The 44,745-nt window shown below is 48.6% G+C and carries 44 protein-coding genes, 2 tRNA genes and 1 rRNA gene; 18 read left to right on the top strand and 29 right to left on the bottom strand.

Features of this window, described 5'->3' with window-relative positions:
- Nucleotides 1-122: 122 nt before the first annotated feature.
- From KME12_22765 to rbsK, 3 genes are all read right to left on the bottom strand, one after another.
- Nucleotides 123-755, bottom strand: a complete 633-nt coding sequence (locus KME12_22765) for a CAP domain-containing protein (GenBank protein MBW4490610.1) — start codon at nt 753-755, stop codon at nt 123-125.
- Nucleotides 739-1,119 (bottom strand): sensory rhodopsin transducer, encoded by a 381-nt coding sequence (locus tag KME12_22760; protein MBW4490609.1) that lies wholly within the window; start codon nt 1,117-1,119, stop codon nt 739-741. The genes KME12_22765 and KME12_22760 overlap by 17 nt, the downstream gene beginning before the upstream one ends.
- 141 nt (nt 1,120-1,260) lie before the next feature.
- On the bottom strand, nt 1,261-2,232 hold the full coding sequence (gene rbsK, locus KME12_22755; GenBank protein ID MBW4490608.1) for a ribokinase: 972 nt from the start codon (nt 2,230-2,232) through the stop codon (nt 1,261-1,263).
- A 150-nt stretch (nt 2,233-2,382) separates the two neighbouring features.
- Here rbsK and KME12_22750 point away from each other — a divergent pair, with 150 nt between their 5' ends.
- Nucleotides 2,383-2,595: a hypothetical protein gene (locus tag KME12_22750; protein MBW4490607.1), complete on the top strand. Its 213-nt coding sequence runs from the start codon at nt 2,383-2,385 to the stop codon at nt 2,593-2,595.
- 270 nt (nt 2,596-2,865) lie between these two features.
- Here KME12_22750 and KME12_22745 read toward each other — a convergent pair whose 3' ends face one another.
- Nucleotides 2,866-3,750 carry a M48 family metalloprotease gene (locus KME12_22745; protein MBW4490606.1) on the bottom strand — a complete coding sequence of 295 codons (885 nt, stop codon included), beginning with the start codon at nt 3,748-3,750 and terminating at the stop codon, nt 2,866-2,868.
- Between the two features lie 264 nt (nt 3,751-4,014).
- Between KME12_22745 and KME12_22740 the strand changes: the two genes are divergently transcribed.
- Complete coding sequence (locus tag KME12_22740; protein ID MBW4490605.1) at nt 4,015-4,953, top strand: phosphoribulokinase; 939 nt, start codon at nt 4,015-4,017, stop codon at nt 4,951-4,953.
- Nucleotides 4,954-4,969: 16 nt separating this feature from the next.
- On the opposite strand, the gene KME12_22735 is transcribed toward KME12_22740, so the two are convergent.
- Both KME12_22735 and KME12_22730 read right to left on the bottom strand, forming a co-directional pair.
- Nucleotides 4,970-5,122: a hypothetical protein gene (locus KME12_22735; protein ID MBW4490604.1), complete on the bottom strand. Its 153-nt coding sequence runs from the start codon at nt 5,120-5,122 to the stop codon at nt 4,970-4,972.
- Between the two features lie 144 nt (nt 5,123-5,266).
- Nucleotides 5,267-5,797 carry a nucleoside deaminase gene (locus KME12_22730; protein MBW4490603.1) on the bottom strand — a complete coding sequence of 177 codons (531 nt, stop codon included), beginning with the start codon at nt 5,795-5,797 and terminating at the stop codon, nt 5,267-5,269.
- A gap of 298 nt (nt 5,798-6,095) precedes the next feature.
- On the opposite strand from KME12_22730, the gene radC reads away from it, so the two are divergent.
- The 3 genes from radC (at nt 6,096) to KME12_22715 (ending at nt 7,346) form a co-directional block, all read left to right on the top strand.
- Nucleotides 6,096-6,827: a DNA repair protein RadC gene (radC, locus tag KME12_22725; protein ID MBW4490602.1), complete on the top strand. Its 732-nt coding sequence runs from the start codon at nt 6,096-6,098 to the stop codon at nt 6,825-6,827.
- Nucleotides 6,828-6,881: 54 nt separating this feature from the next.
- Nucleotides 6,882-6,953 (top strand) — tRNA-Val (locus tag KME12_22720).
- A gap of 60 nt (nt 6,954-7,013) precedes the next feature.
- On the top strand, nt 7,014-7,346 hold the full coding sequence (locus KME12_22715) for a Uma2 family endonuclease (protein ID MBW4490601.1): 333 nt from the start codon (nt 7,014-7,016) through the stop codon (nt 7,344-7,346).
- A 63-nt stretch (nt 7,347-7,409) separates the two neighbouring features.
- On the opposite strand, the gene KME12_22710 is transcribed toward KME12_22715, so the two are convergent.
- From KME12_22710 to KME12_22690, 5 genes are all read right to left on the bottom strand, one after another.
- Nucleotides 7,410-9,155 (bottom strand): DUF2326 domain-containing protein, encoded by a 1,746-nt coding sequence (locus KME12_22710; GenBank protein MBW4490600.1) that lies wholly within the window; start codon nt 9,153-9,155, stop codon nt 7,410-7,412.
- Nucleotides 9,152-9,379, bottom strand: a complete 228-nt coding sequence (locus KME12_22705; GenBank protein ID MBW4490599.1) for a hypothetical protein — start codon at nt 9,377-9,379, stop codon at nt 9,152-9,154. The genes KME12_22710 and KME12_22705 overlap by 4 nt, the downstream gene beginning before the upstream one ends.
- Entirely contained in the window at nt 9,376-10,020 is a 645-nt protein-coding gene (locus KME12_22700) for a hypothetical protein (GenBank protein MBW4490598.1), read from the bottom strand. Before KME12_22700 ends, KME12_22705 begins: the two co-directional genes overlap by 4 nt.
- Before the next feature lie 12 nt (nt 10,021-10,032).
- Nucleotides 10,033-10,725, bottom strand: a complete 693-nt coding sequence (locus tag KME12_22695; GenBank protein MBW4490597.1) for a hypothetical protein — start codon at nt 10,723-10,725, stop codon at nt 10,033-10,035.
- Nucleotides 10,726-11,036: 311 nt separating this feature from the next.
- Nucleotides 11,037-11,177, bottom strand: a complete 141-nt coding sequence (locus KME12_22690; protein ID MBW4490596.1) for a hypothetical protein — start codon at nt 11,175-11,177, stop codon at nt 11,037-11,039.
- Between the two features lie 280 nt (nt 11,178-11,457).
- Here KME12_22690 and KME12_22685 point away from each other — a divergent pair, with 280 nt between their 5' ends.
- The 3 genes from KME12_22685 to KME12_22675 all read left to right on the top strand — a co-directional run bounded on the left by KME12_22685 (nt 11,458) and on the right by KME12_22675 (nt 13,201).
- Entirely contained in the window at nt 11,458-11,661 is a 204-nt protein-coding gene (locus KME12_22685) for a hypothetical protein (GenBank protein MBW4490595.1), read from the top strand.
- A gap of 232 nt (nt 11,662-11,893) precedes the next feature.
- On the top strand, nt 11,894-12,475 hold the full coding sequence (locus tag KME12_22680) for a P-loop NTPase family protein (protein ID MBW4490594.1): 582 nt from the start codon (nt 11,894-11,896) through the stop codon (nt 12,473-12,475).
- 126 nt (nt 12,476-12,601) lie between these two features.
- Nucleotides 12,602-13,201 (top strand): dCTP deaminase, encoded by a 600-nt coding sequence (locus KME12_22675; protein ID MBW4490593.1) that lies wholly within the window; start codon nt 12,602-12,604, stop codon nt 13,199-13,201.
- Between the two features lie 36 nt (nt 13,202-13,237).
- Here the strand turns inward: KME12_22675 and KME12_22670 are convergent, their stop codons facing one another.
- From KME12_22670 to pilM, 7 genes are all read right to left on the bottom strand, one after another.
- Complete coding sequence (locus tag KME12_22670) at nt 13,238-14,701, bottom strand: NAD(P)/FAD-dependent oxidoreductase (GenBank protein MBW4490592.1); 1,464 nt, start codon at nt 14,699-14,701, stop codon at nt 13,238-13,240.
- 65 nt (nt 14,702-14,766) lie between these two features.
- The gene (gene cobD / locus KME12_22665; protein ID MBW4490591.1) at nt 14,767-15,846 is read right to left on the bottom strand and encodes a threonine-phosphate decarboxylase CobD; all 1,080 of its coding nucleotides are present in this window, start codon (nt 15,844-15,846) and stop codon (nt 14,767-14,769) included.
- Nucleotides 15,847-15,872: 26 nt separating this feature from the next.
- Nucleotides 15,873-16,157, bottom strand: coding sequence for an HU family DNA-binding protein (locus tag KME12_22660; GenBank protein ID MBW4490590.1), 285 nt, complete (start codon nt 16,155-16,157; stop codon nt 15,873-15,875).
- 343 nt (nt 16,158-16,500) lie between these two features.
- Nucleotides 16,501-18,642: an AMIN domain-containing protein gene (locus KME12_22655; GenBank protein MBW4490589.1), complete on the bottom strand. Its 2,142-nt coding sequence runs from the start codon at nt 18,640-18,642 to the stop codon at nt 16,501-16,503.
- Nucleotides 18,643-18,756: 114 nt separating this feature from the next.
- Nucleotides 18,757-19,497, bottom strand: a complete 741-nt coding sequence (locus KME12_22650) for a pilus assembly protein (protein MBW4490588.1) — start codon at nt 19,495-19,497, stop codon at nt 18,757-18,759.
- Nucleotides 19,494-20,279, bottom strand: coding sequence for a PilN domain-containing protein (locus KME12_22645; GenBank protein MBW4490587.1), 786 nt, complete (start codon nt 20,277-20,279; stop codon nt 19,494-19,496). The genes KME12_22650 and KME12_22645 overlap by 4 nt, the downstream gene beginning before the upstream one ends.
- Nucleotides 20,280-20,283: 4 nt before the next feature.
- The gene (pilM, locus tag KME12_22640; GenBank protein ID MBW4490586.1) at nt 20,284-21,393 is read right to left on the bottom strand and encodes a type IV pilus assembly protein PilM; all 1,110 of its coding nucleotides are present in this window, start codon (nt 21,391-21,393) and stop codon (nt 20,284-20,286) included.
- A gap of 696 nt (nt 21,394-22,089) precedes the next feature.
- Here pilM and purT point away from each other — a divergent pair.
- Together purT and KME12_22630 are read left to right on the top strand one after the other, a co-directional pair.
- Nucleotides 22,090-23,313: a formate-dependent phosphoribosylglycinamide formyltransferase gene (gene purT, locus KME12_22635; protein MBW4490585.1), complete on the top strand. Its 1,224-nt coding sequence runs from the start codon at nt 22,090-22,092 to the stop codon at nt 23,311-23,313.
- A 52-nt stretch (nt 23,314-23,365) separates the two neighbouring features.
- The gene (locus KME12_22630; protein MBW4490584.1) at nt 23,366-24,670 is read left to right on the top strand and encodes a sugar ABC transporter substrate-binding protein; all 1,305 of its coding nucleotides are present in this window, start codon (nt 23,366-23,368) and stop codon (nt 24,668-24,670) included.
- On the opposite strand, the gene KME12_22625 is transcribed toward KME12_22630, so the two are convergent.
- Together KME12_22625 and KME12_22620 are read right to left on the bottom strand one after the other, a co-directional pair.
- Nucleotides 24,667-26,079, bottom strand: a complete 1,413-nt coding sequence (locus KME12_22625; protein MBW4490583.1) for a bifunctional folylpolyglutamate synthase/dihydrofolate synthase — start codon at nt 26,077-26,079, stop codon at nt 24,667-24,669. The two genes, KME12_22630 and KME12_22625, sit on opposite strands and share 4 nt — an antisense overlap.
- 393 nt (nt 26,080-26,472) lie before the next feature.
- A complete protein-coding gene (locus tag KME12_22620) occupies nt 26,473-27,639 on the bottom strand; it encodes a transposase (GenBank protein MBW4490582.1) in 1,167 nt (388 codons plus the stop codon).
- A gap of 229 nt (nt 27,640-27,868) precedes the next feature.
- On the opposite strand from KME12_22620, the gene KME12_22615 reads away from it, so the two are divergent.
- Nucleotides 27,869-28,609 (top strand): queuosine precursor transporter, encoded by a 741-nt coding sequence (locus KME12_22615; GenBank protein MBW4490581.1) that lies wholly within the window; start codon nt 27,869-27,871, stop codon nt 28,607-28,609.
- A 137-nt stretch (nt 28,610-28,746) separates the two neighbouring features.
- On the opposite strand, the gene KME12_22610 is transcribed toward KME12_22615, so the two are convergent.
- Together KME12_22610 and KME12_22605 are read right to left on the bottom strand one after the other, a co-directional pair.
- Entirely contained in the window at nt 28,747-28,860 is a 114-nt protein-coding gene (locus KME12_22610; GenBank protein MBW4490580.1) for a photosystem II protein Y, read from the bottom strand.
- 171 nt (nt 28,861-29,031) lie between these two features.
- Nucleotides 29,032-29,493 (bottom strand): gamma carbonic anhydrase family protein, encoded by a 462-nt coding sequence (locus KME12_22605; protein MBW4490579.1) that lies wholly within the window; start codon nt 29,491-29,493, stop codon nt 29,032-29,034.
- Nucleotides 29,494-29,706: 213 nt separating this feature from the next.
- On the opposite strand from KME12_22605, the gene KME12_22600 reads away from it, so the two are divergent.
- The 3 genes from KME12_22600 (at nt 29,707) to KME12_22590 (ending at nt 32,246) form a co-directional block, all read left to right on the top strand.
- Nucleotides 29,707-30,216 (top strand): TIGR02652 family protein, encoded by a 510-nt coding sequence (locus KME12_22600; GenBank protein ID MBW4490578.1) that lies wholly within the window; start codon nt 29,707-29,709, stop codon nt 30,214-30,216.
- 61 nt (nt 30,217-30,277) lie between these two features.
- Complete coding sequence (locus KME12_22595; GenBank protein MBW4490577.1) at nt 30,278-30,718, top strand: VOC family protein; 441 nt, start codon at nt 30,278-30,280, stop codon at nt 30,716-30,718.
- Nucleotides 30,711-32,246: a hypothetical protein gene (locus tag KME12_22590; protein ID MBW4490576.1), complete on the top strand. Its 1,536-nt coding sequence runs from the start codon at nt 30,711-30,713 to the stop codon at nt 32,244-32,246. The genes KME12_22595 and KME12_22590 overlap by 8 nt, the downstream gene beginning before the upstream one ends.
- A 235-nt stretch (nt 32,247-32,481) precedes the next feature.
- Here KME12_22590 and KME12_22585 read toward each other — a convergent pair whose 3' ends face one another.
- Nucleotides 32,482-32,706 (bottom strand): hypothetical protein, encoded by a 225-nt coding sequence (locus KME12_22585; GenBank protein MBW4490575.1) that lies wholly within the window; start codon nt 32,704-32,706, stop codon nt 32,482-32,484.
- Between the two features lie 346 nt (nt 32,707-33,052).
- Here KME12_22585 and KME12_22580 point away from each other — a divergent pair, with 346 nt between their 5' ends.
- The 4 genes from KME12_22580 to fba all read left to right on the top strand — a co-directional run bounded on the left by KME12_22580 (nt 33,053) and on the right by fba (nt 38,298).
- Nucleotides 33,053-35,920, top strand: coding sequence for a CapA family protein (locus KME12_22580; protein ID MBW4490574.1), 2,868 nt, complete (start codon nt 33,053-33,055; stop codon nt 35,918-35,920).
- Between the two features lie 53 nt (nt 35,921-35,973).
- Nucleotides 35,974-36,843, top strand: a complete 870-nt coding sequence (locus KME12_22575) for an aldose epimerase (protein MBW4490573.1) — start codon at nt 35,974-35,976, stop codon at nt 36,841-36,843.
- A 138-nt stretch (nt 36,844-36,981) separates the two neighbouring features.
- A tRNA-Lys gene (locus KME12_22570) sits at nt 36,982-37,053 on the top strand.
- Nucleotides 37,054-37,218: 165 nt separating this feature from the next.
- Nucleotides 37,219-38,298, top strand: coding sequence for a fructose-bisphosphate aldolase class II (gene fba / locus KME12_22565; protein MBW4490572.1), 1,080 nt, complete (start codon nt 37,219-37,221; stop codon nt 38,296-38,298).
- A 192-nt stretch (nt 38,299-38,490) separates the two neighbouring features.
- Here fba and KME12_22560 read toward each other — a convergent pair whose 3' ends face one another.
- The 6 genes from KME12_22560 to rrf form a co-directional block, all read right to left on the bottom strand.
- Complete coding sequence (locus KME12_22560) at nt 38,491-40,353, bottom strand: polysaccharide deacetylase family protein (protein ID MBW4490571.1); 1,863 nt, start codon at nt 40,351-40,353, stop codon at nt 38,491-38,493.
- A gap of 283 nt (nt 40,354-40,636) precedes the next feature.
- Complete coding sequence (locus KME12_22555; protein MBW4490570.1) at nt 40,637-41,032, bottom strand: DUF2358 domain-containing protein; 396 nt, start codon at nt 41,030-41,032, stop codon at nt 40,637-40,639.
- A 5-nt stretch (nt 41,033-41,037) separates the two neighbouring features.
- Nucleotides 41,038-41,604, bottom strand: coding sequence for a hypothetical protein (locus tag KME12_22550; GenBank protein MBW4490569.1), 567 nt, complete (start codon nt 41,602-41,604; stop codon nt 41,038-41,040).
- A 98-nt stretch (nt 41,605-41,702) separates the two neighbouring features.
- A complete protein-coding gene (gene modB / locus KME12_22545) occupies nt 41,703-43,571 on the bottom strand; it encodes a molybdate ABC transporter permease subunit (protein MBW4490568.1) in 1,869 nt (622 codons plus the stop codon).
- A gap of 33 nt (nt 43,572-43,604) precedes the next feature.
- Nucleotides 43,605-44,423, bottom strand: a complete 819-nt coding sequence (gene modA / locus KME12_22540) for a molybdate ABC transporter substrate-binding protein (GenBank protein MBW4490567.1) — start codon at nt 44,421-44,423, stop codon at nt 43,605-43,607.
- 204 nt (nt 44,424-44,627) lie between these two features.
- A 5S ribosomal RNA gene (gene rrf, locus KME12_22535) occupies nt 44,628-44,744 on the bottom strand.
- Between the last annotated feature and the right edge of the window lies 1 nt (nt 44,745).

Raw genomic sequence — 44,745 nt, 5'->3', positions numbered from 1 at the left:
ACGCCGCTGTGAATATCAAACAGGTTGGGATCTCAACCTGGGGATTAGGAGATGTCAGTCAGGCTCAGCCTGCAATCTTTGCCTGAGTCCCGAATCCCACGCGCTTTAGCCGTGGGAGTGGATCAATCAAATAATGCGGGTAGGCTGGGTGGACGCAAAAACAGTTGGGTGAAGTAGTAGCTGTTGCCCTGTCGCCAAACTCCCACGCCTGTCTCGCTATATCTGGCGTTAAGGATGTTTTCTCGATGTCCAGGGCTTTCCATCCAACCTTGGACCGCAATCGGGCCAGGATTAGGGATATTGACGCTTTTAAACAAGTTTTCACCCACAATCCAATACACAATGCCCGCTGCTTGCACTCGTTGGCCCACGTTACGACCATCGGGTCCAGTGTGGCTGAAAAAGTTTTTCTCTGCCATGAGACGGCTGTAATCGCGAGCCACCTGAGCCAGACGGTCATTATTTTGGAGTGGTCTTAATCCCTGCTCTTGCCGAATTTCGTTGATGCGCTGTTGCACCATTGTTTCCATCTCCGCGATCGCCGCCGAGGAAGCCGCAGGAGATGGAGCCGCAGACGGAGAAGCGGAGGAGGGATTAGGCAACTGGATCGGGAAGCTAGAGGGGACTGGCAGGTCAGGAAAAACCTGAGTGAGTGATTCACAGCCCATTAAGCTCAGCGCGATCGCCCCACCCAGTAACCAAACAGGGTTAAAGCACCTTAGACGAGAAAGGAATGGCTTAGCGACCACTGGCATAGGCGACCGTACTCATGAGGGCGTTCTCAGCTTGTCGAGAGTCTAGCCGCGTATGCTGCACCACAATTGGCACATCAGACTCAAACACGCTGGCGTAATCCGTATCTAGAGGAATTGGGGCTGGATCGGTAAGGTCGTTAAAGCGCATATGATGGGTGCGCTGAGCAGGAACTGTCACCCGGTAAGGCCCTACAGGTTTGCGATCGCTGAAATAAATCATGATTTCTACATGCGCATCCTGGTCGGTGGTGTTGAGGATGCAAGCAGTTTCATGGCTGGTAAATTGAGGCTCAGGCCCGTTGCCATAGGCTGGAATGTAGCCCTCAGCGATCACCCATTCTGTGTGTCCAAGCAGGTTACTCATTAGTTCTTCTAGAAATAGTTCTTTGAGAAACGGTTTACGGTCTCACTCCAAGCCATGCCCCTGCTCTAAAGTGACTCCCAGCTTGGGCAGGAGTGGGCACCATACGTCTACCTTCAAATTTGTCGAGGTTCTCGTTTCAGCTCACCTATCTCCAGAAGGAGATTGAACAGGAGATGAAGCTGGGTTCGTCGCTAGCAAATTCATAATTGCTGCCCTAGTGGGTAAGGCCGTTTGTGCCCCAAAGCCTGTCGTGGCGATCGCCGCTGCGGCATTAGCAAACCGCCCTGCCTCTGACCAAGGCCGATTTTCGGCTAGAGCCACCGCGATCGCCGCAGCAAAAGCATCTCCTGCTCCTGTGGCATCAATACTCTGCACAGGCACCTTGGGCAACCAACATTCTCCCTCTGGCCAAATCAACAAATTACCCGCATCCCCCGCTTGCACTGCCACTGCTCCTAGGCCTCGCTGAAGTAGAATGGCAGCTGCCTGACGAGCAGAATCTGGGTCTGTGACTTTCACCCCCGTGATCACCTCTGCTTCTGAGGAGTTGGGGCGAATCAGATCAATCAGTTGCAGAAGCTCATCAGAGAGAGGCACAGCCGGAGCAGGATCGAGGACTGTCCGAGCCCCTGCTTCACGAGCCAGCTGAAACGCTGCCTGCACTATGGCTAAAGGCGATTCCAGTTGAGCCAAAACCACTTTCGTCGAGGCGATCGCGGCTTGGGCGGCCTCAATATCTGCAATTCCTAGCTGATGGTTTGCACCGGGAGCAGTCAGAATCTGTTTTTCACCCCCCTGCCCCACCATAATCAGCGCCACTCCAGTGGCAGCGTGCGGATCTTGAATTAAATAACGAGTATCAACCCCTTGGGCTTGCAGATTTGCAATTAAGGTTTGGCCTCGCTCATCTTGACCAATGCGAGCGACAAAGGCAACACGAGCACCTAAACGAGCCACCGCAACTGCTTGGTTAGCACCTTTTCCGCCAGGTGCCGCTAGAAATGTTTCTCCTTGAATCGTTTCTCCGGGTTGTGGCAGTTTGGGGCCGCGAATCAAGTAATCACTATTGGCGCTACCCACTACCACAATGTCCCAAGCTGCTGTCTGTGTCATGGCTGCTCTATCCTGCTAAACCATTAACTCTGAAGCAGCGATCGCTATCCGTTTATTCCAGAAACTTAAAACTTAATACTTACGGTGGGCGACAGAAATTATTTCTTCAGCTCAAAATTTAAGCATGATTGCTTTGGAGGTGATGTTAGGGTGATTTCGCCTTGGCGAAGTCCACTCCCGTTGGCAGAGTACACAACCCATGAAGTCGTTGTCTACTTTTACAGTGGCAGATGGATTCCAATTATGTTTTGTCGTTTGGCAGAGGCGATCGCACTGCACCGTAGAGCTTTGCTCGCGGGCAAAGAGCTATTTGTCTTTCCCCCGGAGGTTAATCCTAGCGACTCCTCACAATCACTGCCTTAAATCGTTTAGATGGTTTAGGGACGCGATCGCTCTAGTTAGAAATTAGAAAGCACTTTTCTAATTGTCTCTCTCTAAATTTAATAAAAAATTATCTTTGCAGCTGCTATATGGTTATCTATCTAAGGGTAGGTTAGCCACTTAAGCGAGTTCGAAAAGTGCAACAGACCAACAAAAAACCACCGCTTGCTTAAAGACGGTGGTTTTTTTGTTGACTTTGCAAGTTTGCTTTTAGGGTTTGCAGAATTTGATATCAAGCTCCTGCGCAGACGGCTAAACCAAGGCTGGAGTCACGGCTTGCTTTTGTTGGGCTAGTTCTAGCAAGCGCTTGATTCGCTCCTCGGTAGGTGGGTGAGTGCGAAAAAGAGACTGTAACCCTTGAGCTGAGAGTGGATTGATAATAAGCAAGGGAGATAGAGCAGGATTGCCATTCATGGGAATGCGAAGACCCATCTCTTCCAGCTTCTCTAGGGCGCTGGCTAACGCAGCAGGGTTACCAGTGATCTCGGCTGAGCCTTGGTCTGCGGCAAATTCTCTAGTCCGAGAAATAGCGAACTGAATTAAACCTGCGGCCAAGGGAGCCAAGATAATCAAAAATAAAATGGCAAACGGGTTACCACCCCGACGAGTGTCACGAGTCACAGGGCCGTACAAAGCACCAAAGGTGAGGATGCGACCGAGAAAGGTAATCGCCCCCGCCAAAGTACCTGCTACCGCTTGAGTCAGCGTGTCTCGGTTACGGACATGAGTCAGCTCGTGGGCAATCACTCCTTCGAGTTCTTCGCGAGAGAGCAAGTTAACAATGCCTTGAGTCACCGCGATCGCCGAGTGCTCTGGGTCACGACCTGTGGCAAACGCATTGGGCGATTCGGTCGGCACTAGAAACAACTTTGGCATCGGAATGTCAGCGCGATCGCTCAACGAAGCCACCATGTCATAAAGTTCTGGAGCTTCCTCACGGGCTAAGGGCTGTGCTTGGTACGCAGCCAAGGCGGCCTTATCTGAGTAATACCAAGAGCTAAAACTGGTAAAGGCAGCAATCCCCAACCCTAAAAACAGCCCTTGCTCATTACCCACTAGATAATAAGCACCTAAAACAATCAGCCCACTCAGCAAACCCAAAAGAGATGCCGTCTTGATTTGATTCGCCCCAAACATAGGTTTTTACCAATCGCTTTAAAGAAATTACTGAAGTCTTGTTCTTAAAGTGACAAACTTTTATCTCTTCTAGTCTCTATCGGCTGAAAGAAAATCGACTCTTCCGACAGTACGGTACTGAGTTGGTCAACTCTTGAATCTGACCCTCAAGTTAATGCCCCAAACTTGTATTTGAACTACGTCACATTGCTTCCCCTGGTATTCCTGCCTACAATGAGACCAATTTCGAGCAACTGCACAGGCGGCTCTTATCTGGGAGGAACCATGTCAGAACGTCCGATCATCCTTGGCATTGTGGGAGATAGTGCCGCCGGAAAAACCACCTTGACCAAAGGAATTGCTCAGGTTCTAGGCCCAGAGAATGTCACGGTCATTTGTACCGATGACTACCACCGTTACGATCGCCGCCAGCGAGCTGAGATGGGCATTACGGCGCTACATCCTGACTGCAACCATCTCGACATCATGCAGCAGCACCTCGCTCTACTGCGCTCAGGCCAACCGATCCTGAAGCCGATTTATAGCCACAAAACAGGCACCTTCGAAGCTCCTGTCTACATCAAACCGAGCCGCTATGTTGTAGTGGAAGGGTTGCTGGGCTACTCAACCCGCGAAGCTCGTGATTGCTACGATGTCAAAGTTTATCTAGCGCCGCCAGAGCCTCTGCGGACACAGTGGAAGGTAAAGCGGGACACACTCAAGCGAGGCTATAGCAAAGACCAAGTCCTGGCTGAACTAGAAAAAAGAGAGCCAGACTCCGAGGAGTTTATCCGACCCCAACGGCAATGGGCTGACGTGGTGGTTAGCTTCTATCCGCCAGAGACGACTTCAGAGGAAACCAACTCACATCTAAACGTCCGTCTCGTCCTCAGACCCACCATTCCGCACCCAGAATTTAGCCAGATCTTGAACCAACGCAGTCCCGATCCTATGCCTGCCGTTAGCCTAGGACTCGATCGCGATATGGGCAAACCAGTGGATGTCTTAGAGGTAGCAGGACAAGCTACGCAGGAACAGGTCCACGATCTAGAAACAATTCTGTGTAACGAAATGCCGCAAATGGGGCATTTCTGCGATCGCGAAATCAACCCTGAGTTGGGCAAGATTGCAGGGACAACGGGAGAAATGTTACAAAGTAACCCCTTAGCGCTGACTCAGTTGTTAGTTGCCTACCACATGTTAGTAGCGGCTCAGGGGTATTAATCCGCCAACAACTCCATCAAGTTAGCTGGTGCTCAAAAGCTGCAACTCGATGGAGTTGAGTAAAGGCATCCAACACAATATCTTTTTGTTCTGGGGTCAAACCAGAGAGAGTATCAACCCACAGCTTGAGTAGTTCCTTGCGGCTAATACTATTGGGCACGATAGACATGCTAAAAGCTCCCGATCGCTTCTTGTCCTAGCATGCCCAAATTTACCAGATGTGGCTTGAGCCAGATTGCGTAAGTTACAAAATTCTTGTTACGTTTTCTCTCTTATGCCCGGATCTGATGCCCGAAGTGGAAGCAACTTAGCCTCACGAGCGTTTGTGCATTCGGGCCAAAATCGCTTTACCAGCTTCCCGTTTAACTCCAGCTACCAACTCTAACGGCCCCCTGACCAGGGAAGAGTTGAGCTTATCAAGACTGATGCCACGCGCTACCCATTGCTCCTCATTGGCATCCTCCGCTAAGGCCGAATAGACCACGCGCTTAATGCCCACAAACGAAATAGCTGACAAGCACATCAAGCAAGGTTCTAAGGTGACGTAGATGCTGAGATCTGCTTTCTCCTCTGCGCTCATCTGGCTCAAACGTCTAGCCGCTTGACGTAGCACCGTCATCTCACCATGAGCGGTCATGTCGCCTGTTTCTTCAAACGTGTTGTGTCCTAAAGCCAAGATTTCGCCACGCCATAAAATCAAGGCTCCGACGCCTGCCTTACCTTGGTCAATCGCTCGGTTGGCTTCTTCCAAGACCTTATCGATCATTTGCTCATCCAGATCCGTAGGAGTGTGCAGGTTGGCTGACTTCAGCTCCTCTGGCGGCATGGAATATTGGGTGGTCACTAACAGGCTCCTAAGTCGTTGTTAAAAAAGTAGAGATAAACAGGGGCGATTAAATCAGCGATCGCTCTCCTTTATACTCAACCCTAGTTCCAGTCGAAGGTCTTCGGTCTCCAGGCGGAAGTTCCTAGACAGAGCAGGCTCAGCCTTAAGGCCGATAGACAGACTGGAAAAGGATCAAGAGAGGTAGCGATTAACTAGCATTCAATCTACTTTCAACGCTCCACTGTCCTTTGTGTCAATTGAGCGGCCTGAATCGGGATAACTGAAAAGACGATGGTTGAGTGATGCGTACATTTCTATGACCTACTGCCTCAGGGTTGCTGATCTACCGACCAATGAACGCCCACGGGAGCGACTCTTGATGCAAGGGGCTAAAGGGTTAGCTACAGCTGAGTTACTCGCCATTTTGCTAGGGACAGGTCAGGGGCCAGGAAAACTATCAGCGATCGGCTTGGGCCAATATATTCTGCAAGAACTCAGCCAGCACCAACGCGACCCGCTGGAAGTGCTGCGCGATGTGAATGCGCTGGATTTAACCAAAATTTCTGGTATTGGGCCAGCCAAGGCAACCACGATTTTGGCGGCGATCGAGTTAGGGAAGCGAACATTTCAATCTAGACCTGGAGAGCGCACTGTGATCGATAGTCCTGAATCTGCCGCCGCTGCTCTGAGCCACGACTTAATGTGGCAGAACCAAGAACGCTTTGCCGTGATCCTCCTCGATGTGAAGCATCGCTTACTGGGGACACAAGTGATCACCATCGGCACTGCAACCGAAACTTTAGCTCACCCCAGAGATATTTTTCGCGAAGTGATTCGCCAAGGCGCAACTCGCGTGATTGTGGCTCATAACCATCCTTCGGGCAGCACCGAACCTAGCACGGAAGATATCGCCTTAACTCGCCAATTGCTGATGGGAGCACAGTTCTTAGCGATTCCCTTGCTAGACCACCTCATTATTGGCAATGGCGATCACCGCAGCTTGCGCCAGACCACCGCACTGTGGGATGAATACCCCCAAGGCGCTTAATTCTCACTTCGCTAATTGTTCCTGCTCCCTGCCTGTGGTAAATTAGGAGTTCACGGGCGATTAGCACAGTGGTAGCGCGCTTCCTTCACACGGAAGAGGTCACTGGTTCGAAACCAGTATCGCCCATTTTGAAAGGCTGATGTTGAAAAACAAGCACCTCGTGGCGGGCGTTGGGATACGTCTAGAATTCCTGATGTCACAGTTTTAGCGATCGCTCAATGGGAAGCAATGGCCGATCGAGAGGCTGTGATTAACTTGAGTGAACCCCCTCCGTTGTTGGTTGTGGAAGTGGTGAGTGAGTCTACCAAATCGGCAGATTATCGGGCTAAGTACAGCGAGTATAGTGTTTTAGAAATTCCTGAGTATTGGATTGTTGATCCGCTAGAGGCAAAAGTAACGACCTGCCAGTTGAATGAAGGTCGTTATGATGAGGCAATCTTTACGGATGAATCTATCATCCAATCTCCGACATTTCCTGCTTTGAAGCTAACGGTTGCTCAGGTTTTGGCGGCACAGTAATAGTTTAAGAAGAAGGCGCGATCGCTAATAACCTGTCTTTCACTAACTGAACTGTTTACATCATTAGAAACTGATTCCAAGCAAGTTTCCCCCTTCATCATCAGTGAGTCTTAGTCTCACAAAAGAATCAAAGTTGAATTCAGGCGAGAATTCTGCTGAAGGAACCATATCTGAGTTAAGAGTACAAATATATTTGAACCCAAGCCGTTCTGATTCTCTAGCAGCTAATTCAAGAGCTAAAGCTACTTGCCGTTCATCTACTCCATCAAAGATCGTACTGTCATGGATGAGAACATTTGGTGATGGATCACGTTGTGACCATAGCTGTGCAAGCATCAAATCATAGCAAAAAATTTTCATCTTTCCGATGCCTTCACTACGATCTCTTTCAATCTCAACATTAAATTGAAAGCCACTTGAACCTACATTAATTGCAAGAGTTCCTGGAGCATCGTAAAGGGCTTGTGAGTTTGCATTAAATAGTGTGATTGCTCGTTCAGCTTGAGCATGACGTTCTTCGAGATCTCGAAGTGCTCTCTGCTTCAATAACTCTCTTTCTATTCGTAATGAACTTTTTCCTTCTTCGACCTTTCGCAGTTCATCAATACGCTGATTGATATCATTTAGACTAGATCGAGTCTCTAAATATAACTCTTGGAGCCTTGTATACTCCTCCAATGCACCATGAGTTTGCAGTACTTCAAGTCTAGAGGCACGTTGGTTAGTTTTTTCCCTGATAATTTTATCAAAATCTGTAATAGTCCGTCTAAGACGCTTAACTTCGGCTGAAAGAAACTCACGTCGGTTTTCAACGATTTGATGATGAAAATTTTCTACTTCTTCCAAACGACGAATTACTAAACTAGGAAGCTCAACGCCAGCACTCTCATATAGCCGAGCTACGTCGCTTTGAGATGGTTCACTTTCCTGTTCAAGGCTTGATTGATAAAAAGTTAGTATTTGACGATTAAATATGTTTTCGTTAGTAATTTCATGAATCTCGGCAGTTAGAAGATCTGCTTCTTGCTGTAGATCAGCATATTGAGGATGTACGCGAAAGTTATTAAGTTCTTCACGCCTTCTCTGAAGCTGTTGTTCAACTCTAACTCTAGTGGCTTCTAACTCACCTAAAGAACCAAGAATCTTTGTTGCGACGCCAGTTTGATTAGTATTTTTCAATTTCTTAAGGCTATCAAGAAGCTTTTCTTGCTCTTTGATTCCTTGCCAATCACTTGCATCCTCCCAAGCAAGACCTAATAAAAAGGTATTAAAAACTTGCTTTTGCCACTCTGGTTGTTTTCTGAAGTATTCAAAAGGAGTAGAAAACGCATCTTTCTCAGGGCGAATGAAGTAGGAAATTAAGCTACGAAAATTAGGCGCAAATTGTCTCTCTTCATCTATTGGTAAGCCAAAGACCAATGCACCGAGAACTTTTTTCCAATCTTCTATTCTGAAAAACTTTTCATTTTTCTCAGTTCTTGGCTGAATGATCCAGGTACTAGTGTCTCCATGAATAGTCACAGTGGAAGGTTCATCAACACTTCGAGTAACAACCACTTCTTGATTTGCTAAAGTTAGGTTTAGACTGAAAGCCCACCCTCTCAGAGCTGACACTCTAAGTCCTGTACCTTTTCGCGGACTTGAACCCAAGCAAAAGTGGATGATTTCAATTAAAGTTGATTTTCCAAGTCCATTACGTGAATCTCTAGCACCAGAGGTCTCTGTACGATCAGCAAGAATTACGTTAAAGCCAGGTGTAAACTCAATAGCTTTAAATGAAGCTTTATTAGCAAAGACAGCGTTAATCATTGATGACGCTTGTGGAGCAACCCTTCTTCTAGCTCAATTGCTCCAATCATATATAAAAGGTCAAGGGCTAGAACAAATCGCTCAAATGTAGCGACCTCTGGAACCTTAGAGAGATCACTCCAGAGGGAAGTTACCGTCCGAGGATAGTTCAAGTGTTCTACAATTGTAGCACCAACTCCTAATAATGAGTTTCGAGTTGAGATGTGCTTAGTAGGTAAAATCATGGCTCAAAGACATCACAAGTTTCGAAAAAGTAGCACAAGACTGCTAAGCCTGCTAGTTGCCATCTAAAGTCAGAGTTGTTACAGCTTGAGAACTCATGCAAGCGCATGAATAAATCATCACCGCGAATACCCTCTTCTATAAGTCTAAAATACTCAGAATTTAGTGCTGATTTTAGTCGCTCTGGTACATCAGGAAAGTTAATCTTTGCATTATTTTCAATTAGATGCCTTACTTCGCTTGTTTTTGCGAGCCCTGTGTCCAACAACAACTTTATGCCAGAAGTTAAGCCATTTTTTGACATTTTTTCTTCCGGCTTGGTAGGTAGAGAAGTATTTTGATCTTCAATAGCGACTACTCGTTGTCTTAAAAAGGCAGTAATTACGAAATTTAGATCTTCAAAAGTGATATCTGCCATTCTAACAGCTAACTTTCTTTGTCTTTCTTGTTCATCACCTGAAGAGTCTAAATCAATTTGACAATCATCTCTTTGGATTTTTAGTTCGTTGATTTGAGCTTTTAATTTTGCAATAGTCTGTGGATCTTCTTCATAGATAAGCCTTTGCTCAATTTGCCCAAGCAATTTAATAATACTCAGCATTTGCTGTTCGAGGTCTTGCCGACGCTGCTGCCGCCAATTCACAGAGCAACCTACCTATCTCTTATAGAATTTCGATTTGCAGTGCTGCCAAGCTTTTTTAAGATTAATCCCAGTTCCTAGCCCTATTTCTCCCTCATAGGCGAGAATAAATGGAATGACTGGAATTGAAATTTTCAATGCATGCTTCGCATCAATTGTGGGAGAGTTAATTATTTCAGAAACAGCTTCATTGTTCGTCGGTAATGCAAGATTACGTTTTTGTAGTTCCTTCAATAGCTGCCGAGTCTCACTTAAAATCAACTGCACCTCTTCTTCAGAAGCTTGGTTAGTATCTACAGCTTCTAGAAAAGCTTTCATCTCTATCAACTCAGATTTATCTAGTTGCTGTGTGATAGGAAGAAGTAATTCCTGTTCTTGAGGACTAAAGTGCAGCATTAATGCTTGACTAAGAGAAGCTTGGCTGTCTAGAAGTAAGTCAATTTTATTATCAATTTCTTGTAATTGATAGACAATGGTTCGAGTTTGAGATGAGTGTTCTACTGTTAACTGAGCTTGTAATTCTACAAACTCTTCTTCATAATTGATTTTCTGTTGTTTCAAACTTTCAACGCGACGACGATATTTTCTCTTTCTACCAGGATCGTCCTCATCAATTAATTCTTCTTCATACTCGCTCAGCAGCTTTAAAACTTGCGTGATGTTATCCTCTAGCTGTTTCAATCTTGAGTTTAAGGCTGAAGGAAGCATAAACTATTTTTGAATAACAGAATAAGTGAATAATTTGTAGTTGCAAAATACTGAGTCGGTTATAACATACCAGTAACAATCTGAGTGTATTAGTTGAAGGTTTATGTGATCGGCTCGTCTGCTGCTTCTAACCCTGCTTCAGCGGCGATCGCTACGGGTGCATGTCACTTTGGAAGGTGCATAACTTGAGTGTTAGTGCAACGAGGTAGCTGAATTCTTGTAAATAGAGCATTTCAAGCTACGAGTACAAATACTCGCTCGCAAAGGTGACATACTCCCGATCGCTACTAACGCAATTAGATTGCTTAGCCTTAATCCAACTCATCCAATCGATGCTTCTCAATAATTTCTTGTTGTTGAGACTGTTGCAGCCATAACTCTAGCGCTTCCGCTACAACTGCACTGATTGACTCATCCCGAATTGTGGCGATCGTTTTCACCAGCTTATCCAAGTCAGAGTCTAGATATATTCTCAATTCTGGTCTTTTTTTGGGACTCACTCGCTTTGTAGAAGCGCAAACGTACAAACCAGATTTTCCCATTCTCTATTGCGTATATGCGGCTATGCGGATAGAATCAGCTCAATTATATTGAGGCTGTACCAATGGTCACACTCTCTGCTGATGAGGTCGCCTTGTTGCGATCGCTCCTCACCGCTCTGCGTGGCATTAAAGTTCGAGATATTAATAAAGCCCTGGTTATCCTGGCGAAAGCTGACAGAGGAGCCAAGCCATGATTGTGCTCACTGACGAACAAGCAACCACCGTACATCGCTTGCTCACCTGCATCCTGCTCAATGAAAATTACCGCATAGCCGACGTAGAAGACGCGCTAGTTTGGCTCTCTCCAGAAAACCGCCAGATCCTTTGTCCCTTCGATTCCCTCTGGTCTAAAAATCTCGCTCAAGACATTGTGCGGGAGCTAAGACAAAGTTGAGACTGACGAGAGTTCATTGTTAAGCTTCCTTAGTTCTGCCCTGCTCTAGATGTTTTCTAGGCTTAGACTTGGCGTAATAGAGATACGGCTTCTAGACAACCATTGACGTACTCACACATCTAGTGTTTGATGATGGGTATCGGAAGCAATACACGCTATATTTCGCATTCTGCTCTGCATCTACTGCCTAACTTGCTCGATTTAAAGCCCTGACTGGATCGTGACATGCCTTATGGTTTCCCAAATTGAAACCCCAGCCCTAAATTCCCTCAAAACGCAAGGTGTTGGAGAACGTCGAACTGCTGTAGAGGTCAGTCGTCGCTTCCCTCACGCGATCGAAGGATTGGTACAGGTTTTTACTTGTTCGCATCGCAGCTTCTTCACCAGTGTGATGGCGCAAGCACTCAGAATCGCAGGGCAAGGCACATCAGTCTTAGTAGTGCAGTTTCTCAAAGGCGGAATTGGGCAAGGCTACGATCATCCAGTACGGCTAGGGCAAAATCTGGATTGGATTCGCTGCGATTTGCCCCGTTGCATCGACACCCCTCATCTAGATGAGACAGAAATGCGATCGCTTCTAGATTTGTGGCACCACACACAAGCCGTGGTGATGCAAGGCAAGTATGATTTGGTCGTCTTAGATGAATTGAGTTTGGCGATTAACTTTGACTTGATTGCAGAAACAGAAGTGCTGGCTTTTTTACAGAAGCGGCCTAGCCATGTAGATGTGATTTTGACTGGGCCAGAAATGCCGCAAGCGATCTTAGACGTTGCCGATCAAATCACAGAGCTTCGTCGCAGCCATCAACCTTAGCCGAATCAGGCTCATGGTGATCAGCTAGACATCACGAATTAGCACGAAATATTGCCCTGGTGACAGTTATGGGTGTAATTTAACTCTGCTTTGGGAAACATGGGATTCGGAGTTTGGGGAAGCGGGATGATTAAGAACGATACATGGATTACAGCAATGGCGGCAAAAGGCATGATCGTGCCGTTTGAGCCACAGTTGGTTCGGGAAGTTTCCGGTGATGCCAACTTAGCAATTCGACCTGTCATTAGTTATGGCTTATCAAGCTACGGCTATGACATTCGCCTATCACCTGCCGAGTTTCGTATTTTCCGTCATATTCCCGGCACTGTGATAGATCCGAAGAACTTCAACCCAGAAAATTTAGAGCCGACTAAGCTGCACACAGACAGCAATGGTAGCTATTTCGTGCTTCCAGCCCACTCTTACGCCTTGGGAGTCGCGCTAGAGAGGCTGGAAGTTCCTACCAATGCCACAGTTATTTGCATCGGCAAGTCAACCTACGCCAGAGCAGGAATCATTGCCAACCTCACACCTGCTGAGGCGGGCTGGCGCGGGCACCTCACTCTAGAGTTTTCTAACTCTTCTAGCGCTGACTGCCGCATTTACGCCAATGAAGGCGTGGTGCAACTCCTATTTCTAGAAGGTGAGCCCTGCGCGGTTAGTTACGAAACTCGCCGGGGTAAATATCAAGACCAACCAGAAGCCGTGACACTGGCGCGAGTCTAAAACTCGGCTGACTTGGCAACATCGGCTAACTTGGCGCTAGGAAGACCACGATCGCCGGAAATTTAACCAAGCTTCCAAAAAGTTTTGCCACATTGAGTTGTGCTTAAAGCGGTGTAGCTGCCATTCTACGGCTGTTTGGCTTAGGATTTCAGCAAAGGTGGGGGAGGCAGTCGTTAAATCAGCGATCGCCTCAATCTTGAGCTGCTGCCGCATAGCTAGAGCCATCACAGCCATCAACTCACTAGCCTCTGGCCCTAAGATATGGGCTCCCAAAATCGAGCCATTGCGATGCACCACCACCTTACACAATCCGGTGATTTCTCCCCGAATCTGCGCCTTCGCTAAGGCTTTAAAGTCTTGCCGTAGAACCAATACCTGTTTACCATAGCGTTGTCTAGCTGCTTGCTCTGTCAAGCCCACTCGCGCCAAGGCTGGAGCAGTAGCCAACGTCAGAGGAATCCCTTGATAGTTGGCTCTGTAACGCGGAAAAAAGAGCGCATTTTTGAGGGCGATCGCCGCTTCATATTGCGCGACATGAGGCAACACATTACCTGCGATCGGGTTGCCACAGACATATACTCTAGAATTTGTGGTTTGTAATTTTTGGTTGCACCGAACTCCCTGCGCTGACCATTGCACTCCTGCCGCTTCTAAATTAAGAGACTCCACCTGCGGTTGTTGCCCCATTGCCAGCACAATTTCGTCGGCAGCGATCGCCTGGTTTCCCACCTGCACCCATTTTTGCTGCTCAATTTGCCGCACCTGAGTTACAGGCGTATCGGTTAAAATGCGAACTCCTGTGGCTTCCAACTGGGCTTGCAGTAAAAACGCCACTTCTGCATCTTCGTGGGGCAAAATGCGATCGCTCTCTACCACCAACGTCACCTGAGCATTCAGCCGCACCAAAGCTTGAGCCAGAGCAATCCCGGTTGGATCACCCCCTAAAATCACCACCGATTTCGGCAAGGTTTGGTTGGCGAACCACCCACCGACTTGAGCCACAGAGAGAAATCCAGTACTGCTCAACCCCGCAATCTCTGGCACAACTGGGCCACTCTCTAAAGCCAATAGATACGAACGGGCTCGAAGCAAGCGATCGCTGACACTAAAAGCAAACCGAGGCCGACGACAAAATTGTCCTGCACTGAAAATCACTTCAACTCCCAGCGCTGACAGCACAGTGGGAGATGTTTGTTCTTCCCAGTTAGCCGCAACTCGCTGTATCCACTGCCCCATAATCGGCCAGTGCCCAGCCAGGGTTAAAGCTCCTGCATCAGTTGCCTGCCCTGACAAAAAGAATTGGCTTTGGTAAACCTGTTGCGACATCTGACCCAAATGAGCCAGGGCATAATGGGTAATCTCTGATGGCTCTGAATCTGCCTCCCCCCACGTTTCTGGCACAACCCAAGCCACACGCGCTTTCAACTCGGCAGCCATCCTCGCTGCATAGCCGCCCGCAGGGGTGCCACCAATTACTACCAAGTCGTATTCAACTGACATGCTTTTAGTCGTTCACCAGGTTATTTGAATCGGTTATTAGGTTGGCTAAGCCCTCCAGCAACCTCTTAAAGAATCTCAGCCAACCCTGCGATTAATCGCTGATTTTCTGCCTCGGAGCGTACGGCAACCCGAAAATAGCGATCGCCCAATTCCGGGAAGCTGAGACAATCCCGAATCAAAATTTGATGACGCAGCAGCAGCCGCTTTTGTAGCTCCACACTAGACTGCTCCGACTTGACTAATAAAAAGTTGGCAGCACCCAAGTAAGGTTGCAGCCCTGGCAACTGAGCCAAACCTTGATACAGTTGCGATCGCGCCGTTGGCAACCAGGCCCAAGTTTGCGCTTGAAATGCGACATCCTGCATCACTGCGACTGCGGCTCCTGCTGCTAGCACATTCACAGGCCAGGGGTCACGACATTGTTGCCAGCGCTGCAAACGGTCGGGATGGGCGATCGCATATCCCAAACGTAAACCAGGCAAACTGTAGAACTTAGTCAGCGATCGTAAGATTACTAAGTTTGGGTAGTCCTGCACTACATCGCTCAAGCTTTGCTGCTGCTCTGGCGGCAAGAAATCCATAAAGGCTTCATCCACTACCACCAAAGCAAACTGCTCTAAGTAAGGCAGAATACTCTCTCTAGAAAATAGCTGTCCGGTCGGATTATGAGGATTGTTCAGCAACAAGCCACTGTTTTGAGGTGAAATTTTGGATGTTAGGGTTTCAAGCACCAAGCCAACATCCAAAATCGGCCAACCAAAATTGTCGAAAGGGCACTCAAGCACAGAACTGTCAAATGCTTTTAGTGCCCGCGAATAGTCGCTAAACGCGGGGGTAACTAAGCCAGTCACCTCCAGCTTGGATAAATCCCAACAAGCCCAGGTCAACAATTCAGCCGAGCCATTCCCTGGCAAAAGCCAATCCATAGGTAAGCTATGAGCCTGGCTAAGAACAGATCGGAGTTGACCGTAGTCTGGATCAGGATAGGCTGTCAGCTCGGATAAGTGAGTCTGAATCGCCGCGATCGCAGACGTAGGTGGGCCTAAAGGATTAATACTGGCAGAAAAATCAAGAATAGCCGCAGGGGGACAGCCTGCCAGCGCCGCTGCCCAAGCTAAATTCCCCCCGTGAATTGGACGGCTCAAAGAGCAGCCTCGCTAATGAAAAGTAGCTATTTTTCCGGGGGCGAGACCTTCTCCTTAAATAACTTACCTGCTGAGAAAGCAGGGACTTTGGTGGCAGGGATTTCCATTTTGTCACCCGTCTTGGGATTGCGTCCCTCACGAGCTTTGCGCTCCCGTGACTCAAAAGAGCCAAAGCCGACCAGCGTGACTTTGTCGCCATTGGAAACTGCGTCAACAATAGTTTCCAGGGCCGCCGTCAAGACTGCATCTGCTTGCTTTTTGGTCACACTCGCCTTATCGGCGATCGCGTCAACTAATTCACCTTTATTCATGCGTATGAATCTCCTTTTTTAAGAAGGTAGATATTGCTGTTTGAATCTCCAGTCGAGATTGTGGAGTGAACCTTCGAGGGGAACTCAGCCCAAAATGGCTGGAAGTCCCACAGACTCGAATTTTCAATGCCTTATTCTAAGGTGTACTCGCGCCATATGGATCGTCGAAACCTTTAAGATATATAGATTTCAGGATTTTTTAGGCAATTTAACCCAAATTTGAAAACTTTTTTCGCAAAAAAATCCCCTATCCAGGGATGAATAGGGGGATTGATCGCTAAAAATAGTTCGTCAGCATCGCAGGATCTAGACTTCCTGAATACAAAGGCTATTTGCTCCTGAACTAGTTTTTGTCAGGATTGCTGGTGGTGCCTCGCTCTAGAATCTGACGCACATCAGGGCTTGGTGTGTAGTTATAACCAACAGTAGAGCGATCGGAGTCATCCAAGATCTGCGGTGTCAGCAGCACGATCACTTCAGCTCTAGTATTGGATCTTGTAGTACTTCTAAACAAAGCACCAATAAGGGGCAAATCACCTAAGATAGGAATTTTTTGAGCGTTGGCTCTGTCCTGGTCCTGAATAATACCCGACAGAATCAAAGTCTGTCCATCTCGCATTCGAATGGTTCCAGAGGTGAGCGATCGCTCCGATAGCAAAGCAATATCCTGCCCTCCTGATCCAGGCAGTGTAACACGTTGTATGCCTGATAAGGCAATCACCTGAGGAGCAACTGACAGCGTCACAAAGCCGTTATCATCAATTCGTTCAACATTAACCGTCAGGATGAGACCTGTATCTTCTTTGGTAATTTCTGTAGTTACCACAGGAGGAGTGCTAGTGGAAATGGTGGTTTCAACATCTCCAATAACTTGCTGGGTGAGGTTAACAGTTGCTTGTTGCCCCTCTTGCACTACCAACGTTGGATCAGTCAAAATCTTGGCATTATTATTAGCAATAGATGCCTGCAGCTGAAGCAAAAACTGCCTAGCGAAGTTGAAGGCAAGTGGTCCACCAAAGCTAGTGGGCCCAGCCCCTACAGTTGCATTAGTTAGGCTACCTGCTGTGACTGGGCTTGTACTACCAAAGTTCACAACCCCAATTCCACCTGCATTGATTGCTCGGCTTTGGTCAATCCCAAACGAGAAACTTGAGCCAAACCTTTCTTCTTTAAGCAAGTTTACGTCAATGATTTTGACGTTTACGGCTACTTGGCGACGCCGTAGGTCGAGTTGCACTAACTGGGCCGATGCCACCTCAATCAGATTTCTAGGACCTACCAGGGTTATAGAGTTAAGGCGAGTATCTACTAAGACTTGCAAACCTCTGAGCAAAGGAGTTGAGTCTTCGGTATCAATCCGCAACGTGTTTACGACCGTCTGATTCGTGGTGCTAGTTTGCGTAATCGGTGGCGCACCCTCAGCCCCTTGAACAGGGATCGCATTAACCGTCGTTACGGGTTGAGTAACTGTAACTGCACTTTCTGCACCCATACTGACTAAAAAGCCAGACGCTTGCTCCGCGCTGACTTGATTCATCCGGAACGTGCGAACAACCACATCTCTAGCTGTATTGGGCAACCGGGGAGCCACGAAAATGGTTTGTCCGACTCGGTTCGCTTCTAAGTTGCTCAGGCGCAGCACGTAGTTAAATACATTCTGCACAGGCTCATTCTCAATATCTAGCGAGATAGTTGGCCCACCTGCTCCTGCTGCTCCTGGCTGAGCTGGGGCTTGCTGACCCTGCTGTTGCCCACCCCCTTCAGCACTGAAAGCCAAATTGAGTCCTGCGGCACGAGCTAATAGAGATAGGACTTCCCGAACTGGCGCATCTCTTAACACGAGTCGAGGAACCCGCTCAGCACTGCCTAAATCAATTGCTGATGCCGCCGCATCTACATTGGAAACTACAATATCTCCTACTGGAGGAGCGACTGCTCTAGGCAAGAAAGGCGGAGCTACGTTCGGGCTCTGCGGCTGTACAGGTACCCCATCCACTGTAATTCTGGGATTAGGAACTAGAACATCCTCGGCAGGAGCTGGGGGAACTGGAGCTGGGGCTGCTTGGGTGGCTGTACCAGGCTGGGCCGTAGGGGCAGGAGTTGCTTGAGCTGTTTCACTTCCCGCCGGACGGGTAAGGCTGAAAAGCAAACCACCGCGATCGCGCTGTGCTACCTGGCCTGCGGGAGCCGCTCCTTGGCCTGCCACAATCACTCGCACACTGTTGGTATCTAGTGGCAGTACTACGACAGAGCTAATGCCAGGAGCAGGATTGTCTTGGCGAAAACTTTCACTTTGTGGCAAGCGCAGTTGGGTATTAATAACATCGGCCACCCAACTATTGCCGCGACTGACGGTAAAAACCTGAGGACGGGCTCCATTGCGCGTCTCCAGTACAACCTCTACCCCACCACTGGTGGGATTCACCTTTACACCAGTCACTTGCGTTGCTGGAGCAGCCCATACAGGCTGAGCAGCCATTACCATGACGGCTCCACCAATGTATAGACTGCTCAATCCGAGATGATGTTTCACAGTTCCCTCCTCTCAAAAAATGGAAATCTCAACCTATTTCGGCTCCACACTCAAAAGCCATTCACGTTACTTCGCAGGTGATGGTGTCGCTGCTGCTGCTTCCTGCGGACTCAGTGGCAGTAGTGCCTGCAACTTAAAGGATGTTTTTAAGGTAGTTTCAGGGCGTCCAACCGGAATCAAGCGGCCTCGGCGATCTACAGTAATTTTCTGCGTTGACTGATCTAGTTGAGAGTTGAAACTCTTGACTAGTAGGAGCGGTTGTAAACGCTCCACACTCCGCATAATTGACTGAGTTTGTTCGTAGCTGCCTTCCAAGTTGACGGTGATCTCTTTCCGCTTCAGTTTGCCATTCACCGCTGCTCCCAAAGAACCGTCACTGATCACAGTGGCTGGCTCTTGAGAAGGAGTGAAGCTACTTAACTTTGCCTGTCTAGCATTAACTAAGCGATTGAGATCAAGCAGCAACGTATCTAATGTCCTTTCATCCGCGAACAAAGCATAAACCTCTGTGCGGCGTTGTTGTGTTTGTTCTAGGTTCTTGTTAGCTGCATCAATTTTTTTCTGGATATTTCCTCGTTGCTGAATTTGAGTCTCTTTTTGCTCCACTTCAGCTTGGAGGCTCTGGTTCTGCTCCCAAGCTGGCTGCACTTGGTTAAGCAGTAGATAGGCAGCGGCTCCAATGCCTAAGACAGCCACCAGAGCCCCACTGACTGTAGGAGTTAAGGCGACCCCAAAGATTGTAGGATAGGCAGGCTCGGAGCCAAAGTCTCTGCCATCGGAAGGGACAAAATCTCCACTGATAGTCATGGTTGAATGACTCCTTTCTGTTGAAGCGTTCTGATGCGAGTAACCAGCCCTACGGCCCCTTTGCGATCTAGCTCTCTCAGCAAATCAGAGGCAGGAACATCGCTCAAGCTCGTTTGAATTTTATAAGACACCACTTGTGGCAACTTCACTTGGACATCAGGAGTAGTGGTTTGAGGTGTGGGGTCTTGGCGAACCTCAATTTGAGTCGGGTTATCTCTTAAGTCAGCACCTACCAACTGCGTTTCAGTAGATTTCAGGAAAGGCGACTTCTGTAAAGTGAGTAAGAAGTCATTGACATCGTTAAAAGAACGGGCAACGCCTGAGATTTCTACCTTGGGCGCAGGGCTGGGATTCTGAGGGGTAGCAGCAGGAGCATCAGTTTCTTGAATGGTGCTTACCTGTACCCCCACCGGAACGCGATCGCGAATATCCTGCAACATAGCAGACCAAGGCTTGATTTGATTAAAAACTGTTGCCAACGCATCGGTTTCAGCCTTAATTTGGCTTGCCTGGGTATTAATGGCAGCTACCTTCTCATCCGCTTTTTGCAATTCACCTAGTTGCGCATTCAAGGTATCAATCCGCGTCACTAGCTCTGCATTTCTGTTTTGTAGCACTAGCCACAGAACCACCATGGCAACAGGAAGAAAAACACCCGCTGCGACCCCTAGAAATAAGGGTGCCATGCTACCAGGCGTGGCTTTAGGACGAGCAGGCCCACCCTTTACATCCGGTCGATATTCCGGTCGGTCATTGAGAAAATTAACGTCGAGACTATACATTGGTTCAGATCTCCCGCAATCCTAGACCTAGCACTACCCCTAATCCAGGTCGTTGAACCAGGGGAATTTCTTGTTCAACCTCTAATGAAAGCGCTGCAATTGGGTCAACCTGACTTGCAGGCAAACTGAGTCGTTGAGTGAAGAATTCATCTAGCTGACCAATCCCACCTCCTGGGCCTGCCAAGAGGAGCTGCGCCACTTCCAAGTTTTCACCTTGGTTGAGATAGAAATCGATGGAACGACGTAGCTCGTCTGCTAGTTCTCCTAGAACTCTCAGCATGGCAGCCGTACCTGGATTGGTACCCCCCATTTTAGTCGTGCCACCAATAGTATCGGTGGGAGTAATTGGAATCGTCATACCTTGAAGCAAATCAGTATTGCGACTAGGGGGTAGGTTCATGGCCCGACTTAAAGCACTTTGAATCTGAAAAGTTCCAATGGGAACGGTGCGAGAGAATTGGGGAACCCCATCTACCACGATGGAAATTTCTGTACTTTCAAACTGAACGTCAGCGATCGCTACTGCCTCTTGAGGGGCAAATTGCCGCAGTTGCTCTCGAATCGTCCGAATCAAGGCGAAGCTGCTAGTTTCTAAAACGTCCAGTTGCAACCCTGCTTGCTCAAACGTACTGATATAAGTATCTGTAACTTCCTTGCGTGTGGCGACGAGCAAAACTTGAACCTTTTCAATGCCATCCTCATCTACAAAGAAGCCGAGCTTTTGGTAATCGACATCAGCCTCTTCTCTAGGAAAGGTCAAATAAAGACCCGCCTCTTGATTCAAGACCATTTCCCGCAGCTCCCGGTCATCTAATTCAGCCGGGACGGGAATCAGGCGAGTTACCGCTTCCCGTGATGGGATCGCTGTCGCTGCCCGCTTGACTTTAATTTTGTTTTCAGCCAAGGCAGATTGAATCAAGCCAGCCATTGCAGTCGGGTCCGCAATTTGGCCCTCCTGAAATATTCCCTCTGGCACCTCTACAGAAGACAGAGTGACTAATTTGAATGCCTGTCCCTGCTTTCGCACTTGGGCAATATTAACTCGTTCGGGGGTGATCTCTATACCAACCCCTTTCGTACGCTTTGAAAATAGACCTTTCAATGTGTTAACCACAGCATTTATCCACTCAGTCGTATCAGTTTAGTTAGTTAGGTGAGGCCAGAGACAATGGCTACAGTGAGATGGATGCCGATGTATGGTAACTAATTTATTGCAGAATTACCATGCTGCTTAGAAGGATACAAACCTTAAAAAATATCATCAACAAAAAGCGAGCTGCCAATAGATTGCGGCTTGTGTCTTCGGCAGAAAACATCAGCTAAAGCAATACTATTTGACAAAGGGAAGAAAACAGTTGTTTTCCTTTCCTAATGTTTCTAGCTTTTTATCCCCAATAAGCTCAATTTGAACTTGCCAAAAAGTTTGTTTTTGGGGAACTGAGCGAAGGGGCAACTCTCTCCTGTTGATCTCAATCCAACTCAACTTACCAGCGATATTACACACAATTGTGAAAATTGCGTACACCTCTTCAAAAATTGAGGTAATCCGCTACGGTGAGGAAGGATTCATACTGCAAACAAGCGCACCCGAAATTTGGGGTAACCTATCGACGAAATAGGTGTTTTCCCCTTTAGCAAATCACTGGTGTGACGCTTATCTTAGGGTTAATTGTTCCCGACAAGCTACACAATGTCCTTCTTTGGCTATGTAGGAAGCGAAAAAGCGTTGCGTCACTCCTGAGCACCTACCTCCGCAGAAGGGCTGCTTGAAAGTATATATAAAAAAGAGAAAAATACAGACGGTTAAATTATGAATGCTGTGCCATCACGCCAGGAAGGCCAAGCCTGGGGAACCCCGTTAACCTCAAGTGGGCGACGCCTCATGCTGCTAGGCTCTGGAGAGTTGGGCAAAGAAGTGGCGATCGAGGCGATGCGGTTGGGGCTGGAGGTGATTGCGGTTGATTTCTATGCCAATGCCCCCGCGATGCAGATAGCGCATCGATCGCATGAAGTGGATATGCTAGACGGTGCGAAGTTGCGGCACTTAATTGAGCGGGAAAAGCCAGATTGGATTGTGCCCGAAGTGGAAGCGATCGCCACTGCAACCCTGGTAGAGCTAGAGCAGGAAGGCTGGCGCGTGATTCCCACCGCACGAGCCACAAACTTGACCATGAATCGTGAAGGCATTCGGCGGTTAGCGGCTGAGGAGCTGAGATTAAAGACTTCGCCTTATCGTTTTGCAGATAGCGAGGCGGAATATCAGCAGGCGATCGCGGAACTGGGGCTCCCTTGTGTCGTCAAACCTGTCATGAGTTCTTCGGGGAAGGGGCAAAGTATTGTCCGAACTGAGGCTGAAATTGATGCCGCTTGGCAATACGCCCAGTCGGGAGGCAGAGCCCAAAATCGCCGCATCATTGTGGAGGGCTTTGTTGAGTTCCACACCGAAATCACACTGCTGACGGTGCGCGCGGTCGATGGCACTCATTTTTGTCCCCCCATTGGGCACATTCAGGTAGATGGCGACTATCGAGAGTCTTGGCAACCTTGCCCGTTGAACCCAGAGACACTAGAGCAGTGTCATGCCATCGGTCGTCAAATTACCGAAGCCCTAGGAGGCTGGGGCCTTTTTGGGGTGGAGCTGTTTATTCAAGGTGATCCAGCGGGAGCGCAAACGGTTTATTTCAGTGAAGTCAGCCCTCGCCCCCACGATACAGGTATGGTGACGATGATTAGCCAGAATATGTCAGAGTTTGAGCTGCATGTCCGGGCGATCGCAGGACTGCCGATTGGCGAAATTGAACTGATTCGACCAGGAGCTTCCGCCGTGATTTTAGCGTCCGAAGCAGGTGATGCTCCTCGCTACGTCGGCGTGGATACCGCTTTACAAGTGCCTACCAGCAAGATTCGTATTTTTGGCAAGCCTTTGTGTCATCGCCAGCGACGCATGGGTGTTGCTTTAGCTTTAGGGACAACAACCGACGAAGCTAGAGAACGAGCCAAAGCTAGTGCAGCTGCCGTCAAAATTGTGGTGTAGTGGTAGCTACCTTGAATCAGGAGATTGGGCAGTACTCAACCGATGTGGAATTATGAGCATGAGACGCTGGAGACAATTTGGTATTTTTGCCTTACTAGGCTTGCTTTTGAGCTGGGTGGTGAGTTGTGGCACAGGCCCCTCCTCTAATGGCAATAACCAAACAGCAGGTGGCAAACAAGAAATTGAGTTCTGGACAATGCAGTTGCAGCCTCAATTCACCGACTATTTCAACCAACTAATTGGTAAGTTTGAAACCGAAAATCCTGACATAAAGGTGCGTTGGGTAGATGTGCCCTGGGCAGCGATGGAGAGCAAAATTCTCACTGCCGTTTCAGCCAAGACTGCCCCCGATGTGGTCAACCTCAATCCAGGTTTTGCCTCTCAGCTTGCCGCTCGCAATGCCTGGTTAAACTTGGATGAAAAAATTCCCGCTGAGGTGCGCCAGCAATATCTTCCTAATATTTGGAAAGCTAGCACACTGAGTAATCAAAGCTTTGGCATTCCTTGGTATCTGACAACGCGAGTGGCGATTTACAACACTGACTTGTTGAAACAAGCAGGAATCAGCCAACCACCAACCACCTACGCTGAACTAGCCACAGTCGCTAAACAAATTAAAGACAAAACGGGTAAGTACGCCTTCTTTGCCACGGTAGTCCCGGAAGACTCTGGCGAGGTGATGGAATCTTTTGTGCAGATGGGTGTTCAGTTAGTCGATGAACAAGGCAAAGCTGCTTTTAATACCCCCCAAGGCAAAGCTGCCTTTCAATATTGGGTGGATCTATATAAAAACGGCGCTTTACCCCGCGAAGTGCTGACGCAAGGACACCGCCACGCCATTGACCTGTATCAGCAAGGCGAGACTGCGATCCTGGCCTCTGGCGCAGAATTCCTCAACACGATCGCGAAAAATGCTCCTGCTGTGGCTCAAGCCTCTGCTTCTGCCCCGCAAATCACCGGAGACACAGGCAAGAAAAATGTGGCGGTGATGAATCTAGTCGTTCCTCGCGACACCAAGCATCCTGATGCAGCCGTAAAGTTTGCTTTGTACGTCACCAACAATGACAACCAACTTACCTTTGCTAAAGAAGCAAATGTGCTGCCCTCGACTGTACAAGCGCTTGAAGATAGCTACTTCAAAACCCTGCCTACCAACGCCACTCCGGTAGACAAGGCTCGCTCTATTAGTGCAGGGCAGATGAAAGATGCCGAAGTACTAGTCCCCGCTATGAAGGACGTAAAGCAACTGCAAAAAACCATTTACGACAATCTGCAAGCTGCCATGCTGGGTGAGAAAACGGTGGATCAAGCGATCGCGGATGCCGAAAAAGAGTGGAACCAACGTAGAGGAGCTTAAACAGCACCCAAATCCTGCTGGAATCGCTTAAAGAAGTCACCTAGCAAGTAAAGCGAACCAGCCAATACAACTAAAGCACCAGGGGTAGGTTGATCGCCTGCCCCTTTGGCGTTTTGGGTCGCGGCTTGTAGCCCCAACTCTAGATCTGGATAAGTTTCACAAGCCACTAATTGGGGACAAATCCGCTGTGCTAAATCAGTTAACTGGTCGAGATCCACAGGCTCATGATCTGGGACGGGCACTAGATGCAATTGATCGTTAGGGCGCAATAAGGCTTGCAGCACCTCTTCATGATCTTTGGTGCCGATCATGCCTACCACCCAAACAATGGAACGATCGCCGTATACCTGTCCAAGTTGATCGCCATGCCGATCGACATATTGCCGCAACGCCTCAGCTCCCGCCGGATTGTGGGCACCATCGACTAGCAAACGGTGCCCTCGCCAAGTTAGCCACTGGAGCCGTCCGGGCCATTTCGTTTTAGCAATGCCACTAATAATGGCTTCATCGGGAATCTCCCAACCCTGCTGCTGCAAGATTTGTAATGTGGCGATCGCCAAAGCGGAGTTACTCAACTGCACTGCGCCTGGAAGCGGCAACGGATATTCGATTTTGGATTTTGGATTTTGGATTTTGGATTTTGAGCTGAATAAGTTCGCAATAGTGGCAACTGCGGCCCAACCGGGTTGAATTTCGATCGCGGGTTGCGGCCAAACAGCAGGACAGTTCAGCTCTGCAATCCGTTTTTCGACAACCGCTTGGGCGTCTGGGGGCAAGGGGCCAACGACAGCAGGACAGTTGGGCTTGAGAATGCCAGCTTTTTCTCCGGCGATGTCTGCGAGAGTAGGGCCAAGGCGTTGCCAATGTTCCCGGCTGATAGAAGTAATGACGCTGACTAAGGGGCGATCGCAAACATTGGTGGCATCCAAGCGCCCCCCTAAGCCCACCTCAACGACGGCAATATCCACTTGCTGCTGAGCGAAATAGAGCCACATGGCCGCAGTGATCACTTCAAACTGCGTTGGCGAAGGCTGGTCAGGGGCGATCGCGGCTTCTACTTGCTGCAAAACTTGTGCAAAGGCTTCTGGTGAAATGGGTTGCTCATTCAGGCAAATTCGCTCGGCCCAATCTACCAAGTGTGGCGAGGTATAGCGACCCACCCGATACCCAGCTTCTGCAAGCACAGCCGACATATAAGCACAAACAGAACCTTTCCCATTCGATCCCGCCACATGAAGGATGGGGACTTGCTGATGTGGATTACCCAAGTTTGCCAAAAGCCGATGGATTCTCTCTAAGCCCAAATGCACCCCAAAACTACCAAAGCGGTTGAGCAGAGCATCCACGTTTAGCGTCTGCTGATTGTCCTCAGGTAGAACCACATCGCTCGCTTTCTCTTTCAAATCCATCTTTACCTCCGGGGGACTCCCGCCACAGCGAAGCTTGGCGGTGAGGGGGATAGGGGCGGCAATTGAGCGAGGTATTGCCTTCGGCAACGCTGCGCGAACGACGCCTCCGAAATTGCCAATCTTTGCAAAACCTTCAAACTCTCAAACCCTTTGATGGCAAGGATTCGAGGTATAATTGGCTCAGGCAGAGTAGCGGTAATTCGCACTGCCCAATCACTGAACCTTGAAATAAAGTAGGGGGTTCCAAGCCTGAATCGTGGCTTGGGTAAAACTTTGTGCGTAATAGGTTAAACATGCTAATCACTGATTTGTACTTGTTCAAAACAACGGTCTGGACGGGTCGTTGCTGGCTGAGGAGGTTACTGGAATACCAGACCTGTAAACTTCCCCGCGCTAAAGCGACGGGGCTTTCAGTAGCCCTGAGACTGCCCGCTCAAGCGAACAAAACAATTCCGAACCTCTAGGCTGCGTTACCGACAGCCCCAAAGCAGCAATATTTTTGGCCCCATTCAAGTCAGCGTCACCATGCCATCCACAATTCCCACACTTGAATTTTTTGTCAGTCCTCAAGCCAATGTGCAAACACTGGTTGCAGGTCTGACTCGTGTAGGCAGGATTGACCAAAACAACTTTCACACCTTCTTTGATGCCTTTGTATTCAAGGAATTGACGCAGTTGATAGAATGCCCAACTGTTAGAACGCCGCCTTTCGGTTTTGTTTCTGGGTTGCTGGTTCGTTCTGTCTCGAATGCCTGTCAAATCCTCAATGGCGATGATGGCGTTAAGCTGCTTTGCCTCACGGATGATGGATGCACTGATGGAATGGTTCAGCCATTGCTGAAAACGTCCCTCTCTGCCCGACAGCCGTTTCAAGATACTCCTCGCTCGTCTGCGAGTAGATCTTGTGCCTTTCGAGGCTTTGATCTGGAGAGACGTTCTAACTTTAGAAAACCTATCCCGAATACCATTCAACTGTTTGGCATCCCAACCCCTGTCGGTGCTGGTTTTAGCAATTTCGCGTCTACCAAAATCGACACCAATCACCTTGTCAGACTTGATAGGTTCAGGAGCCTCGTCAGTCAGTTGAATGTGGATGTAATGGAAGCCATCACGATGTTTGCACAGTTGGGCAGAAGTGGGTTTACGTCCCTTCAATTTGCCTTGCTGGTAATTGCCAACATCCAGTTTGATATGCTCTCTTCCATCCAAAAGCGTCAGGCTAACCGTCCAATCCTTTTCTCTGAAAGCAAAGATCCGCGCATCGTAATCAGCCGATGTTGGCTTGAATGCTTTTACTGGCCTGTCTTTCAGTTTTGCGGTTTTACGGTTTGCTCCAACCCTGGCACAGACTCTAACAGCTTGATTTGCACTCAACCCAAACTGTTCTCGCAACTGCTGATAAACCAGATTTTGAATCGTGGTCTTGCTGGTTACGGATGGCTTGACGGTCTGATTTGCAAAATTGCAAGCGTCAGCAAACGCCTTCAACAATGCGTCGATTTTAGCGCTTTGTTCAGGAGTGGGTTGAAGCTTGCAAGCCAATGTCAGAGTTTGTTTCATTCCATAATTATCTCACAGGTGAATCCATGAAGGCATCCGTATTAATAAGGCGGCTGAAGCCGCTTGAGTCGGTTTTCCTCCCTGCTCTAAAGATGCAGGGCTTCCAACCTTCCCAGGAGGACTTGTGAGGTTAGAAGCTCCCGCTAGACTGCTTGCAGTTGGCGCTGAGAGTCGTCACCGCACAACTCACCGAACAATTATATTTAGGTGAAACCCTCGCACTAGCCTTATGCCGAAGCGTTCTCGCAACTTCTCTTCCGCATCTCCTACTCCACCAGAGCGTTACTCGGGGTGGTTTTTGCTCGTGGTGGTTCTATTCGTGACCTGCTTGATTGTGTCAAACATTATCGCCACTAAGCTAGTGAGCCTGCAAGGCCAGGTTGTGACTGCTGCGATCGTGATTTTTCCGATTAGCTATATCTGCGGGGATGTGCTCACTGAAGTGTATGGATATCGGCAGGCACGTCTAGCAATCTGGTTGGGGTTTCTGTGCAACTTAATTGCCGTGCTTGCCATTTGGCTCGGCCAACAATTACCACCCGCCTCGTTTTGGGATGGACAAGCTTCATATGAGCGGATTCTGGGAAATACACCTCGATTACTGCTGGCTTCGTTTCTAGCCTATCTGGTAGGGGAATTTGTCAATTCTTTCGTGTTAGCCAAGATGAAAGTTGCCACGCAGGGACGGTGGCTTTGGATGCGAACCATTGGTTCCACGATTGTAGGGCAGGGGTTGGATTCGCTAATTTTCGTCACTGTGGCCTTTCTCGGCACGATCGCGCCAGCAGCAATGGTTTCGACGATCGCAACACAATGGCTGCTGAAAACTGTTTACGAGGCGATCGCGACCCCTTTAACCTACATAGTGGTGAACTTCCTCAAGCAGACCGAGCACATTGATGTCTACGACTACGACACTTCCTTCAACCCGCTGGCATGGTCCGAAACAGCCGAGCAAAAACCTGATTAAAGCCACAGCACTACAAAACTCCAGCGCTCGAATTGCTCTCACCCATAGCGCTAAAACAAAAACGACTGTAGTTCCATAAAGGATGACAGTCGTTTGTTGCATAACGTGAACTGAAATAATTCAGTGCTACTTTGTGGTTACTTAGCCAGAAAGCCCTGAATTTGAGCCAAGGCAGCTTTGGCAATGTTGAACGCTGCCCAGCTTCCAGCCACAATAACGGGCAGCAAAACTACCACCACACGAAAATCCAAGTCCATATCCCGATCTCCTCTTCTAACCAGAGATTAAAGATTTTTGAATAGCTCTCATAATTGTATTATTTATCCAAACGGGCGCTTTTTCACAGCGATCGCAATTTCTCAGACTTTTGCCTCACTCTCTGCGATCGCAGATCACCCACAAGAAGCGCCCTAGAAAACAGACTAAGCGGGTGCTTGGGTAAAGCCAATATCAGTGCCTTTGCCTGCGTGAACCAGGGCCAATCTTTCGTAACGACGGGCATGTTCGATTAAGTCAGCCACTTCTTCATCTGCAAGTTCGCGCAGTCGCTTAGCGGGAACCCCCACCACGAGCGATCGCGGGGGTACATCTTTGGTCACGACCGAACCTGCCCCCACAATGCTGCCTGCCCCCACGCGCACCCCATCCAGCACGATCGCCCCAATCCCAATTAAGCAACCTGGCTCAATATGAGCACTGTGAATGACGGCGCGATGCCCAATGGTCACGTAGTCCTCCAAGATCGTGGGCTTGCCAGGATCACCATGCAAAATAGCGCCATCTTGAACATTGGTACAGATGCCAATTTCAATCCGCTCGACATCAGCTCGTACGACAGCACCGAACCAAATGCTGGCCCCAGAAGCGATCGCTACATTACCCATGACCGTCGCGCCCGGAGCTATAAAGGCAGCTTGAGAGAGATCCGGTGTAGGCCAATAAGAGGCTGAAATTAGAGAAGATGGGTTGAAATCACTCAAAATTGTGCCCAGAGTATCAGCAGAATGCCCGTAGAATTGACATCTAGGGCAGAACTTCCCTAGTTATAATAAATAAAACTGGCACTGACGCAGAAATACCATGCAGATCCGCACTTCATGATGACTCATGGCTTACAGTATCCAATTTTTGGTCCGGAGATTCAGTGCCCGCACTGCCGTCAAACCATTCCGGCCCTAACCCTGACAGATACTTATTTGTGTCAGCGGCACGGTGCCTTTGAATCAGATCCCCAAACAGGCGAACTGGTTCACTTGCAGTCAGGACGTCACTGGAGGCAGTGGAACAACGAATGGTATCGTCAGCACACGCATCCAGACGGCATTCGCTTTGAAATCCACGAAGCGTTAGATCGGCTTTACACTCAAGGCTATCGGGCGACTCGCGTCATCATTGCCCAACGCTATAAAGATTTAATTAGCGCTTATTTAGAACGCAGCACTCCCTGGCGGGGTCAGACAGATTCAGCCAAACCTCGGCTTTACGGTCTGCCCGTAGAGTTTAGTCCTAGCCCAGAAGAAGACCCTTGCTGGGATGTGATTAATTTCGATTTAGAAAAAGAGCCAGGTGCTCCGGTTCGTTATCCCTATTTCCGTTTGTTTGAGTAATCCATCCTGAGCCGTGAGCCATCCGTTAGCTAACGGCCTGACGCGTTTAGCTTCATCACCTATGCATCACGCATCTATTCGGACTGCCAATATCCATCGGGCGATCGCGTTTTACGAGCAATTAGGGTTTGTCGTTAACGAACGATTCACCACAGGCTACACCTTGGCTTGCTGGATGGAAGGCTTGAACGGACGGATTGAATTGATCCAAATTCCGCAACCGCGTCCAGTGGCTGATGCTTTTAACGACGAGCACTACACCGGGTACTATCACCTCTCCTTTGACCTCACCAGTACCACTGTAGATTTGCCAGAGTGGCTGGAGAATTTACAAGCAAAATTTTTGGCGGCAGCGGAGACTCAGCCAGAGCAAATTTCACCCCTCAAGGTGCTGCTAGAACCAAACCAACAAATGATTGGCGATCGCGTCTATGAGGTTGCTTTCATTGCCGATGCGGATGGCTTACCCCTCGAATTCATCCGGGTCATGACTCATGAGTGATCCAGTGGAACGGTTTCAGAATAACTGGGCCTACCTGAAAGCAGAACTGACTTGGCTCGATCGCATCCTGAGTGTGGCGATCGCTCGGCAACGTCAAGAACAAAAAACGGTAGATCGAGTGGCGCAGTCGCGGGCTGACCGAGTTACAAGTCACTGGTGGAAAGGCTTAGTGACCTTAGAGGGTACGGCTGGTCATGACGAAATTCGCCCACGCCCTACCCATCGTAGTAGTCCTGCACCTGGCTACCAACAGCAGATAGAAGCTCGAATTCAAGCTAGTTCTCAGCAGGGTGTCGCGTTGGGTTTACCTCAGTTGCGCGATCGCCTCAAACTCACTGCCTTCGAAAAGAACCTAGTGCTGTTTAGCTTGGCTCCAGAAATTAATCGTCGCTACGCCAAGCTCTACAGCTATTTACACCAAGAGTCCAGCTCAGCAGCGCGAGTGTCAGTTCAGGTTTCTAGTAGCTGTGGTTGCCCTGACCTACCTACCGTTGATTTGGTGTTGCGATTACTGTGCCGCAATGACCAGGAATGGCAAGTAGGGCGAGCGTATCTAACTACCCACTCTGGCTTAATTCAGCAGGGTTTGTTGCAAATTGTGGCTTGTGGCGACGAAACTTTGCTGACTCGTCGGCTGAAGTTAAGTGACAGCTTGGTGAATTATCTGTTGGCTGAGCAGCCCCAACCGCAAACTTTAGAGATTTTACTTCAACCTCCTCAGCTTCCTAAGCTACCCCCAATTGCTCATAGCCACTCTCTATTGCCTTGCCACCTCCATGAAGCAAAAACCACACCTGATTGGACGCAACTGATTTTGCCGCCAGCACTCCTGGAGACCTTGCAGCATTTGGGACGACGGGTAGAACTGTGGTCTGAGGTACAGGCAGTTTGGAGCAAGTTACAGCCTGATGCCTCTACCATGCCACCGCTACCTGGAACCGTGGCAATTTTGGTAGGAGCAGCGGGTACAGGCAAAACAATGGCAGCAGCAGCGATCGCTCAACAACTACAAACTTCCCTATTCTGGACTGATCTAGCCTTGGTTCCGCCCACAGAATTTCCAGGGTTGCTTCAGGAGATTCACGAACATAGCCCCACTGTATTGCTGGTTAAGTCAGCGCAGCTTTGGCTGGGACGCTCTGCTCCATTAGGGAGCGCCGACCTTCACCAACTGATTCACCAGCGTCAGCAACAACGAGGGATCACTTTATTCAGTGTGCCGATGTTGCAATCGGTTCGTTGGCATTGGCGACAGGAAATTGACCACATTTTGGAATTTCTGCTGCCCATTCCGGGCGATCGCTTGAAGTTGTGGCACCAAGTCTTTCCAGCCACAATTAGCTTAGACTCTAGTATCGATTGGGAGTTTCTGGCTCACAAGCTACCTCTGAGCGGGGGTGAAATCCGAGCGATCGCCCAAGCCGCAACCTTCTATGCAGCCGCAGAGTCATTGGAGATTAAGGTGACAATGGCTCATATTCTTCGAGCTTGGGAACAGAAGCAGCAGAAATCCAAAACCCGTAACTAAAAAAATAAGCCCCTAAATTAGGAGCTTAAAATCTGATAGGTCGTTAGGAAGGAAACTTTTGGCCAAGAGCCGATAAAAATCTGATTTGATTTGAATTAAAATCTCTTAGTCGTCAAATAATAATTGGGTTCTAAAAGCTCAGGGTTTAAGACTTGTTAAGCTAAAGCATTCTTCACCACCGTCGCCAGGGCTAAGTGCAACTTTCTACCCCCCTAGTTCTTGCTTCAACCGAGAGCTATCTCCCTCTTGCCCCAGAACCGAGAGGTTGCAAAGGCATTTCCATCGCTCCAGCCGCTTCCCGCTTAATTGCCCCCGAATGAACAGCGCTATATAGCTTTTCTAGCACCTCTAAATCAGCAGCTTTATAGCCCCTAATCGCTAATACTTGGCGAATTAACCCCTCAGATTCCACGCTGAGACAGCCTGTTTGGAAAGCAGATTGTACGAGCGTATGGATCATAGCTACGAATTATCCTGACTTTTGTACTGCCACCCTTACTATCAAATATTTTTGAGTTCTAGCAGTTGATTGAGATCGACTAAAACCTGTGACTCTAAACGCCATAAGCTTGTGATTAGTATCACTGACAATTAGTATCAATTAAGAAGACTAATGCCTGCATCCACGAAGTCAAAATAGCGTGAACTACGGTTCCAGCAAGGCTAATTATTCTGCATTAAAGCCGTAAATAGGTTTCCCGCCTGGGTAATTAGTGATTTAATGCCGATAAGATAGGGTCAATCATCTGCCAATTTGTAGGTGCAACTGGAAGAACGGCGGCAGTTGATGTTGAGGAGTGAAGAGGATGGCTTATTCTAATCGTGTCTATCAACCTTCTGTGCTGGAGTTAGCACGAGAAGGAAACGTCCGAGCGATCGCCTATTGGCTGAATAGCTACTTAGCACCTCAAGGGATCTACGCCTCAATTCGACCCCTTCGTTCCAATTGCCTGCATATTACGGTGGAGTTCGATCGCATCCCAGAGCGCGAGCGCTTAGTCCGCTTCATTTGCCATCGCCTCTGCAAGCTCAACCTAGCTTTCATTGAAGGGGTACAAATTGCTGCCCGCTTTACTGATGAGAGCCAGGTTTTGTGGCAACAGTCGGTTCGTTTAGTCCATACCGCTAGACGCCAAAAGCGATCGCACTCCCCATCCAACCGCGCCTCAGCCGTGGCTAAAACACATTCAGTCAAACAACTCCTAGACCAGCGTGTCTACCTCAAGCTAGCCCGCTCCCTCCTCCTCAGTGGTTCTGCCGTGGCAGCTTTTGTCTTAGGTTGCCTGCTCAGCTACAACGAAACGCCTACCACACCCACGATCGCCTCTGCCAACGGACAAAGGCCAGAATCTACCCTCACCACTGCTGCATCCAAGCGATCCAATACGATCCGTGCCGCATTGGAAACAGTTCCAGTCGTGAAGCACCAAAACTTACTCAACCCCTCCGATCCAGCCGTTACTTTGATGTTTGGTGGTGATGTCACCCTGTCCGACGCCTTTGAGGATTTAGTCGGCGAAGACTACAACTGGGCCTTTGCTGATATGAAGGAATATCGCCAAGCGGATGTGGCGATGGTAAATCTCGAAAATCCTTTGACTGACGCTACCACCCCGCTACCAGATAAGCAATTTAACTTTAAAGCTGATCCTGAATCAGTCGAAGTGTTGAGCAATGGCGGCGTTGATATTGTGACGCTAGCCAACAATCATGCGATGGATTACGAAGCGTCTGGGCTCATGGAAACGTTGGAGACGCTAGATCAAGCGGGGATTCATCACATTGGAGCTGGCCGAGATATTAAAGAAGCTCGTCGCCCAGAAATTCTAGAAGTTAAGGGACAGCGGATTGCTTATCTGGGTTACTACGACGCGGATCTCCATGCCGCAGACATGACCACTGCGGGCACCAATTCTACCCGTAAAGACCGAATTGCTGAGGATATTCGAGCAATCCGTAAGCAAGTGGACTGGATCGTGGTGAATTACCACTGGGGCGAGGAATTGGCTGAATATCCGGCAGATTTGCAGATTCAGTTAGCCCACCACACGATTGATGTAGGAGCCGATTTGGTAGTGGGGCACCATCCTCATGTCCTCCAAGGGGCAGAAATTTATAAAGGACGCCCGATCGCCTACTCTCTCGGTAACTTCATTTTTGGCGGTAATTCTCGCAGCGATTACGATACGGCTGTACTAAAAGTTGCCTTGCGTGACAAGCAAATGAAGGTGGAGTTTTTGCCTGTCGAGGTGACGCAATATCAACCCCGGATTGTGTCAGGCGATCGCGGTGAACAAATCTTGAATCAACTTCGCGAGCGATCGAGCCTCTTTGATCAACCCATGCCATCTACGGTCATTCTCGATGCTCAAACTTCTAAAGTAGTTGCTCCAGGTGAATCCGAGGTTTTCAGCGAGCCATTGCCTAGTCCTGATGCAACCAATGTGGCTCCATCGCCTCTAACCGCACCTCAGACCACATCTCCGGACTCTTTTATCACTGCTCCAGACGCAGCCCCTAATGATCTGCCCCCTGAGTTCCCCAGCGACACTTCTACACCGCTGAATTCGCAACCTGCCTTCCCGCCTGATACCGCGCCCGATATTGCACCCAGTTACAACTCTCCTGACTTCCCCAACTCAGAGCCTACAGACAACTGGCAGCCTCTACCGTCTCAGCCTCCGGTTGACTCTTTCTCACAACCGACAAACACACCTTTCTCGGAACCGACAACTGAGCCCTTCTCACAACCGACAACTGCACCATCGTTTGATTCTGGGGATGATCCTGGGGATGGTTCATTTAACGACACAACTGAGCCGATCGATTCTGAGTTAAATCGCTCAAATCCATCGTTCAATGATGAGCCCTCAGAGACAAACACAGAGACAAACAGAGACACAAACTCGGAGACAACCACAGAGCCTGAAAGTGGTTACACTTACCCCCATCGTCAAGAACCGGATGACTATTGGCAACCCCTAACACCAGACCCAGCAGAGCTACCTGATGAGCTTACTCCCAATGACGCTGCTCCAGACCCCAGCGCCCCTCTCAACTCGCAACCTACCGGAGAACCTTTTACTGCACCTCAAGACACTTCTGAACCTTCCGATTCATCACCCTTTAATGACGATCCTTCTAGACCACTCAATGAGTCACCTTCTAGTCCTAGCCCTAGCGACAATTTAGAGCCTTTTACGGCTCCGGCGGACACACCTATAGAGAATACCTATCCGCCTTCAAATTCTGAGCCATCCCCTGGGCCATCAGCTCCCCCTAGCAATAACCTGAAGCCTTTTACCACCTCTCCAGAAAATCCCGCTGATGATTCGACTGAGGTGGAATCACAGCCATTGGAAATACCAACAACCGCACCGAGCGATCGCTTAGAGCCTTTCATCACTAATCCTGCCGAGACAGTCCCGACTGCACCCGCTACAGATCCGGATTTACAGCAAGGGAATTCCTCACCTGACCCTGTACCCACTGTGCCTCCACCCGAACAGCCGCCGCGTCCGAAACAGTCTCTACGAGAGCGCATTGCCCTTCTAGAGCATGAAGCTTCTACAACCCTCACCCCATCCGCGACAATTCCAGCTCCAGTTCCAATGCCTAGTAGCCAGCTCTTGCTAGATGCACCTGTAACGTCTCCAGTGACAGAATTGCCGTAGAAGTTCTCAAGAGCTGAGCCAGGTGTGATTCAAAATTTAAGGAGTTAATCACTGTGTTTGCGATCGCAACTGAGCAGCGGCAATACAAAACCTATCTACTCTCTGACCAAGCCACCAACTCTCACTTAGAAGTTGTGCCTGAGCGGGGTGGCATTGTTACCAGTTGGCGGGTGCAAGGTCAAGAGCTGCTGTATCTCGATACTGAACGATTCGCCAATCCTGAACTGACTGTGCGGGGTGGCATCCCGGTCTTGTTTCCTATTTGCGGCAATCTGCCTAACAACACCTACACTCATAACGGCCAAACCTACAACCTGAAGCAGCATGGCTTTGCCCGTGATTTACCTTGGCAAGTGACGGAGCAGAAAACGCAGGACGTAGCCAGCCTGACTCTGGTGTTAGAGAGCAATGAGCAAACATTGGCGGCGTATCCCTTTCAGTTTCAAGTCGCCTTCACTTATCAACTCCAAGGAAACACTTTAGTCATTCATCAGCGGTTTGAGAATTGCTCTGATGAACCCATGCCCTTCTCGGTAGGGCTACATCCTTACTTTGTTACTTCCGACAAAACTCAGCTCCAGTTCGATATTCCCGCCACAGAATTGCTGGATCAGCGATCGCAGACCGTTGAGTCGTTCAGCAACCAATTCGATTTTGAGCGCGATGAAATTGATGTGGCGTTCCGGGAACTCTCGCACCGCTCAGCCACAGCCAGCGATCGCGGCCAGGGCGTGCATTTGACGCTTAGCTACGAGTCACCTTACTCCACCGTGGTCTTTTGGACAGTGAAAGGGAAAGAGTTTTATTGCTTGGAACCCTGGACAGCGGGACGCAATGCTTTGAATACGGGCGATCGCCTGACCCATTTAGCATCCGGTGCAAGCTTAGATACAACCGTTCATCTCACAGCCAAACTGCTGTAGTCTAAGCGCTGTATCTCAAGCTGTGTAAGCGATCTAAAAATCTTCGAATTATTTCTAGATTTTTCTAGCAAATATCTTTCTAAATCCAGAAAAGGTGTGTTATTGTTGTAAACGGCGCTGAGACAAGTGCAACTGAACGGGTCGCTAACTCAACGGTAGAGTACTCGGCTTTTAACCGATTTGTTCCGGGTTCGAATCCCGGGCGACCCATAAAAAGAAAGATAAACAAATCTTATAGACCTAGTAAAAAGGGTTCAAGGTGAATCTTGAGATACTTCCTCTATGTTATAAGCACAAAGTATCTTAAGATTAACGTAAGAATTGAGCTCGTCTAAAACTAGCTAGCTAACGACGAAGTAATTAGGAGGACTCTCTATGGCGCTCGTACCCATGCGGCTGTTGTTGGATCACGCGGCTGAAAACGGTTACGGCATTCCCGCCTACAACGTTAACAACATGGAGCAGATTCAAGCCATCATGCAGGCTGCCCATGAAACCGATAGCCCTGTGATTTTGCAAGCCTCTCGTGGCGCTCGTAAATATGCTGGAGAAGCTTTCCTACGCCACCTGATTTTGGCTGCGGTAGAGACCTATCCTGATATTCCTATCGCAATGCACCAAGATCATGGCAATAGCCCTGCGACTTGCTACTCAGCCATGAGTCATGGTTTTACCAGCGTCATGATGGACGGCTCTCTGGAAGCTGATGCTAAAACTCCATCCAGCTACGAGTACAACGTTGAAGTGACTCGCCGAGTGGTAGAAGTTGCTCACGCAATCGGCGTCAGCGTTGAAGGTGAATTGGGTTGCCTCGGTTCTCTAGAAACTGGCCAAGGTGACAAAGAAGATGGCCACGGTTTTGAGGGCACCCTCTCCCATGACCAACTCTTGACCGACCCTGATGAAGCAGTAGACTTCGTTGAGCAAACTGGCGTTGATGCCCTCGCAGTTGCGATCGGTACCAGCCACGGTGCTTACAAGTTCACCCGTAAGCCCACTGGTGAAATCCTCGCCATCAGCCGCATTGAAGAAATCCACCGTCGCCTGCCCAACACCCACTTGGTCATGCACGGTTCCTCCTCTGTACCTGAAGATCTCATCGCTTTGATCAACCAGTACGGCGGTAAGATTCCTGAAACCTACGGTGTACCCCTCGAAGAAATCCAAAAGGGTATCAAGAGCGGTGTGCGTAAAGTGAACATCGACACCGACAACCGTTTGGCAATCACCGCTGCGGTGCGTGAAGCGCTAGCTTCTAAGCCTGAGGAGTTCGATCCTCGTCACTTCCTCAAGCCTTCTATCAAGTACATGCAAAACGTTTGTGCTGAGCGCTACCAAGCCTTTAGTGCTGCAGGTCAAGCTAGCAAGATCAAGCCTGTTTCCCTGGATGATTTTGCTGCTAAGTATGCCAAAGGCGAACTGGGTGGTGCCACCAAGAAAGCTGTCACTGTCTAATTAACAGGTTTGACTCTTAACTAAAAAAGCTGGGTAGTTTAGATGCTGCCCAGCTTTTTTAGTAGCAATTTTTCATCTAATCTCTTAGCCCAACCCCAAACCCGTAGCGTGTGTTAGGCACAGCCGTAACGCACGACCCTCACCAACAGCGATCGCTCACCCCAAGCCATAGCTTCACCAGCAGCGATCGCCCTATCGAGAAGCCAAAGTACAAGCCGCCTTTGCTTCTGCGTCAGAAGGCACCAACGCCACCACATGCGGCACAGGACGAGGAATATAGCCTACTAAAGATTCGCCTTTATAAGCCAGGGAAGTGCTAGCACCAGAGTCCAGCATCACTGCATCACGGAAGCCCGCTTTCTCTAAGGCAATTCCTAGGGAAACCGAATCAATTGGCTCTACCGAGACGCCGATGGTGGGTTGACCTGCTTGATTGATGCCCCAGAAGGCTCGGTGACGCACGGCATCAAAATCAAATAGGCTACCAAAGGTACTCGCAGGTTGGGGTTGGTTCTCTTTGACTAGCCAAGCCGCCGCTACGAAAGCATCTGTCGCACCTGGTAGCTCTGCTTGCACGCCCTCTAAACTATTGTGCTTTTCTCCATTAAAGGGAATAAACTTAGCAGCGTGAGGACTCATAACGACTAAAGGCCGTCCCGCCAGCTTGCGATTTTCACTTCTATTCCCTGGCACAAACCGCCCGCTGCTTTGACTCATGACAGGGCCAATCATCACATTAGAGTCCAAGTACTTGAGCGAGAAGAAACCACCATCCACCGCTGCGATCGCCTGAGTTCCTTCTAGGATTTCTGGCACCTGATAACGACTCTTAGCGTGAATCGTAATCGGTTTACCACCCGAAATGAAGCGGAAAGGAGTCTCGTCAATCGTAGTTTCAGTCAGTTGCACTGGCGCAGAAAAATCAAAGCCTAGATTCCAACTAGGTAGAGGAGATCCGCCCCAAGCTTGGTCAATGATATCGGGGAGGCGGGACTGACCAAACCGAGCGATCGCCAACAAGCTCTCAGACTCACCTGCAAAGCGCTCATCGACATCATCCATTGTGAACGCTGCTAAGTAGCCCACGTCCTGAACCACTTTAGCGACCCGTGCATCGTATTTCCCTTCTGGATACGTAAAGTAGCGAATTGGCATGCCTAATTCAGCTTCTAAGAGCCGTTTCGACTCTGCCACCTCGGTTGCTAAGTGATCATCTGTGAGTTTAGTGAGATCAGGGGGATGAGTGACACTATGAGCCGCGATCGTTACCAGGGGATCTGCGGCCATTTGTCGCAACTCTTCCCAATTCAAGCTAGAGCGCCCCAGCTTTTTATCAACCTTAGCGGTGTAGATAGAGAATACGGCAGGGTAACCGTATTTCTTGAGTAACGGATAAACGTGCTTGTAGTGACCACTGTAACCGTCATCGAAGGTCAATAAGATCGGCTTTTCTGGTAGAGATAGCCCTGTCCGCAGATGTGTAGTTAACTGATCGAGGCTAATTGGTGTTAATCCACGTTCTCGAATCAGTTGCAGGTGTTGTTCAAACTCCTCAGGGGTGACATCAAAGAAGACTTGCTTTTCTGGCAAAATATCGTGATACATGACCACGGGTACTCTGGCTTGTTGAGCGCGATCGCTAATCGTAGGCCAAGGACTGGGATTAAAATAACTCACTAGCTGGGGACCTAAGCCTTGAATGAGTTGCGTCAGACCTACTTCAGGATCTCCTACCCAAGTCGAGACTTGTACTAAGTTTCCCATCCAACTGGTTAGTTGAGTCGGAGAACTGGGATTGTCACTGGTTTGACAAACCCGATCCGTTGATTGTGCTTCTGTAGAGCTAGGAACTGCTAGTCCAGTTGTGGAGGCCAACACTTGGGCAGAATGCAGCCTCAAGTTTTGTGCCACTGTTACTTGTGGACAAAGGAGTGCCGCTAGTGCCAACGGTAAACCGACCGTTAGATGGTGACAAACCCGAGTAGTTTCTAAGCTTTTAGCAGAATTTTTGGCAGCTGGAAAATCCAGGGGATGCTCCCGGCAGATCCACGTCATAGTTTTGTAGAACAAAGGGCACTGTGGCTAGATGTAACCGATAAAAAAGGATTTCCTAGGTGTTGCAAATAACACGCACTGCAATCCTTAGACCAACCAGTTCTATGGTTGTTCCTATCAGCTGGTCTTCAAGCACCCTCAACCATTAGACACTACTCTACCTACCCACAAAATCCGGGCAAAACTCCAACTTCATCTCACTGCTACGTAGAAGCAAGCTACATCCTATGCTTCGTGAACAGCAGAGCTAAACATCTTTCTCCTGACTTTCATCCTTCATCCTTCATCCTTCCTTCTCCACCCTTCCCCCAAAATGCTGCCTAACCACATCCCAACGAGAACAGTGCCAATAATCGACGTGGGAGGTGATCAAGCCTGATGAGTCAAGTTGCAATTCACTCCAACCTGAAATTGCGATCTTCGGTTGCCAGGGCAGAGGCGATCGCCACCTTAGTGTCCATTCAGTTCTAATCTGGTTACCTTCTTGTCGAATATCATGCAAATCCATTTGCAACTCAGCAAACCAACGCTCTAGAAAAGCAATCATCTGCTTGTAGCGCTCTACCCCACGGAAGCGATTGAGCGGATCTTGAAAGAAAACATTTTCTGCATAGATACTATAGGTCTGGTCAACCGGAAACCGTTGATAGTCTTCGCGCAGAATCTGTACAACATCCATATCCATTAAGGCTGCACCTCAGGCCACAAACGCTCCAACTGTCGCCGCCAAGCTGTCAGCACTTCTTCTCGGCTAGTAGCTCCCTGAGCCAAATTTCCCATCATTCCCTCTTCATAAAAATGATTGAGAGTTTGCAGAGTTGATTCTAAGGATTGTCCTTGCAGCTTTGCGACATGGATAATTTGACGAATTCTGACTTCTACAAGATCGTTGAAGGGCTTAGATAAACCTTGATCATGCAAGGACTGCAAGCGCTCGATCGCGGCCACCAAATCTGCTGTTGCTAAGCTTTCTAGACGATGCTGGAATACTCCCCACAACACGTTTTGATGCAAAGCATAGCGAATCTCTTGAGTCGCATCAAAATTTGCCTCTAAAAGCTGTTCAGTAAAAGCTTGAGCTTCTTGAGCAGGGGCGATCGGCACTAGCACTCTCAACCAAGTATGGTCTTGCGACAGCAGCACGAGGAGGCGAAACTTGGATATTTCAACTTGCCAAGCTTCCGGTTCTAAACGCTGCACTATAGAGCCAAATTGCTGCGTTAAAGCATTCGTAATCTCGTCAGGAGTCATAGGAGCCAATAAATTTTATAGCTGTAGCCTGATCATGCCGACCCCATTCCTTTTAGCACAACCGTTTCTGCCTGCTTCTGCGTGGTAGCTAATGCAGCTCATCCAGTCATCAGAAACAGCTGCAATGCATCTAGAGAAACGTGCCAAGGGAGGGGTTGGTCTTTGAGCCATAACCATTTCTCCTTAAACACTTCTGCCTGCAAATGATAGTCCTGTTCATCCGTCGGAGCTGCATGCAGTTTCAGGTAGAGAGTCATTCGGTGTGGCGTTTCGCTAGTTTGGGCCAGCCAGCAAGGAAAGATATTCTGATCATTAGTAGCCTGCTCGCGATCGCTTTGCCCTGGAGCAGTCATAAATGTAATATGATGCGCCCGGATACCAACCATAGACACGCCAGTAGGAATCGGCTCCACCACATGCAACAAACAATGCCAATTGACTGCTCGAATTATTTGGGTTCCTACTCTTTCAGCTTGGGAGAAATTTTTACAGCCCGTTAACTGGGCTACCGCAAATGTAGTCGGGCGTTCCACAATTTCTGCTTTAGGGCCGTGAGCGATCGCTTTTCCTGCTTCTAGAATCACCAGATTTTGGCAAATCCGATAAGCTTCTTCTAAGTTATGAGTCACAAACAAAGTGACACCCGAGTAATTGGCTAGAATCTCTCGCAAGTGTTTTTCTAATTGACTACGAAGGTGGGTATCCAACGCTGAGAAAGGTTCATCCAACAGCAAAATTTGCGGTTCGATCGCCAAAGCCCTAGCTAGTGCGACTCGCTGCTGCTGTCCTCCCGACAACTGATGCGGATACCGCCGCTCTAAACCTTGCAACTGCATCATCCTAATGTGTCGAGCCACTCTACTTCCACGCTCAGCTTTGGACAAGTTGTGCAGACCAAATTCAATATTCTCCACAACCGTCATGTGAGGAAAAAGCGCGTAGTTCTGGAAGAGAAATCCCACCTGTCGCTGCTGGCTTGGAAGATTAATTTGATGCTTTGAGTCAAACAACACTCGACCATTCAACACGATATGGCCAGCGGTTGGTGTTTCAAGACCAGCAATACAGCGTAGCGTCATACTCTTACCGGAACCTGAAGCACCCAGCAAACCCAGCGGTTTTTGGTCGGCTGCATAGCTAACATCTAAAGAAAAATTAGACAGCTGCTTAGAAATTGCGATCGCTAACTCTGGCTTGAAAGGCACAGTTTTTGTCTCTGGTACGGCTGGTTTGATCCGTCTAACTCGGTCCAACTTGAGACTCTCTGGCAACTGCGTCTGCTCCGAACCTGGGCTGTGGAGTGCAGACCAAAGCCGATGCTGAGACCAGTAGTTGAGGTTAGCAATGGTTAGCAGTGCGATCGCTACTACTACTACAACCCAAATCAAAGCTTGCGACCGATTCCCCTGCTCCACTGCAAAGAAAATAGCAGTTGGAATCGTTTGGGTTTGTCCTGGAATATTCCCGGCCAACATCAGCGTGGCCCCAAATTCTCCCAGCGATCGCGCAAAGGCCAAAATCAGCCCCGCAACCATACCGGGCCACGCCAAAGGTATGAGTACTCGCCAGAAAATCCTCCAATCTGACGCTCCCAGGGTCCGGGCTGCTTGAATCAAGTGAGCATCCACTTGCTCAAAAGCACCCAAGGTCGTTCGGTACATCAGAGGAAAAGCCACTACAGTCGCAGCGATTACTGTGGCAAACCAAGAGAAGACAATACTTAGACCAAAGAATTGTAGCACTTGGCCAATTGGCCCATGCTTACCAAACAACAGCAACAACAAGAAACCAACAACAGTGGGCGGCAATACCAATGACAGGGTAAATAAACCGTCAAACCATGCCTTTCCCTTACCTTGATAGTTGAATAACCACCAAGCTGCTACAGTTCCTAAATATCCAGTAATTACAGTCGCTACAGAGGCAGTCTTTAAGGAAATCGCTAGCGGAGACCAATCAAACGCCATCGCATGATCCTTGTACCTCCTGCCATCAAAGCATCAATTCTCGGCAATACCAAACCCATGTTTCTGAAATACAGCTTTAGCCTGCTGAGTAAATAAAAACTGTTCAAATTTCTGAGCAGCGTCAATGTTTTTACTATCTCTCAGCACTGCGATCGGATAAGCCACTGGAGAATGAGACTTTTCTGGTGCGATCGCCACAATCCTAACTTGTTCTGATCCTTTAGCATCCGTTAGGTAAACGATTCCAGCATCTACATTCCCTGTTTCTACATAACTTAAAACTTGCCTTACATCTTTAGTTAAAATCAATTTGGGCTTAACTGCTTCAAAAATGCCTAGAGAAGTCAAAACTTCTTGGCTATACTTCCCAACGGGTACACTCACTGGGTCACCAATTGCTATCCGTTGAACAGTTACATTGCGAAGACCAAAAAAATCTTTCAAAGCCGATGCATTTCTCGGCTCAATCAAAACCACTTGATTAGTCAAAAGGTTTTTTCGAGTATCTGTCAGAATCAATCCCTGTTTCTGCAAAGCATCCATCTGCTTAGAGGCAGCAGAAACAAAAATATCGACAGGTGCTCCTTGTTCAATTTGAGCTTGTAAGGAGCCAGAGGAACCAAAGTTAAAGGTCAAAACAACATCTGGCCTTTCTTGCTGCCAAGCCAGCCTGACTTCTTCCATCACATCTGTGAGGCTAGCTGCCGCTGATATTGTTAAAGCAACTGGCTGGTTTTGAGGTGTTGAGGTTGAAAACTCAGCGTTTAAGTTAATAGAACTACAAGCAGCGATCGCTATAGCAAGAACAAATGTCACAACACCCAATACAACAAAACCGAAATGCTTGTTCATGCAACACTTTAAACACTAAGAACTACAACCCCAGTTTTTACTCATCCTTCAAAAACCTACAAGCAGTTAAAGCCAAAAGGAACTTTTGAAATAACTGTCATAGCGAGGAGTATCTCACAAGAGCTGGAATAGTACGTACAAAGAGGCATAAACAAAAGAGAGAGGAGCTTTGTACTCTCCCCTCTCTCTTCGTTCTTAATATTATCCTGGCATCGAGCTATTGTCCCGTGGGGCTACCCCCAAAGTATCGTCGCCGCTGCAGCGTTTCACCTCTGAGTTCGAGATGGGTCAGTGTGGTTCCACCGCGCCATGAACACCAGGA

Source organism: Trichocoleus desertorum ATA4-8-CV12 (assembly GCA_019358975.1).
Classification (GTDB): Bacteria; Cyanobacteriota; Cyanobacteriia; order FACHB-46; family FACHB-46; genus Trichocoleus; species Trichocoleus desertorum_A.
Note: the sequence above shows the minus strand (reverse complement) of the source record. Positions and strands in the feature narration are given on the sequence as shown.

Coding starts and splice junctions, on each gene's coding strand:
- KME12_22765 (MBW4490610.1), bottom strand. CDS start 755: ATGCCAGTGGTCGCTAAGCCATTCCTTTCTCGTCTAAGGTGCTTTAAC.
- KME12_22760 (MBW4490609.1), bottom strand. CDS start 1,119: ATGAGTAACCTGCTTGGACACACAGAATGGGTGATCGCTGAGGGCTAC.
- rbsK (MBW4490608.1), bottom strand. CDS start 2,232: ATGACACAGACAGCAGCTTGGGACATTGTGGTAGTGGGTAGCGCCAAT.
- KME12_22745 (MBW4490606.1), bottom strand. CDS start 3,750: ATGTTTGGGGCGAATCAAATCAAGACGGCATCTCTTTTGGGTTTGCTG.
- KME12_22740 (MBW4490605.1), top strand. CDS start 4,015: ATGTCAGAACGTCCGATCATCCTTGGCATTGTGGGAGATAGTGCCGCC.
- KME12_22735 (MBW4490604.1), bottom strand. CDS start 5,122: ATGTCTATCGTGCCCAATAGTATTAGCCGCAAGGAACTACTCAAGCTG.
- radC (MBW4490602.1), top strand. CDS start 6,096: ATGACCTACTGCCTCAGGGTTGCTGATCTACCGACCAATGAACGCCCA.
- KME12_22710 (MBW4490600.1), bottom strand. CDS start 9,155: ATGATTAACGCTGTCTTTGCTAATAAAGCTTCATTTAAAGCTATTGAG.
- KME12_22705 (MBW4490599.1), bottom strand. CDS start 9,379: ATGATTTTACCTACTAAGCACATCTCAACTCGAAACTCATTATTAGGA.
- KME12_22695 (MBW4490597.1), bottom strand. CDS start 10,725: ATGCTTCCTTCAGCCTTAAACTCAAGATTGAAACAGCTAGAGGATAAC.
- KME12_22685 (MBW4490595.1), top strand. CDS start 11,458: ATGATTGTGCTCACTGACGAACAAGCAACCACCGTACATCGCTTGCTC.
- KME12_22680 (MBW4490594.1), top strand. CDS start 11,894: ATGGTTTCCCAAATTGAAACCCCAGCCCTAAATTCCCTCAAAACGCAA.
- KME12_22675 (MBW4490593.1), top strand. CDS start 12,602: ATGATTAAGAACGATACATGGATTACAGCAATGGCGGCAAAAGGCATG.
- KME12_22670 (MBW4490592.1), bottom strand. CDS start 14,701: ATGTCAGTTGAATACGACTTGGTAGTAATTGGTGGCACCCCTGCGGGC.
- KME12_22660 (MBW4490590.1), bottom strand. CDS start 16,157: ATGAATAAAGGTGAATTAGTTGACGCGATCGCCGATAAGGCGAGTGTG.
- KME12_22655 (MBW4490589.1), bottom strand. CDS start 18,642: ATGGTAATGGCTGCTCAGCCTGTATGGGCTGCTCCAGCAACGCAAGTG.
- KME12_22650 (MBW4490588.1), bottom strand. CDS start 19,497: ATGACTATCAGTGGAGATTTTGTCCCTTCCGATGGCAGAGACTTTGGC.
- KME12_22645 (MBW4490587.1), bottom strand. CDS start 20,279: ATGTATAGTCTCGACGTTAATTTTCTCAATGACCGACCGGAATATCGA.
- purT (MBW4490585.1), top strand. CDS start 22,090: ATGAATGCTGTGCCATCACGCCAGGAAGGCCAAGCCTGGGGAACCCCG.
- KME12_22630 (MBW4490584.1), top strand. CDS start 23,366: ATGAGCATGAGACGCTGGAGACAATTTGGTATTTTTGCCTTACTAGGC.
- KME12_22625 (MBW4490583.1), bottom strand. CDS start 26,079: ATGGATTTGAAAGAGAAAGCGAGCGATGTGGTTCTACCTGAGGACAAT.
- KME12_22620 (MBW4490582.1), bottom strand. CDS start 27,639: ATGAAACAAACTCTGACATTGGCTTGCAAGCTTCAACCCACTCCTGAA.
- KME12_22615 (MBW4490581.1), top strand. CDS start 27,869: ATGCCGAAGCGTTCTCGCAACTTCTCTTCCGCATCTCCTACTCCACCA.
- KME12_22605 (MBW4490579.1), bottom strand. CDS start 29,493: ATGGGTAATGTAGCGATCGCTTCTGGGGCCAGCATTTGGTTCGGTGCT.
- KME12_22600 (MBW4490578.1), top strand. CDS start 29,707: ATGATGACTCATGGCTTACAGTATCCAATTTTTGGTCCGGAGATTCAG.
- KME12_22595 (MBW4490577.1), top strand. CDS start 30,278: ATGCATCACGCATCTATTCGGACTGCCAATATCCATCGGGCGATCGCG.
- KME12_22590 (MBW4490576.1), top strand. CDS start 30,711: ATGAGTGATCCAGTGGAACGGTTTCAGAATAACTGGGCCTACCTGAAA.
- KME12_22585 (MBW4490575.1), bottom strand. CDS start 32,706: ATGATCCATACGCTCGTACAATCTGCTTTCCAAACAGGCTGTCTCAGC.
- KME12_22580 (MBW4490574.1), top strand. CDS start 33,053: ATGGCTTATTCTAATCGTGTCTATCAACCTTCTGTGCTGGAGTTAGCA.
- fba (MBW4490572.1), top strand. CDS start 37,219: ATGGCGCTCGTACCCATGCGGCTGTTGTTGGATCACGCGGCTGAAAAC.
- KME12_22560 (MBW4490571.1), bottom strand. CDS start 40,353: ATGACGTGGATCTGCCGGGAGCATCCCCTGGATTTTCCAGCTGCCAAA.
- KME12_22555 (MBW4490570.1), bottom strand. CDS start 41,032: ATGGATGTTGTACAGATTCTGCGCGAAGACTATCAACGGTTTCCGGTT.
- KME12_22550 (MBW4490569.1), bottom strand. CDS start 41,604: ATGACTCCTGACGAGATTACGAATGCTTTAACGCAGCAATTTGGCTCT.
- modB (MBW4490568.1), bottom strand. CDS start 43,571: ATGGCGTTTGATTGGTCTCCGCTAGCGATTTCCTTAAAGACTGCCTCT.
- modA (MBW4490567.1), bottom strand. CDS start 44,423: ATGAACAAGCATTTCGGTTTTGTTGTATTGGGTGTTGTGACATTTGTT.